Here is a 57,671-nt window from a genome sequence, read left to right as displayed (position 1 = left end):
TATTTGTTTGACGAAAAGTGACTTAATGGATAATGAGCTAGAAACTCAGATTAGGGAATATATGAATGATTACGAAAAAATAGGTTATCAGTTATTTATGACATATAAAGATGATCCAGCATTCGATGAGAAAATTACTCCTTTTTTAGAAGGGAAGACAACTGTTTTAGCTGGTCAATCCGGGGTAGGTAAATCAACTTTATTAAATACGATATTACCTTCCCTAGATTTAAAAACAGGTATAATTTCTAATGCATTGGGTAGAGGTAAACACACTACAAGGCATGTAGAACTTATTGAGGTTTGCGGGGGACTACTTGCGGATACGCCGGGTTTCAGTTCATTTGAGTTTGATTTAATGGAAAAAGAGGAACTTTACCGTTGTTTCCCAGAGTTTGTGGTAAAACAAAATGACTGTAAGTTTCGAGAATGTATGCATGTGAAAGAACCAAAATGTGCAGTAAAAGAAGCAGTAGATACCGGTGAGATAAAAGCGTATCGATACAAACATTACTTACAATTCTTAGAAGAAATTATAGATAGAAAGCCGAGGTACTAAATTATGGTGAAAATAGCACCTTCAATACTAGCAGCAAACTTTTCTAAGCTAGGTGAAGAAGTATTAGAAGTAGAAAAAGCGGGAGCAGAACTAATTCATATCGATGTAATGGACGGGCATTTTGTTCCGAATATTACAATGGGGCCAATTGTTGTTGAAGCACTACGTCCGCTTACAAAACTACCTTTAGATGTTCATTTAATGATTGAAAATGCGGATCAATATATTGAATCTTTTGCCAAAGCAGGAGCAGATTATCTTACAGTTCACGTAGAGGCATGTCCTCATCTGCATAGAACGATTCAATTAATTCGTTCATTTGGCGTAAAACCGGGTGTTGTATTAAATCCTCATACGCCGATTGAAACAATTCAACATGTATTAGAGGATATTGATATGGTTCTTTTCATGACAGTTAACCCGGGATTTGGAGGACAGAAGTTTATTCACTCTGTAGTCCCTAAAGTAAAACAGTTATCAAATATTATTAAAGAGCGAAATTTATCCATTGAAATTGAAATTGATGGTGGGATCAATGAAGAAACGATTAAACCTTGTGTAGAAGCAGGAGCTACTATATTAGTTGCTGGATCTGCAATTTATAACGCTCCTGACAAAGCAAAAGCTTTACAAGCGATTAAAGAAGCTGGTTTAAGTGTAGTTCCAAAATGAAGCGAGTAGTAGTTTGTTCAGGTGGACCATCTAAGGAAGTTGTTGATTTTAAACAACTTCCTTTTCATACAGATGAAGTTATTTTTATAGGTGCTGATCGCGGGGCATTGCATCTAATAGAACAGGGTATACTGCCAAATGAAGCTATTGGTGACTTTGATTCACTTACACAGGAAGAGCAAAGTTTCATGAAGAAGAAAATACAAAAAGTAACAGAACTACAGATGGAAAAAGATGAAACCGATACTCATATTGCTATACTTCTTGCTTTAGAGTACAAACCTGATGAAATAATCGTAACAGGGGTAACTGGTGGCCGCCTAGACCATTACGAGGCCGCTTTACACGATATTTGTCGTTTTCAATTAGAAAATCCAACTATTACCTTTGCCATCCAAAACAATCAAAATATCATTCAATTTTTATCATCAGGAACCCATGCTATTGATTTTGATAGCCATTACAAGTATGTTTCCTTTTTCTCTTTTGGAAAACAAGTGGAGAATATGATTCTAAATGGATTTATGTACGATGTAGAAGATGAGTATATTAATGTTGGGAATGCTAAATTTACAAGTAATGAACTTAAAGATCGAACAGGTACTATCTCTTTTACCGCGGGCATATGTTTAATGATAAGAAGCAGCGACTAAAAGGGAGGAATTGTGTGAAGGTCTACACATTTAGATTGCCTAAATCCGTAAGTAGTTTTGTGAAGGTTTGTATACGGCTATTTAAAAAAGAAGAGAAGAAGAAATGAAAAAATGCCAGATCGACTATAGTCGGTCTGGCATTAATTATGAGGGCGATTAAACGCGCTCAATTTTTCCTGATTTTAAAGCTCTCGCAGAAACCCATACACGTTTTGGTTTACCGTCTACAAGAATACGTACTTTTTGAAGGTTAGCTCCCCATGTACGTTTAGTAGAGTTCATTGCGTGAGAACGAGCATTACCCGAACGAGCTTTACGCCCAGTGATTGCACATACTTTTGGCATTATATTTCCTCCTTTAAAAAAGAAGCTGAAAGATTTTTCAGTTCGATATTTCACATACTTTAATAATTTACCACAGACCTTCATGAAGTGCAAGACTTATCAAGAAAAAAACCTTTACAGCATAGAAAAGCGTAAGACGCCGTTTAGCAGCGAAAATCGCTGGAAGACTTGTAGTAAAAGGCGTATTTTGCCTTTTCTACAATTCTGAAGCGATCGAGCTACTGGCGTCTGGAGCTGGCCAGCATAGAAAAGCGCAAGACGCCGTTTAGGGATACTGCCTCGTAGTGTGTTGAATGAAGTGTCCGCTAAGATTTTCGCTGCAGGACGGACGCTTTCCGTGGGGTGAGTGATGAGCCTTCACCGCCGCTTGCACGTACGTTGTGAAGTCTCATCTTACTCACTTGATCCCACTGGAGTCGCCGCCTGTAGCGAAAATCAATGGAAAAATACTAATTTATCGAAATTAAATATTAACAAAAATGGTTGAGCGATATAATATCCACTACGAATGTGATAAAGCACATCTCGAACGCTACAAAAGGGTCTAGCAGATGCTAGCTAGCGAGTTCATAGCTTTAAGACATATTGTTCCCAGAATAGCTCGAAATCAAAGTCGTATCACATCAAGTAATAAACATACTATTTAAATAATCGGTTGCTTTTACCAGGAATCTAGTTGCTTTCGTGTTGAATTGATTGCTTTCAATGAACGATCTATTGCCCTAAGCCATTTGTTAGACTCACACAGTCGAAAAACTGGATAGGATTTTGTTTTTAGCAAGCTGATACTAAATAAGCAAGCAATTTCTTTGGATTTTCGCTGCAGGCGTCGACTCCTGCCGGATGAGTGGGCAAATGAGACATCCCAACGTACGCCAAAGCGGCGGGGATGGCTCATCGCTCACCCTGCGGAAAGCGTACGACTGCAGCGAAAATCCAAGCGGTCACCCTCTTTTTTTCTGGTTTTTCTTTAAATTTACTTGCATATAATTCCAAAACATTGAAAAAGTGGACGAAAGTAAACGTCTCTTTTATAATTTTAATGGGTGTAGTACAATAAAGGATAGTCAAAAAGACTTGGGAGGTCTTAACATGTCAATTGAATTGAAAAATGAATTCGGACTAATTGATATATCACAAGATACAGTTGCTCAAATTGCCGGTGGAGCCGCAATTGAATGCTATGGGATAGTTGGTATGGCATCAAAGCATCAAATTCGAGATGGATTAACAGACATATTAAGAAAAGAAAATTTCACTAAAGGTGTTTTAGTGAGACAAGAAAAAGAAAATCTACATATTGACATGTATATAATTGTTAGCTACGGTACGAAAATTTCAGAAATAGCCTATCAAGTACAGTCAAAAGTAAAATACACACTAAACAAATCTCTTGGTATGTCAGTGAAATCCGTTAATGTGTATGTTCAAGGAGTTCGCGTGGCAAACGTGTGAAATAAGGAGAGAAAATAATGAAATCAATCAATGGTATCCAATTTGCAGACATGGTTCAGATGGGAGCACATCACCTTTTCCAGAATGCGGATTATGTAGATGCATTAAATGTATTTCCTGTTCCAGATGGTGACACAGGTACTAATATGAATCTATCCATGACCTCAGGTGCAAAAGAAACAGCTGCGCATACAAATGAACATATTGGGAAAACAGCGCAAGCACTCTCAAAAGGTTTACTTATGGGGGCTCGTGGAAATTCAGGCGTTATTTTATCACAATTGTTCCGTGGTTTCGGTAAATCGATTGAACAAATGGATGTGTTAAATGCAAAACAATTTGCAGACGCACTTAATTACGGTGTTGAAACTGCATACAAAGCAGTGATGAAGCCAGTAGAAGGAACTATCTTAACAGTCGCGAAGGATTCTGCAAGAAAAGCTGTAGAGGTTAGCGAAGATGTGGAAGATATTCGTGAACTGATGCAAGCAATAGTAGAAGAAGCAAAAAAATCTTTGGACAGAACACCAGATCTTCTGCCAGTTTTAAAAGAGGTTGGAGTAGTTGATAGTGGTGGGCAAGGATTAGTATTTGTATACGAAGGATTTTTAGCAAGTCTAAAAGGGGAAGCGTTACCAAGTAAGACGGTAGGTTCTTCAATGGATGACCTTGTAAGTGCGGAGCACCATAAGAATGTTCAAGGTTTTATGGATACTGCAGATATTGAATTCGGCTTTTGTACAGAATTTATGGTTCGTTTCGAGGATGGTAAAAAAGCATTTGATGAAACGGCTTTCCGGAATGACTTAAGCGAGTATGGTGATTCTTTGCTAGTGATTTCTGACGATGAAATTGCGAAAATTCATATTCATTCAGAAACACCTGGTGAGGTTTTAACATACGGTCAACAATATGGTGACCTCATCAAGATTAAAATTGAAAATATGCGTCAACAACATACTGAAATCGTTGGAGAAGGATATTCAACTGAAGCAACAAAGAAAAAAGCAGAAGTTCATCCATATGCAATTGTTACTGTAGCTATGGGTACTGGTGTTTCGGAACTATTAAAAAGCTTAGGCGCATCAGCAGTTATCGAAGGTGGACAAACGATGAATCCATCCACAGAGGATATCGTGAAAGCTGTTGAAGCTGTTGGAGCAGAGCGTGTCTTGATCTTACCAAACAACAAAAATATTGTAATGGCTGCAGAGCAAGCTGCGGAAATACTAGGGATTGAAGCTGCTGTAGTTCCTACTAAAACTATCCCGCAAGGTATGGCTGCAATATTAGCCTTTAACCCACAAGCAACTGTGGAAGAAAATAAAAACAATATGAGCGAAGCGTATGCACATGTCAAAACTGGACAAGTAACATTTGCTGTTCGTGATACATCAATAGATGGAGTCGAAATTAAAAAAGATGATTTCATGGCGCTTGCAGAAGGTAAAATTGTTCTTTCAAATCCTTCTTTAAAAGAAGTAACTACTAGCCTAATCCAAACATTAATGGATGAAGAAGCTGAAATAGTTACTGTCATTTACGGAGAAGACGTAAGTGAAGAGGAAGCAAATGAATTCGCTGCTTTTATCGAAGCTCAATATGAAGATGTAGAAGTAGAAGTGTATAATGGCAAACAGCCGTTGTACCCATATATTTTATCTGTAGAATAATTCAAAAACCATGTGGAGACATTTATTTCTTCTACATGGTTTTTTTGTCAAATAGACCAGCTAAACTATTTTGTATGTCAGTTAAATGTGTTATATGAGGATTTACTTGCTAAACGGTAGATTTATCCATTTAGGAGTATGCTTTTTTTAGATTTTAGCTTCTGATCCACGGCATATATCGTCTTGAGTCATATCCTAAAACATATAATTGATAATATATCCTCTTACTCCATTCACTCTAGACAATAGACAATACTTTGTTTATTTTGGATTTTGAGTGTAAAATGGGAGTACAAAACATCTTATGGAGGTTTAATCAGTGAAATTTAAATCTGTTTTTGATATTATCGGACCAGTCATGATTGGTCCATCCTCCTCTCATACTGCTGGAGCGGCTCGTATTGGAAGAGTGGCTAGAGACTTATTTGGAAAACAGCCTACTTGGGCTAAAATACATTTATATGGATCTTTTGCAGAAACATATAAAGGACATGGAACAGACATAGCAATTATTGGCGGATTGCTAGATTACGATACATTTGATGAACGTATAAAGACGGCGTTTAAGGATGCAGAACAAGCAGGGTTAACATATGAATTTATTCCAGAAACTGCACATACTGAGCATCCTAATACCGCTCGCATCATCATTGGTGATGAAAGCTCAGAAATGTCTATGGTCGGAATTTCAATTGGTGGAGGAAAGACAGAAATTACGGAGTTAAATGGTTTTCCACTACGTCTTTCTGGAGATATGGCTGCTATTTTAGTAGTTCATGAGGATCGTTCGGGTTGCATTGCAAGTGTGTCAAACTGTTTAGCAAAATACGATATTAATATTGGGCATATGGAAGTTTCGCGTCGAGAAAAAGGAAATATGGCATTAATGGTTATTGAAGTCGATCAAAATGTGAATGCACAAATATTAAAAGAAATTGGCGAATTACCTAATATTACGCAAGTAACAAGAATCGCCGATTAAGGGGGAATACAAATGGAAGTTCTATTTCGTAATGTTCGTGAATTAGTGGAGCGAGCAACCCAGGAAAATAAACTTATCTCTGAAATAATGATAGAACAAGAAATAATGATTACAGATCGTTCCAGAGAAGAAATAATGGCTCAAATGGATCGCAATTTGACGGTCATGGAAGAGGCTGTAGAAAAAGGATTACGAGGCGTTCATTCTACTTCAGGATTAACTGGTGGAGACGCCGTTCTTTTACAAAACTATCTTAAAAAAGGGAATACGTTAACTGGAGAGCTTATGTTAGATGCAGTAAGTAAGGCAGTTGCAACGAACGAAGTGAATGCTGCCATGGGCACAATATGTGCAACTCCGACAGCGGGTTCGGCAGGAGTAGTTCCTGGTACTTTATTTGCAGTGAAAAACAAATTGAATCCTACAAGAGAACAGATGATACGCTATTTGTTTACATCTGGGGCTTTTGGATTTGTGGTGGCAAATAATGCTTCTATTTCAGGAGCAGCGGGTGGTTGTCAGGCAGAAGTTGGATCTGCCTCTGGAATGGCTGCTGCAGCAATCGTTGAAATGGCTGGAGGATCTCCTGCTCAATGTGCTGAAGCTTTTGCGATAACCTTAAAAAACATGCTTGGCTTAGTTTGTGACCCTGTAGCTGGGCTAGTAGAAGTGCCTTGCGTGAAAAGAAATGCGATGGGCGCTTCCAATTCTTTAGTGGCAGCAGATATGGCACTTGCGGGAGTGACGAGTCGAATTCCTTGTGATGAAGTAATTGATGCTATGTATAAAATTGGGCAAACGATGCCAGCTTCCCTAAGAGAAACAGGTCAAGGTGGTCTTGCAGCAACTCCTACTGGCAAGTGGTTAGAAGCTAAAATTTTTGGTGGAGCAGTAGTAGGAAGTGGAAACTAGTAGAAATGATTTAGTTACTTCCTTAAAGGGAGTGGGAAGTGGGACAGCTAACGCTTTACAGGACCTGGGTATTATTACATTAGAAGATTTAGTCTTGACATTCCCATATAGACATGAGGATTTCCGGCTGAAAAACCTAGCAGAAACAGCTCATAATGAACGTGTCACAGTAGAAGGAAGGGTCGAAAGCGAGCCTTCACTTCTTTTTTTAGGGAAGAACAAATCCAGAATGCAAGTTCGTATACTTGCAGGACAGCATTTAATAAAAGCGGTATTTTTTAACCAAGGATATTTAAAAGACAAGATTATTCCTGGTTCTATCGTTACAGTATCAGGTAAATGGGATCGAGGCAGACAGGTCATAAATGTCTCCACTTTTTCAATTGGTCCAAAAACAGACTTACAGGATTTTGAACCAGTATATTCTCTAAAAGGTTCGATCAATCAAAAAACATTTCGCAAATTTATGAGACAGGCCTTGGATCTAATGAAGGAAACCCTAATAGATGCATTACCTGCTTCAATTCGAGTGCCATATCGTTTGCCAGGTATATCTGATGCTCTAGAAGGTATTCATTTTCCGCAAGACGCGGAGCATTCCAAAGACGCTAGAAGACGCTTTGTTTATGAGGAGTTACTCGTTTTTCAACTAAAAATGCAAGCTATTAAAAAGGTTCGAAAAGAACAAAACGTTGGGAATGGGATTATCTTTCATAATGATTTAGTTAAAAAGCTAATCGAAACCTTACCCTATGAACTGACAAATGCTCAAAAAAGAGTTGTCAATGAAATTTGTAGAGACTTACGTGAACCTCACCGCATGAATCGTCTACTACAAGGAGATGTTGGTTCTGGGAAAACTATAGTTGCCGCTATTTGCTTATATGCTGTAATTACAGCGGGGTATCAAGGAGCATTAATGGCTCCTACCGAAATATTGGCTGAGCAGCACGCTAGCTCGCTTGACGAATGGTTAGCTCCTATAGGAGTCAGAATTGCTTTGCTGACAGGTTCTACAAAAGCTAAAGCAAGAAGAGCAGTGTTAGAAAATCTTGAAGCCGGAACTATAGATCTTTTGATAGGAACACATGCATTAATACAACCAGATGTTGCATTTAAAAAACTTGGACTAGTTATCACAGATGAGCAGCATCGATTTGGTGTAGAGCAACGTAGGGTACTAAAAGATAAAGGTGAAAATCCGGATGTACTATTTATGACTGCGACTCCAATCCCTCGAACTTTAGCAATCACAGCTTTTGGTGAAATGGATGTTTCCATTATTGATGAAATGCCTGCTGGTCGTAAGAAAATTGAAACTCATTGGATGAAACCTGATCAGCTACATAAATTGATAGCTCGATTAAAAAATGAACTAGCCACTGGAAGACAAGCATATATAATTTGCCCTTTAATCGAGGAGTCTGAAAAGCTCGATGTGCAAAATGCAGTAGATGTGTATAACATGATGGCAGAGGAACTGGGGGGCAATTCCACAGTTGGTTTAATGCATGGAAGACTCCATTCGGATGAGAAAGAGCAAGTGATGAGAGATTTCTCGGAAGGAAACATACAAGTATTAGTTTCTACTACGGTTGTTGAGGTTGGCGTGAATGTTCCGAATGCAACATTTATGATTATCTTCGATGCAGAACGTTTTGGATTAGCTCAACTACATCAATTACGTGGTCGAGTTGGTCGAGGAGAGCATCAATCGTATTGTATATTGTTAGCTGATCCGAAGTCCGAAGAAGGAAAAGAGCGAATGACTTCCATGACCGAGACAAATGATGGATTTATTCTAGCCGAAAAAGATTTAGAGCTTCGAGGTCCTGGCGACTTTTTTGGAAAGAAACAAAGTGGACTTCCGGAATTTAAAGTAGCAGATCTTGTTCACGATTATCGTGCACTGAATACTGCTAAGGTAGATGCTGAAAGGTTATTAGAGTCTAAAGAATTTTGGGATTCGGATGAACTGGCCGTACTTCGGGAAATGCTAATAAATTCAAAAGCTATGGATGGTGAACGAATTGATTAAAGAGAATGTAAGAATGATTTTGAATCTATTCTTGCATTCTTTTTTTAATATTTATATACTGATATTAGTACCAAGTGCTAAAATGGTGGTGAAGAAATGAAATACTCCAAAAAGGATAGGCAGAAATTACTTTTTGAGACGCTAGAGAAAAATCCGTTTATTACAGATGAAAATTTAGCATCTAATTTTCATGTGAGTGTTCAAACTATCCGGTTGGATAGAATGGAATTATCTATTCCAGAACTACGTGAGCGTATTAAATCAGTAGCTGCTCATAACTTTGATGAAGAGGTCAAATCTCTTCCAATCGATGAAGTAATTGGAGAGATTATTGATATAGATCTTGATAAGCAAGCCATTTCGATATTGGATATTACAAAGGATCATGTATTTGCTAGAAATGGTATCGCGAGGGGACACCATTTATTTGCCCAAGCTAATTCATTGGCTGTTGCGGTTATTAATGATGATTTAGCACTTACTCGAAAATCTAACCTTACATTTGTCAAACCTGTGAAAGCAGGAGATCGGGTAATTGCAAAAGCGGTTGTAACAAACAGTGATACACAAAAGAATAGTACGTTAATAGAAGTGACTAGCAAAGTTGGAAATGAGACGGTTTTCGTTGGTCAATTTAGCATGTACAGAGTAACGATGTCATAAAAAAGGTGATTAAAATGAAAATTTCAATAGATGCAATGGGCGGCGACAATGCACCTCATGAAATCGTAAAAGGTGTTTATGAGGCTTTAGAAGCATTCACCGATATAGAAATTCAATTATACGGTGATCAGGAAAAGCTTGCTTCATTAGTTAAGCAACATGAACGTTTAACGGTTATACATACAGATGAAGTAATTGAAGGAACGGATGAGCCCGTTCGAGCAATTAGAAGAAAGAAAAACTCCTCCCTAGTTAAAATGGCGGAATCCGTGAAAAGTGGAGATTCTGATGCGTGTGTGTCTGCAGGGAATACTGGTGCTTTAATGGCTGCGGGGTTATTTATAGTTGGTCGTATCGATCAAGTGGATCGTCCTGCTCTAGCACCGACCTTACCTACGCTTGATGGTAAAGGGTTTGTTATGCTGGATTTAGGAGCTAATGCCGATGCAAAACCAGAGCATCTAGAGCAGTTTGCGGTTATGGGTAGTATATATGCTGAGAAAGTTCGAGGTATTTCGAAACCTCGTGTTGGGCTATTGAACATTGGGACGGAAGATATTAAAGGCAACGAGCTAACTAAAGCAGCATTTACTCTGTTACAAGACGCACCGATTAATTTTGTAGGCAATGTGGAATCCAGAGATTTACTTACTGGAGTAGCTGACGTTGTTGTAACTGATGGTTTTACTGGTAATATGGTTCTTAAAACGATTGAAGGTACAGCTTCAGGTATATTTACCTTATTGAAGGAAGCTTTTAATACATCCGCTAAAACGAAACTTTCTGCTCTATTAGTAAAAAATGAGCTTAAAGGATTAAAAAATACACTAGATTACTCCGAATATGGCGGTGCAGGACTTTTCGGATTGAAGGCTCCTGTTATTAAAGCACATGGTTCCTCGAATGGTCGTGCAATTTATCATGCGATCAGACAGGCTAGAACAATGGTGGAGCATAATGTTGCAGACATCATTTCAACTACATTACGAAAGGAATCATCCAATGACTAAAATTGCTTTTATATTTCCTGGACAAGGATCTCAATCGGTAGGGATGGGTCAACAATTAGTAGAGAATAACGCAGATTGCCTTACTTTTTATGAGCAGGCAAATGAGGTATTAGGATTTTCTTTAAGTAATCTTATGTTAAATGGACCTGCTGAGGAACTTACTAAAACTTATAATGCACAGCCAGCATTGCTCACTACGAGTTCAATGGTTGCATACAAACTAAAACAAGCTGGAATCATTCCGCATTTCACTGCAGGTCATAGCTTAGGTGAATATTCTGCACTTGTTGCTTCAAATGTTCTAAGTTTTGAGGAAGCTGTTTTATTGGTCCATCAAAGAGGTTTGTATATGAACGAAGCAGTGCCTGCTGGAGAAGGGGCAATGGCTGCGATACTAGGATTAGGCAGAGACGAATTGTTAGCTGTCACAGCTGCTGTTACAGCAACCGGTGAGACAGTTCAAGTAGCTAACTTAAATTGTCCAGGACAAATTGTTATTTCTGGAACCGCGGCTGGAGTGGAAGAGGCTTCGAGTAAAGCAAAAGAAGCTGGTGCTAAAAGAGCAATTCCTCTAGTAGTTAGTGGACCATTCCACTCCGAATTAATGAGACCTGCAGCACAGCAATTAGATGCTGCTATTTCAGCTATCGAATTACAGCAAGCTTCTATACCTGTAATTTCAAATGTAACTGCTGAACCGGTTACAGATGCTAGCCATATTAAAAATTTACTTGTTGAACAATTATACTCGCCAGTTCGCTGGGAGGAGTCAATTCAACAGATGATTGAGCAGGGAACGACTATTTTTATAGAATGTGGACCAGGAAAAGTATTAAGTGGTTTAGTGAAAAAAATCGATCGTTCTGTAACTACTTATTGTGTATACGATGAAGTGACGTTACAGCAAGTTATTACAGAGTTAGGAGATGCGAGAAATGGGTAAATTAGATGGGAAATCTGCAATTGTAACAGGTGCTTCTCGAGGAATTGGGAGAGATATCGCTCTATACCTAGCAAAAGAAGGAGCAAAGGTTGCCGTCAACTACAGTGGTAGTAAAGATAGAGCAGACGCAGTTGTAGAAGAAATTAAGGCAACTGGTGGAGAGGCATTTGCAATTCAAGCGAATGTAGACAAAGCCGATGATGTTCAAAATCTAATAAGCGCAACGATGGAACAATTTGGATCCATTGATATTTTAGTAAACAATGCAGGAATTACTCGAGATAATCTTCTTATGCGTATGAAGGAGACAGAGTGGGATGATGTGCTTAATACGAATTTAAAAGGTGTCTTCCTTTGTACAAAAGCTGTAACAAGACAAATGATGAAACAGCGTGCTGGAAGAATTATAAATATTACCTCCATTGTCGGCGTATCTGGTAATGCAGGTCAGGCCAATTATGTCGCTGCTAAAGCAGGAGTTATTGGTTTAACCAAATCATCCGCAAAAGAACTCGCAAGTCGTAATATTACAGTGAACTCGGTTGCACCAGGTTTTATAACAACAGATATGACAGACGCCCTTCCAGAGGATATTAAGTCTCAAATGCTTAGCCAGATTCCTCTTGCTAAGTTTGGAAATCCGGAGGACATTGCAAAGGCTGTTGCATTTTTAGCCTCAGAAGACGCAAATTATATAACTGGTCAAACGATTCATGTAAACGGCGGAATGTATATGTAAGGCTTTAATCTATTTTAAAGATTAAGTATAAAAAATGTAGCTACCGGGCAAATAGACTCCTGGTCCTTGAAGATTTAAAAAGCTGATTTCACTTGCAGAATTCAACAGTTTTATGTATATATTGCAATTGCTCTTTCATTAGAAAGTAGTTTTACGTATAATCATTGAGGGGAGGTGACTAATGTGTCAACTGTTTTAGAACGCGTAACTAAAGTAATCATTGATCGTCTAGGAGTAGATGAGAGCGAAGTGAAATTAGAAGCATCTTTTCGTGAAGATTTAGGTGCTGATTCTCTAGATGTAGTAGAATTAGTAATGGAATTAGAAGATGAATTCGATATGGAAATTTCAGATGAAGATGCTGAGCAAATTTCAACTGTAGGTAGTGCAGTTAAGTATATTGAAAGCAAACAAGGTTAAATTTTATTTAGCTGAATTGTCCAGACTCCAGTGCCTAGCCCTTCGAGTTGCTTCAGGCTTTCGATATAGGTAAAGAGCGCCTTTAAGCGAAATCCTTCTAGCGCTTTTCAGGGCTAACATAGGCACTTGCGCTTTTAGCAAGAAAGCTACATAAAATCTAATAGTAGCAGAGACGTTCTACTTATTCCGTGCGAATAGTATAGAACGTCTCTATTTCTTTTTGCACATTAGTTTAGAAACGGGTAAACTTAGAAGGACATATGATAAGTGAGAAAGGCAGATAATTCATGAAAGTAAATCATAAAAAAAATAGTACACGCAAGGCCATTTTTTCAGAAACTGTAAAAGAACAATTTGAACAGTTTCAGGAGCATTTTCAGATTAGGTTTCAAAACGCAACATTATTGTATCAAGCCTTTACCCATTCATCTTATGTGAATGAGCATCGACGGAAATTTTTTACCGATAACGAACGTTTAGAGTTCCTTGGAGACGCAGTATTGGAATTGTCTGTTTCTCAATATTTATTTCAACAGTATACAGGTATGAGTGAAGGTGAGTTAACTAAACTTCGAGCAGCAATCGTTTGTGAGCCTTCACTTGTCTTATTTGCAAATGAGTTAAACTTTGGCAAATATGTATTGTTAGGAAAAGGGGAGGAACTAACGGGTGGTCGTGAAAGACCAGCGCTTCTAGCTGACGTTTTTGAAGCATTTATCGGTGCTTTATACTTAGATCAGGGATTAGAAACAGTTATAGTGTTTTTAGAAAAAGTTGTTTTCCCTAAAATTGAACTCGGTGCTTTTTCGCATGTGATGGATTATAAAAGTCAATTACAAGAAATTATTCAGCAACAAAATAATGGTACGTTAAGCTATGAAATTGTAGAGGAAAAAGGTCCGGCTCATAATCGAACTTTTGTTTCTCGAGTTATTTTAAACACTAAAGAACTGGGTATCGGAAACGGTCGTTCCAAAAAAGAGGCAGAACAACAAGCTGCAAGACTTGCTATACTCTATTTGCGGGATTCAGAACAGGGGGAATAATCATTGTTCCTTAAAAGATTAGAAATAGTTGGATTTAAGTCATTTGCAGACCGAATAGGAATTGATTTTGTTCCTGGAGTAACTGCAGTAGTAGGACCAAATGGTAGTGGAAAAAGTAATGTTACAGACGCAATTAGATGGGTGCTAGGTGAGCAATCTGCTAAATCCCTACGAGGTGCAAAAATGGAAGATGTCATTTTTGCTGGAAGTGATTCTAGAAAAGCCTTGAACTTTGCGGAAGTGACCTTGGTATTAGATAACGCAGATCAACGAGTTGCTCTTGATTTTGCGGAAATTAGTGTGACTAGAAGAGTATTTCGTTCGGGAGACAGCGAATATCTGTTAAACAAACAAACATGTAGACTAAAGGATATTACCGATTTATTTATGGATTCGGGACTTGGAAAAGAAGCTTTTTCTATTATTTCTCAAGGACGAGTAGATGAAATATTAAATAGTCGACCAGAGGATCGTCGTACAATTTTTGAAGAAACTGCGGGTGTCCTCAGGTATAAGCAACGTAAAAAGAAAGCTGAATTCAAGCTGATAGAAACAGATGACAACCTAAACCGTGTGCTTGATATATTGCATGAATTAGATGGTCGTATGGAGCCTTTGCAAATCCAGTCTTCTTTGGCGTCCGATTATTTAATGATGTCAGCGGAACTTAAGGATATTGAAATTGCAGTAATTGCCCATGATCTAAGACTATTTGTTCAAGAAAATATAGAGTTACAAAAAAAACTAGAAGAACTTCAACAAATCAAACAGTCTTTGCTATTACAAATTGATGAATTGGAAAAAAATATTCAACAACATAGAAAAGTAATGTCTGATATCGATGAAAAGTTAGATACAGAGCAAAGCGAACTAGTTGAGTCAAGTTCTGAACTAGAACGATTAGAAGGCAGAAAACTGCTTTTGGCAGAGAAACAGCAAAATGCTAGTCAGCAAATATCGCAACTAAAAAAAGCGCTAGAGGAAGAGCGACATAAAGTCCAAACACTAGTAGAGCAATTGAAAACTAATAGCCTAGCCAAATCAGAAAAACTAGCTCAACTCAAAGAACTTCGTGCTAAGAAAGTCCAAATTGATCATGTGTTAAGTAAATCGGCTTCTGAAATGGAAGAAGAAATTGAAGATTTGAAAAGTGCGTATATCGATTTGTTAAATGAAGAAGCGACGATGAAAAACGAAATGAAGCATATGGAGCAGCAACTTCACTTTGAATTAGTTTCTTCTGAAAAAATGATTGCAGATTATCAGGAAATCAAAGATGAATTAGAAAAACTAACGATACGCAAGAATGAACTAGATCCATTATTGGCGAATTGTCAAAAGGAGTTACAACAAAAACTTACAGATTATAAAAACAAACGAGAAGTTTCAGAACGTATGGAAGGCTCATTTGAAGAGCAGCAAACAATGCTTCAAAAAGCCTATCAAATGAAACATCAAATGCAAGCAAGAAGAGATTCATTGGAAGAGCTAGAGTCTGAGTTCTCAGGGTTTTTCCAAGGAGTTAAAGAGGTTCTTATTGCGCGAGATAAAAAGGAACTAAAAGGAATCCACGGAGCAGTTGCCGAGTTGATACAAATACCGGAATCTTACATGACGGCAATTGATACCGCTATTGGACCTCAATCTCAGCATATAATTACGGATAGTAGCCAGGATGCAAGGATTGCCATAGATTGGTTAAAGAAAAAAAGAGTGGGTCGTGCAACATTCCTACCTCTGCAGGTTATGAAATCTCGTAAAGTTAACGAATTCACATTAAATTCTATCAAGGAACATCCATCTTTCGTAGATACAGCGGATAAACTTGTAAATTATTTAGATGGTTATCAAATTATTGTAGAAAATCTACTTGGTAATATTATTGTTGCCAAAGATTTAAAAGGAGCCAATGAAATGGCTGCCCGTCTGCAATATAAATTCCGTTTCGTTACTTTAGACGGAGATGTAGTAAATGCAGGAGGTTCTTTAACAGGGGGTTCTGTTAAACAACAATCTTCTTTATTTACACGTAAAGCAGAGCTAGAACAACTAAATATTAAATTGGTGGAATTAGAAAAATCCGTATTGGAAGCGGAAGTTTCTGTTTCTAAAAGAAAGCAAGAAGTACAAGAATTGAAAAAAGATCTTGAAGAAACTCGACTTTCTGGAGAACAACTAAGAGAACTAGAGCACAAACTGCTCTCAGAATCTAGAGAATGTGCAGCAATAATTTCTAGATTGACGAGTCAGTTATTGGAATATGATGAAGAAAAAACAGAAAAAAATCATCTACATGAAGGCTTAGTTCGAAAAAAAGAACAAACTGCTTTCAGAAGTGCAGAGATTAACAAATCATTGACTTCTATTCAAAAAACAATCGACGAATTGCAAACATTGAAACAACAATCTCTACAGGAAAAAGATAAATTCCAAAATGAATTAGGTGAATTACTATCTCAGATCGCGGTGGTCAATGAACAAATTTCTCAATTAGAGAAGGAGAATGTTCTTTTGGATCAAACTAACGTGACGAGTATGCAAAAAGTGGCAACCTTGCAGAGGGAAATCGCCTGGTATGAAAATGATGACCAGGGTGGAACATCTCCTGAAGAATTGATGAAACTAATAGATCAACATAAACTGAAAAAAGAACATTTGGTTGTCCAAATTCAAACAGGTAAAACGAAGAGAACAGAACTTGCGCAAACAATTTCACAAGCTGAAATTACATTGAAGCAACTGCAACAACAAGCTAATATACAGCTTACGGAAGAACGAACATTAGATATAAAACAAAGTAAAATAGAAGTAGAAATGAAAACATTACAAAATCATCTAGAAGAAACATATGAAATGACATTGCTAGAAGCTGAGCGGGATTATCCATTTGAGATGGAAGAAGATCTAGCCCGTAAAAAGGTTAAATTATTGAAACGCTCTATTGAGGAATTAGGGCCGATAAATATTAGTTCCATTCAGGAATATGAACAAGTAAATGAACGTCATTCATTCTTGACGGAACAAAGAGAAGATCTATTATCTGCGCAAGAAACATTACATGAGGTTATTAAAGAAATGGATGAAGAGATGACAATTCGTTTTGAAACAACCTTCAATGAAATTCAGCGACATTTTAAAGTGGTATTCCGAGAATTATTTGGTGGTGGTCAGGCAGATTTAGTATTAACAGATCCTACTTCATTACTTGATACGGGTATTGATATATTGGCTCAACCTCCAGGAAAAAAACTACAAAATCTTTCTTTATTATCTGGTGGGGAACGTGCACTTACAGCCATTGCGTTACTATTCTCTATCTTACGTACACGCCCAGTTCCATTTTGTATTTTGGATGAAGTGGAAGCAGCGCTGGATGAGGCAAACGTAACTCGTTATAGCGACTATTTAAAGAAATTCAGTCATGATACGCAGTTTATCGTTATTACACATCGTAAGGGTACAATGGAGGGTGCAGATGTCCTGTATGGTATTACAATGCAGGAATCTGGTATATCTAAATTAGTTTCTGTTAAATTAGAAGCGGAACTAGTAACTTAAAAGGAGTTTATATATGAGCTTTTTTAAAAAATTCAAAGAGAAAATGTTAGGTTCTACGCCAGAAGCGGAAAAAACAGTGTCAATTACGAATAAGTTCAAGGAAGGTCTTTCCAAGACAAGAAACCAATTTACCTCAAAAGTCAATGATTTAGTTGCCAAATATCGTAAAGTGGACGAAGACTTTTTTGAGGAACTGGAGGAAATTTTACTTCAAGCAGATGTAGGTTTCGAAACAGTTACAGAATTGATGGATTCTTTGCGGTTCGAAGTTCAGCGCAAAAATATTAAAGATACTTCCGGAATTCAATCGGTTATTTCTGAAAAATTAGTGGAAATTTATAATGCTGGTGAAGACGATATAACGGAACTTCAACTAGAAGAAAGTGGATTGTCTGTTATTTTGTTTGTCGGAGTAAATGGTGTTGGTAAAACAACAACTATCGGAAAACTTGCCCATCGTTTAAAAGGGGAAGGGAAAAACGTTATGCTTGCAGCGGGAGATACTTTCCGTGCTGGTGCAATCGAACAGCTTCAAGTATGGGGAGATAGAGTAGGAGTCGAAGTTATAAAGCAGTCTGAAGGCTCCGATCCTGCAGCAGTTATGTATGACGCTGTAAGAGCCGCTAAATCTCGTGGCGTCGATGTGTTAATCTGTGATACTGCAGGTAGATTGCAAAACAAAGTAAACTTAATGAATGAGCTTGAAAAAATTCATCGTGTAATTTCACGTGAAATACCTAACGCTCCGCATGAAGTGCTACTTGCTCTAGATGCTACTACTGGGCAAAATGCGCTTGTTCAAGCACAAACATTTAAAGAAGTAACAAATGTAACTGGAATTGTTTTAACAAAGCTTGACGGTACTGCAAAAGGTGGTATCGTGCTTGCAATACGCAATAAACTTCATATTCCCGTTAAATTTGTGGGTCTTGGAGAACAGATGGATGATTTACAGCCATTTGATGCTGAGAAGTATGTATACGGACTGTTTGCTGAAGGATTAGATTTAGAGGAAGAGAAAGAAATAGAGACAGACAAGTAATTTTACTTGACAGACACCTCTTCTCTAACTAAAATATAGTATGATATGATTATGTTTAGGCGTAATTGATGGTAAGGAGAGATGGGAATGATTGAAAAAACAACTCGAATGAATTTTCTCTTCGATTTTTACCAGGCATTATTAACAGATAAACAAAGAAGCTATATGCAACTTTATTATTTAGATGATTTATCCCTTGGAGAAATTGCGGAAGAGTATACTATTTCTAGGCAGGCAGTATATGACAATATTCGTCGAACTGAAGCTATGTTAGAAGAGTATGAGGAAAAACTTAGTCTGTTTTCTAAATTTCAACGTAGACAAGAAACAGTGGAACAACTGCTATCTCTTGTAAAAGATGAATCATCCGAAAAAGAACTGATTCAACTCATTAATCAATTAAAAGAATGGGATTAGGAGGCGAACGAGCATGGCATTTGAAGGATTAGCTGAGCGACTCCAAGGTACACTTCAGAAGATTAAAGGTAAAGGGAAAATTTCTGAAGCCGATGTAAAGGAAATGATGAGAGAAGTCAGGTATGCACTTCTTGAGGCAGACGTTAACTTAAAAGTAGTAAAAGAATTCGTCAAAAATGTATCGGATCGTGCCGTTGGGCAAGACGTGATGAAAAGTTTAACGCCAGGTCAACAGGTCGTTAAAATTGTTAAAGATGAATTGACGGAGCTGATGGGTGGAGAACAAAGTCAAATTTCTTTCTCTACTAGACCTCCAACAGTTATTATGATGGTCGGTTTGCAAGGCGCAGGGAAAACAACCACTACAGGTAAATTGGCCAATGTTCTGCGTAAAAAGTATAACAAAAAGCCATTATTGGTTGCTGCGGATATCTATAGACCGGCGGCTGTTCAACAGCTGCAAACCATTGGAAAACAGCTCTCATTACCTGTGTTTGCATTAGGAACAGATATTTCTCCTGTTGAAATAGTCAAACAGGCTATGGAGCAAGCAAAAGAAGAACATCACGATGTAGTTATTATAGATACTGCAGGGCGTCTTCATATTGATGAGACACTTATGCAGGAACTAAAAGATATCCGTGCGATCAAAGAGCCTGATGAGGTGTTTTTAGTTGTAGATGCAATGACTGGTCAGGATGCAGTCAATGTAGCGAATAATTTTAATGAAGCTATAGGCATAACTGGTGTTGTTTTAACGAAGTTAGATGGAGATACACGAGGTGGTGCTGCACTATCTATTCGCTCCGTTACTCAAAAACCGATTAAATTTGTCGGGATGGGTGAAAAAATGGATGCGTTAGAGCCTTTCCACCCGGAACGAATGGCTTCTCGAATTTTAGGTATGGGCGATATGATGTCACTAATCGAAAAAGCCCAGGCAAATGTCGATGAGGAACGAGCGAAGGAATTAGAAGAAAAATTCCGTACGCAGAGTTTTACATTTGATGACTTCTTAGAGCAAATCGGCCAAGTGAAACAAATGGGACCTTTAGACGAAATTCTAAAAATGCTTCCAGGTGCAGGTAAAATCAAAGGATTGGAAAATGCGAAAGTGGATGAAAAACAGATGGATCGTGTAGAAGCCATCATTTATTCGATGACTACGCAAGAAAAAACAACTCCCGAGATTATTAATGGACCAAGAAAAAAGAGAATTGCTAAAGGATCTGGTACATCTATTCAAGATATAAACAGATTACTGAAACAATTTGAAGACATGAAAAAAATGATGAAACAAATGACCAACATGCAACAAAAAGGCAAGAAAAAGATGAAAATGCCTGGTCTAGACTCATTGTTTAAGTAAAAAATATAGGGTGTTAAGAAAAAACACTTTACAAACAAATAAAAGCTTGATAATATACTATCTTGTGTGAAACTATTCGGAGGTGCAATGAAAATGGCAGTTAAAATTCGTTTAAAACGTATGGGAGCAAAAAAATCTCCTTTCTATCGTATTGTAGTAGCAGACTCTCGCTCACCACGTGATGGTCGTCAAATTGAAACAGTAGGTACTTACAACCCACTTACTAAACCAGCTGAAGTTAAAATTAACGAAGAATTAGCGTTAAAATGGCTTCAAGACGGTGCGAAACCATCTGATACAGTACGTAACTTGTTCTCAGAACAAGGAATTATGGAAAAATTCCATAACGCAAAACTCGGCAAATAATCGGAGGGGACAATGTGAAGCAGCTGATCGAAGCAATCGTTAAACCGATAGTTGATTATCCAGAAAATGTGAAGGTTGAAAAAGATGAAAGTGTAAACCGTATAGTTTATAAACTTTCTGTTCATCCTGAAGATATGGGAAAAGTAATTGGCAAACAAGGGCGTGTCGCGAAAGCAATTCGTACAATTGTTTACTCAGCAGCAGGCAGTCACCAAAAGAAAAAAACATATGTCGACATATTAGATTAAAGGAAGAACAATTTGTTCTTCCTTTTTTGATAGGTATGAAAACATTATACTCAGATGTTTAGCTCTAGCGCCTAGTCCAACTGAGTCGCTTCAGGGTTTTTACTATTTTGTAACGAAGAATGTAGAAAGTGGATCTTTTTTTCCTAAGTCCCTTTTTTCTTTACTTGTTTTAAAATAAAACATGTGTACTTAGGTGATTTTATACCAGTCAGCCAATCATATTAAGTGGATTTAATTGATTGGAGCGCAGAGCGGCGACTCCAGTGGGAACAGCGCGAGCTGAAGACCCTAGACTGAGCGAAAGCGAAGGAAGCGGCTGAAGCCGTGCCCACGGAAAGCGTCCGCTCGGAGCGGAAATCAATGACATATCTACATTTTTATTTTTAAAGGTCCGGGCGTCTTTTTTTACCCGGTTTTTCTTACTAGGAGGTAATCTTAATGGAATGGTTTAATGTAGGTAAGATAGTAAATACACATGGTATTTGGGGAGAGGTTCGAGTAATCTCTACGACAGACTTTGCTGACGAACGCTATGAAGTTGGAAGCGAACTAGCGTTACATAAAGCAGATGGTTCTAAACCAATTATTGTTAAAGTAGCAAGTCATCGTCAACATAAGAATTTTGATTTATTAACTTTTGAAGGATACTCATTGTTGAAGGATGTAGAAGCATTTAGAAACGCAATTTTAAAGGTTTCTGAGAAATACCTTTCAGAGTTAGAAGAAAATGAGTTCTATTTTCACGAAATTATAGGTTGTACAGTAGAATCTACTGAAGGTGAAATTATTGGAACTATAACAGAAATTATTCAAACTGGCGCCAACGATGTTTGGACTGTGAGACCCGAAAAAGGAAAAAAAGACCACTATATTCCTTATATTGAAGACGTAGTGAAATCAATTGATATTGAAAATAAAAAAATCAAAATAGAAGTATTGGATGGTCTGTTATCATGATGAACATTCACATTCTTTCTCTTTTTCCAGAAATGTTTACTGGTGTATTTAATTCATCGATTTTGAAAAAGGCCCAAGAAAAGAGTGAAGCAACGATAAATGTAGTAAATTTTAGGGATTACTCAGGTAATAAACATCATCAAGTGGACGACTATCCATATGGCGGTGGTGCAGGGATGGTGTTAAAGCCAGAACCTATTTTTAATGCCATAGAGGCTCTTCCTCCAAGTAAAGGACCAAGTAGACGCATTATCCTATTGTGTCCTCAGGGAGAACGTTTTACGCAGAAAAAAGCGGAAGAACTAGCACGGGAAGAAGAGCTTGTTTTTATTTGTGGTCACTACGAAGGCTATGATGAACGAATTCGAGAGCACTTAGTGACAGACGAAATTTCTATTGGAGATTTTGTTTTAACAGGTGGCGAGCTTGCAGCCATGACGGTGGTGGATAGTGTTGTGAGATTATTGCCTAATGTCTTAGGTAATGCAGAATCGCATGAGAAAGATTCCTTTTCCACTGGTTTGCTAGAGCATCCCCATTATACTCGTCCAGTCGAATTCAGAGGTCATACAGTTCCAGATGTTTTAATGTCTGGAAACCATGCAGCAATTGAAAAGTGGCGCAAAGAAGAATCATTAAAAAGAACATTCATGCGCAGACCAGATTTATTGGAGCGGATTGAACTAACTTTTGACGAGGAGCGTTTATTAAAAGAAATAAAAGGATAGTAAATTTCTAATAATTATTGCATCCAATAATTAGTTGTGTTATATTTTACTATGTGCTTTTATGAAAAGTACTGATTTTGGGTGTTCCGCTGCAACAGCAACTGTGTGTAAGAGCATTCTACAGAAGGAGAGAAAATGATGCAAAACATTATTTCAGAAATCACTAAAGAACAATTACGTTCAGACCTTCCAACATTCCGTCCTGGGGACACAGTTCGTGTTCACGTTAAGGTTGTTGAGGGAACTCGCGAACGTATCCAAATGTACGAAGGTGTTGTAATTAAACGTCGTGGTGGCGGAATTAGCGAAACTTTTACAGTTCGTAAAATTTCATCTGGTGTTGGTGTTGAACGTACATTCCCTGTACACACACCAAAAATTGCAAACTTAGAAGTTATCCGTCGTGGTAAAGTTCGTCGTGCTAAATTGTACTACTTACGTGACCTACGTGGTAAAGCAGCTCGTATTAAAGAGCGTCGTTAATAGCAAAAGTAAATGTTGTAGTAAAGGTGATTTCACTTTTGCTACAACATTTTTTATTTTGACTATGTCTTCAAACGTTTTAAAATAATGGAATTTATATCAACTGCACATAATAGATACTTTAAAAGGGTAGTTTAAGACAATTCATATACAGTCCCTGGTTTGTATCTAAGAGTGTAATTCACTCATGACTGTTTACTTGCTTCGATGAGGCAATTACTTGCGTACATTAGGACTTTACTTGCTTTACTTTCTGTGGAACTTGCACTCTTAGTTCGTTTACTTGCTCGTAATACTGATTTACTTACGAAACGGGAAATTTATCCATAAATTGAGATAGTTATCGGTGACGAGCTTTTCGCAGAAGACATAGTGGCCATACTTGGCACGTGGATAGTGTACAACTATAAATCACGCATAATAACCAAATATGTCTCATATAAACAAATCAATCAAACATATAGAAAAATGGTCAATTGTTTTTGCTTGAAAAGAGTTTTCCTTGTACAATAAAGACAATAACCAAAGGGGGCAAGTTGATGGAACAAGTAAAAAAAGAAAAGAATGAATTATGGGAGTGGTCAAAAGCTCTATTAATTGCTTTTGGGCTAGCGGCAATAATTCGCTTCTTTTTATTTACACCTATCGTAGTAGACGGAGAATCAATGATGCCTACTTTAAAAAATGGGGATCGTATGGTAGTTAACAAAATCGGCTATATGGTTGGAGAACCAGATCGTTATGACATAGTAGTATTCCATGCTCCAGAGCAAAAAAACTATATTAAACGTGTTATTGGACTTCCAGGAGATAGTGTAGAGTTTAAAAATGATCAATTATTTATCAATGGCAAGGAGTTACCAGAACCATATTTAGAACAGTATAAAAGTGAAATTAGTGAAGGAACCCTTACAGATGATTTCACTTTAGAAGAGACTGCTGCACAAGTGAATGAAATCCCGGAAGGCTACATATTCGTAATGGGAGATAATCGTAGATACAGTAAGGATAGCCGACATATTGGTCTCGTGGCTATTGACGAAGTGATAGGAAATACAAACTTAGTTTTCTGGCCTATGAATGAAATTGGCTTTGTGAAGTAAAGAAGGTGGTACGAAATGACAATTCAATGGTTTCCTGGTCATATGGCCAAAGCAAGAAGAGAAGTAACCGAAAACTTAAAATTAGTGGATATCGTTTTCGAATTAATAGATGCACGTTTACCGCTATCGTCTAGAAATCCAATGATAGATGAAGTTATACATCAGAAAACAAGATTACTCATATTAAATAAAATGGATATGGCAGATGAAACGCAAACTAAAAAATGGATTGCCTATTTTGAGGAAAAAGGCCACCCTGCAGTGGCGATTAACTCTTTGGAAGGAAAAGGACTCCAAACTGTATTTAAGGCAGCAAAAGAGCTTTTAAAGCCTAAATGGGACCGTATGAAGGACAGAGGTATAAAACCTAGAGCGATACGCGCAATGATTGTTGGTATACCTAATGTAGGTAAATCGACTCTAATTAACCGATTTGCAAAGAAAAATATCGCAAGAACGGGTAATACACCGGGTGTAACGAAAAAGCAACAATGGATCAAAGTAGAAAAAGAAATTGAATTACTTGATACTCCTGGTATCTTATGGCCGAAATTTGAGGATCAGCAGGTCGGGTATAAGCTTGCACTTACTGGTGCTATTAAAGATGCAGTGATCAATATGGAGGATTTGGCGGTTTATGGCTTAAACTTTTTGCAGGAACACTATCCAAAAAGGATGGAAGACCGCTACCAGGTGAAAGAAGTCAGCGCAGATTTGGTAGAAACATTTGACCAGATTGGTAAGTTAAGAAGATGTTTTTCAAATGGTGGAGAAATAGATTACGACCAAGTAGCGGAACTAATTGTTCGAGACGTTCGTAATCTTCATCTAGGTAGATTAACATTTGATTTTGTGGAAGAATATTAAGCAAACATACTACCCTTTTTGCCAAATGGTAAAAAGGGTTTTTTCTTTTCAAAAGAAGCATTCTCTGTTTGTGAAATTATTCAATATAATACATAATTGTCGATACATAGATTAAGAAATAGAAAGAATGTGAGAGAATTGTTAAGTTTAAAAGAGATCAAAGACAAATTGGAACAATCAACGGGCTCGGAGGCTTGGATAATTGAATTAGAGCAGGATGAACGAATTGGTGCCAGAAAACTATGGACAAGCTGGAAAAGAAAACAACAGCTACTTCTCCTAGAACGTCAATCGCATGAAGAAAAAGTCGTCTTCGATAGAAGTTATTGTTCTCATACAAATGATTTAGTGGCAGGAGTAGATGAAGCCGGTAGAGGACCTTTAGCTGGACCAGTAGTGACTGCGGCTGTAATACTTCAAAATAATACAGAGAGTTTAATAGGTCTTGATGATTCTAAACAATTGTCACGAAAAAAGCGAAATGAATTAGCTGAACGTATTAAGCGAAATGCAATTGCATATTTCATTCACTTTCAATCAGTTGAAAAAATAGATCAACTCAATATTTATGAAGCAACTAAACAATCCATGACAGAAGCTGTATTAAGCTTAGAAACAAGACCAAATGTTGTATTAGTAGATGCAATGAATTTGCCGATCGATATCGAAACCCATTCCATTGTAAAAGGTGACGCACAAAGCTTAGCAATTGCAGCGGCGTCCATATTGGCAAAAACGGCACGGGACGAATACATGGACCAATTGCACGAGCAATTTCCAATGTATTTATTTAACAAACACGCAGGCTATGGCACAAAGCTGCATATCGAAATGATTGAACAGTATGGTCCAACCCTGCATCATCGAAAGACTTTCGAACCGATTAAATCTATATTAAGAATGAGGTGATAACGTGGCTTCGACATCTTTTTCAACTATTCAATCACAAATAACTGCTGGGATTACTTCTCAGTTTCAAACTCCTATGAAGGAAGGACAAGTGGTTCACGGGACGATAAAAAAACTGTACCCAAACCAAACGGCAGAAGTCCAAATTGGTAACCAAAAAGTAATAGCTAAATTAGAGACCCCACTAAAAGCTGGGGATTCTCATTTTTTTCAAGTAGAAAAATCGGCACCTGAATTACAGTTAAAAGTAGTTACAGGACCTCTCACACAGGGAAATACAATGGCGCAACAAGGCCAACAATTATTGCAAGCAATGAATTTACCAAAAACCACTGAAATGCAAGCTGCCGCACAGTTTTTTATAAAACAACAATTACCCGTTTCTAAAGATACATTAATGCAAGTTGAACAATTATTAAAACAACTGCCAAAGGATATAACGATGAAAACAGCGCTCGAGACGATTCAAAAGATAATAGAGATGAAATTACCTTTAACGACTTCCATGCTACAGACAGTATTGAGCGGTAAATCTACCGAAGGATTGCATACAATCCTTCAAAATTTGCAAGCTCAATTACAACAAGATCAAACGGTAACACCGGCACTGAAAAATAATATCCTTCTGAATCTACAAAAGATAGCAGAACCATTTAATGCACCAGCTGCTGGAGCAATGCTTGGTAAACAAGTAGAAATCCTTCAAAATCAGCAACTGCCCTTAGCTTCACGATTACCAATTCTACAAGTACTAAAAGAATCCAATATTTTACTGCCAACTGCAAGTCTTACCAATCCAACTCCGGATACTGGAAAGGAAGCAATTGTGAATTCTGCTGGAGACCAATTGCTCAAGCTTGGCCAGGCTGCTCCTGGGGAAAAAGCCCAAGTATTAGAACAATTACGTAATTGGGTTAGTCAGCATCCTGCTTTAACGACAAGCCAAAAAAGTGAAGTGATTGCATTACTAAAAAATGATAATCAGACCAACCAAATGCAATTAGTAAATAATGCACTGACAAAAGTATTTGCTGAGCAAAGCCAACAAGCAATTTTCTTAAAGGATATGAATGGATTAACACCTAAGGATCATTTAGTGTCATTGCTAGGCAAAGGGGGTACCATAGACTCAATAGCTCAGGCTTTGCAGCAAGTGACAGATATAAGTAAAAATCCTGCAAGCAGTAATCTAGTAACTCAAACAATAGTTTCGGCAGAACAACAAGTTATGCAACAACTAGATGGAAAAGCATTCGAACATGCTATGAAAGAAGTATTGAAATCTCTAGGATTCGGTTATGAAGCGAAGCTCGGAGGTAATAGTGAAGAAATAAGACAATTAGCTTCCCAATTAAAGCCGCAGATTGTAGAGTTATTGCAAAACCAGACCATTTCCTCTGCGGTTAGAGAAAGCGCAGAAATAGTACTTGGGCGCATGAATGGATTGCAAATATTATCCAATGAAAATGGACCACAACACCAGCTGTTGATGCAAGTTCCATTGGAGTTTTTAGGTAAAAAAATGGATGCAACACTTGAGTGGAATGGGCGGATGAAAGAGGACGGTAAAATCGACTCCGATTTTGCAAGGATAATGTTTTATTTGCAATTGGATACTTTAGAAGAAACTGTGGTAGATATGCAAGTGCAAAATAGAGTAGTATCGATTACTTTATTTAACAACGATCAGCAGTTGAGTCAATTTGCTGAAAAGTTTAAGGAAACATTAAAGGTTGGTCTATCTTCGGTAGGCTATCAATTATCAGGAGTATTCGTAAAAACTTTTGAGGAACAAAAAATGGCATCTATTTTGAAGTCAAAACCAAACATGTATGACGCACAAGGAGTAGACATTCGTATATGAAAGAGGAAAGATATGCTCGAAAAGAAGCTGTAGCCATAACGTATAATCCAGGGTTTAACGATGCCCCAAAGATAGTTGCCAAAGGAAAAGGTAAAATAGCAGAAAATATATTGGCAAAAGCAGAAGAATTTAATGTACCGGTTCAGGAGGATGCAAGTTTAGTTGAACTTCTTGGACAATTAGATATCAATCAATCGATTCCAGAAGAGTTATATCAAGCGGTTGCAGAGGTATTTGCTTATATTTATAAAATTGATAAAGAAAAAGGATCTAGAGTTAAATCTTTCGACACGTAGTCTGAATATTAGCTGTTTTAGGTAAATATCATACTTTTGTGGACAAGATGTGACACTTTTAATACAATTAGAAAGGTAGTAAATTACTTGACATAAGTTTGATTGGAGGATGTAAGATGAATATCCATGAATATCAAGGTAAACAACTCCTGAGACAATATGGCGTAGCAGTTTCTAACGGAATTGTAGCTTTCTCACCTGAAGAGGCAGTGAAAGCAGCAAAAGAATTAGGATCAAGCGTTATTGTTGTTAAAGCTCAAATTCACGCTGGTGGGCGTGGTAAAGCTGGTGGAGTAAAAATCGCTAAAAATCTAGATGAGGTACGTGAATACGCGAAGGAACTATTAGGTAAAGTTCTTGTTACTCACCAAACGGGTCCTGAAGGTAAAGAAATTAAACGTTTACTGATCGAAGAAGGAAGCGACATCAAGAAAGAATATTATGTAGGACTAGTTTTAGACCGTTCAACTTCACGTGTAACATTAATGGGCTCTGAAGAGGGCGGTATGGACATTGAAGAAGTGGCTGAAAATACACCTGAAAAACTTTTCTATGAAGAAATCGATCCAGTTGTAGGCTTAACAGGCTTCCAAGCACGTCGCATGGCATTTAACATGAATATCCCAGCTAAACTTGTGAACAAAGCAGCTAAATTCATGCTTGGTTTATATCAAGTTTATAAAGAAAAAGATGCTTCAATCGTTGAGATTAACCCATTAGTAGTAACTGCTGATGACAATGTTTTAGCGCTTGATGCAAAATTCAACTTCGATGGTAACGCATTATATCGTCATAAAGACATTTTAGAAATGCGTGATTATGATGAAGAGGATCCAAAAGAAATCGAAGCTTCAAAATATGACCTAAGCTATATTTCTTTAGACGGAAATATCGGTTGTATGGTTAATGGAGCAGGACTAGCTATGGCAACAATGGATACGATTAGCTATTACGGCGGATCACCCGCAAACTTCCTTGACGTTGGGGGCGGCGCGACTGCTGAAAAAGTTACAGAAGCATTCAAAATCATTCTTTCTGATAAAAACGTAAAAGGTATTTTTGTTAATATCTTTGGTGGAATTATGAAGTGTGACATCATCGCTGAGGGTGTTATTATTGCAGCGAAAGAATTAGGATTAGAAGTACCACTTGTAGTTCGTTTAGAAGGTACTAACGTAGATTTAGGTAAAAAATTATTAAATGAATCAGGCTTAAATATCGTTGCTGCTGATTCAATGGCAGACGGTGCTCAAAAAATCGTTAATCTTGTAGGATAAGAAAGGCAGGGACAAAAAGTGAGCGTATATATTAATAAAGATACTAAAGTAATTGTACAAGGAATTACGGGCTCAACTGCTCTTTTCCATACAAAACAAATGTTAGAATATGGAACTAAAATCGTTGCTGGGGTAACACCTGGTAAAGGTGGAACAGAAGTAGAAGGAGTTCCAGTTTTCAATACAGTTGAAGATGCTGTTAAAGCTACTGGCGCTAACGTTTCAGTAATTTATGTTCCAGCACCATTTGCTGCAGATGCAATTTTAGAAGCTGTTGACGCTGAATTAGATATGACTATTTGTATTACAGAGCATATCCCAGTATTAGACATGGTTAACGTAAAACGTTACATGGAAGGTAAGAAAACTCGTCTAGTTGGACCGAACTGCCCAGGTGTTATTACTGCGGATGAATGTAAAATTGGTATTATGCCAGGCTACATCAACACTAAAGGTCATGTAGGAGTAGTATCTCGTTCAGGAACTCTAACTTATGAGGCTGTTCTACAATTAACTGATGCAGGTATTGGTCAATCTACTTCTGTAGGTATTGGTGGAGATCCAGTTAACGGAACAAACTTCATCGATGTTCTAAAAGAATTCAATGATGACCCTGACACATACGCAGCAGTTATGATCGGGGAAATTGGTGGAACTGCAGAAGAGGAAGCAGCTGAATGGATTAAAGCTAATATGACAAAACCTGTCATTGGATTCATCGGTGGACAAACTGCACCTCCTGGTAAACGTATGGGTCATGCTGGAGCTATTATTTCCGGTGGACAAGGTACTGCAGAAGGAAAAATCAAAGCAATGGAAGCAGCTGGCATGAAAGTTGCAGCAACTCCATCTGTAATTGGTGAAACTTTAATCGAAGCGATTAAAGAAGCAGGTATTTACGATTCTTGTAAAACACATTAATATAGAAGTACGGCACATCAACTGATGTTGCCGTATTTTTTTAAAATGAAAAAGTATATAAAAATGTCACGTGAACACTGTATTCGTGGTACTTAAAGGGAAAATAATAATACTACTGATTTTCGCTTCAGGCGGACGCTTTCCGCGGGCACGGCTTCAATCTCCTCGTCACTACGTTCCTGCGGGGCTTTCAGCTCGCGCTTTTCCCGCTGGAGTCGCCGCCTTCCGCTACAATCAATGACATGAGTAGAACCCAACAAGAAGATTTGGCAGAGCTTATCGCTAAGTCGATAGGATTAGATAAATAGGTAGTGGAAAATCAAAGAAATAGTTAGTGTTTACCAAATAAAGAAGCGAAATAGCGAACGAAATTGTATCTTCGTGAGCTTACTCTATGAATTAGAAAGTAACTTTTCTTTCGTTACAACAAAAGTGTACTAAACCAGTTCCTAAAGTTGTAGAAGGGCGACGGATAGACAACCGCCATAAAATTACCGTGAAAAGAGATATTGGTCATGACGTCAGTCATGACCAATATCTCACTAAAATAATCGGTTATAATATAGCAACAAGTCTGTCCAAAGCACTTCGAAAACGCTAGAAACAGGTTTTGAACTAAAAGACCGGGTTTCTTTGCTCGGTTTTTCTTAAATAATTCTACGCATGAAAGAACAAAAAATACTAAACTAGTCATTTGAATAGAGGAGGAAACCAATGAATAAGAGTCAATTTACTAACCGCTTTTTAGCTTTACATTATGTTTATCCAGTACCTTTAAATAAGCTACACCCTTTACTTGAATATGATCCGAATCTAGCTCAATTTGAGAAAATATCCCCACATTTATTGTCGAAGTTATGTAAAATCTCCCTCGAACGCGCTAATAAACTCCAAAAAATGTTTCAAGAATTTGTCGAAATTCCGATGTGTCAAATGTATGAAAAGCACTCGATTATCCCCATTCTTTTTTCCAATCCCAATTATCCTAAAAGTCTATTAAATTTATATGATCCTCCCGCTGTAATATACGTAAAAGGTAATATAGAATTACTTGCCAACCCTAAAAAACTAGCAATTATTGGTTCTAGAGAAGCGACGGATTATTCCGCCGAAAGTATTAAAACAATCCTCCCTCCCTTAATAAACGAAGAGTACGTAATTATTAGCGGTCTTGCTAAGGGAGCTGATACATGGGCACATGAAATAACGATGAGGCTAGGTGGAAAAACTATTGCAGTCCTAGGAACAGGATTATTTCATGTGTACCCCAAACAAAATCTTAAATTAGCTAACGAAATGGAGAAAAATCAGTTATTATTAACAGAGTACCCTCCATATATAACACCACAAAAGTGGAATTTTCCTATGAGAAATCGAATTATTAGTGGGCTTTCCAGAGGTGTAGTTATTACAGAAGCGACAAAAAAGAGTGGTACAGTTTCCACAATGGAGCATGCGTTAGAAAATGGTAAGGAGATTTTTGCAATCCCGGGCTCTATACACTCTCCGCTTTCTATAGGTCCGCATTTGCTTATATTAGAAGGTGCAAAACCAGTATGGAGCGGGCATCAAATACTGGAAGAGTTAAATAAATAAAAAACAAAAAAATGAAAAGTCTTGCTTTTATAAGAAAACTGGTATACATTTTGCAACAGGTATTTGTTTTGAAGATTAAAGCGAGTTACCTTCTATAAGGAGGCAGATTTATGTCGGATTATTTGGTAATTGTTGAATCGCCAGCAAAGGCAAAAACAATAGAAAAATATCTTGGAAAAAAATATAAAGTCAAAGCATCGATTGGTCATGTACGTGACCTTCCTAGAAGTCAAATGGGTGTCGATACGGAAAATAATTACGAACCAAAGTATATAACAATCAGGGGTAAAGGCCCGGTACTACAAGAACTAAAAACAGCAGCAAAAAAAGCAAAGAAAATTTATCTCGCGGCTGACCCCGACAGAGAAGGGGAAGCAATAGCATGGCACTTGGCGAACTCTTTAAATGTAGATATTGAATCGGATTGCCGAGTAGTATTTAATGAAATTACAAAAGAAGCTATCCTAGAATCCTTTAAGCACCCTAGACCAATTAATATGGATTTAGTTGATGCACAACAAGCTAGAAGAATTTTAGACCGACTTGTAGGATATAATATTAGTCCGATTTTATGGAAAAAAGTAAAAAAAGGTCTGTCTGCAGGTCGTGTGCAATCTGTAGCTCTTCGTTTGATCATTGATCGGGAAAATGAAATTAATAATTTCACTCCAGAAGAGTACTGGACAATTGAAGGACAATTCGATAAGAATAAGAAAGCCTTTGATGCACTTTATTATGGAAGTGAGAAAGAAAAAAGAAAACTTTCTAACGAAGAAGAAGTAAAAGAAGTACTAAATTTAATGAAGGGCAAAAAGTTTGAAGTTGCTAACGTTGTGAAAAAAGAAAGAAAACGTAATCCAGCCCCTTCTTTTACTACATCATCCCTTCAACAGGAAGCAGCAAGAAAACTAAATTTCAGAGCTAGAAAAACAATGATGCTTGCACAGCAATTGTATGAGGGAATCGACCTAGGTAAAAAACAAGGAACGGTCGGGTTGATTACTTATATGCGTACGGACTCTACAAGAATCTCGGATAGTGCGAAAGCAGATGCACAGGAATATATAAAAACTGAATTTGGTGCTGAATACATTTCTACGAAAAAGGTAGAAAAGCAATCGAAAAAAGCACAAGATGCCCACGAAGCAGTTCGACCTACTAGTGTACTAAGAACTCCGAATGAACTAAAAGCGATTTTGTCTCGTGACCAACTAAAATTATACAAGCTAATATGGGAACGTTTTATAGCTAGTCAAATGGCATCTGCAATATTAGATACAGTAGCTGTTGACCTTAAAAACGGGGAAGTTTACTTTAGAGCAAATGGTTCACAAGTTAAATTCCCTGGATTTATGAAGGTGTACGTGGAAGGTTCGGATGATCAAACGGATGACAAGGATAAACTATTACCTGTTTTAGAAGTCGGGGATAAGGTAAATGCCTTGTCTATTGATCCGAAGCAACATTTTACTCAGCCTCCTCCAAGATACTCGGAGGCAAGACTTGTGAAAACGTTGGAAGAGTTAGGGATTGGTAGACCTTCTACTTATGCTCCAACTTTAGATACGATTCAAAAACGTGGATATGTAGCTTTAGAGACGAAGCGTTTTGTTCCTACGGAGCTTGGAACAATCGTCCATCAGCTTGTATTGGAGTTTTTCCCTCAAATTTTAGATATTGAATTTACTGCCCAGATGGAAAGAGATTTGGATAGTGTAGAAGAGGGACAAGTAAAATGGGTGGAAGTAATAGATGGCTTCTATCAGGATTTCGAAAAGCGTGTCGTTTATGCAGACGCTGAGATGGAGAAAATCGTTATTAAAGATGAACCGACAGGAGAAGATTGCGAAAACTGTGGTTCACCAATGGTATATAAATTAGGGCGATATGGTAAATTTATGGCATGTAGTAATTTCCCAGAATGCCGCAATACAAAGGCTATCATTAAGGAAATAGGTGTCCCTTGTCGAGTATGTGGAGAAGGACAGATTGTGGAGCGTAAGAGTAAAACGAAGCGAGTATTTTATGGGTGTAACCAATATCCAACATGTGAATTCGTTTCTTGGGACAAACCAATAAATAGACCATGTCCAAAATGTAATGAAATGTTAGTAGAGAAGAAATTGAAAAAAGGTATACAAATACAATGTGTTGCGTGTGATTATAAAGAAGATCCGCAAAGTTAGAAAGAAGGATACGACATGACTGAAGTAGTAAACGTTATTGGTGCAGGACTAGCAGGAAGCGAGGCTGCATGGCAAATAGCTAAAAGAGGTATAAAAGTACGTCTTTATGAAATGAGACCCGTTAAACAAACTCCAGCGCATCATACGGACAAATTTGCTGAACTGGTTTGCTCCAATTCACTAAGAGCTAATAACTTAACTAATGCTGTAGGCGTTATTAAAGAAGAAATGCGTATGTTGGATTCAATTATTATACAATCAGCAGATAATAGTAGTGTACCTGCTGGAGGTGCACTTGCTGTAGACAGACATGATTTCTCAGGAAGAGTTACAGATGCAATACGTAATCATCCGTTAATAGAAATTGTCAATGAAGAAGTGACAGAAATCCCAGAAGGTATTACCGTAATAGCAACTGGCCCATTAACATCTCCAGCGCTTGCAGAAAAAGTAAAAGAAATGACTGGTCAAGATTACTTGTATTTCTATGATGCTGCGGCACCGATAGTAGAAAAAGACAGCATTGACATGGATAAAGTTTATTTGAAATCCAGATATGATAAAGGGGAAGCGGCTTATCTAAATTGTCCAATGACTGAGGATGAGTTTAATCGCTTTTATGATGCATTGATAGCGGCTGAAGTTGTTCCGTTAAAAGAATTTGAAAAAGAAATTTACTTTGAAGGCTGCATGCCTGTTGAAGTAATGGCTGAGCGTGGACGGAAAACATTATTATTTGGTCCGATGAAACCTGTAGGCTTAGAAGATCCGAAAACAGGTAAACGTCCATATGCAGTAGTTCAGCTTAGACAAGATGATGGTGCAGGGACGCTTTATAATATTGTTGGTTTCCAGACACATTTAAAATGGGGTCCACAAAAAGAAGTATTGAAGCTAATACCTGGTCTTGAAAATGTGGAAATCGTACGCTACGGTGTCATGCATCGGAATACGTTCATTAATTCGCCATATGTATTAGAACCAACTTATCAGCTAAAAGCAAATAACCAAATTTTCTTTGCCGGTCAAATGACAGGTGTCGAAGGATATGTGGAGTCAGCTGGAAGTGGTTTATTGGCGGGAATAAATGCAGCGAAGTTGGCTAAAGGCGAAGAATTAGTAGTATTACCAGCTGAAACAGCTCTTGGTAGCATGGCAAGATATATTACAGAAGCGAATCCAAAAAACTTCCAACCTATGAACATCAACTTTGGCTTATTCCCTGAATTACAGCCAAAAGTTAGAGATAAAAAAGTGAAAATCGAACAATTAGCAAATCGAGCATTGACAACAATTCAAAATTTTATGAAAAGTACTGCGTTATAATTGCTAAAAGCCTCTTAAAAGTTGTATACTTTTAGAGGCTTTTACAATGGAGATATATTGGAGTGGAGTTGATAATCATTATAGGGTTAGAAGAACTTCATGCTTTTATGGAATACATACAATTAGAAAGAAATTATTCGAATCTTACAGTTCAGGAGTACGATAAAGATATAAAGCAATTTTTGTCTTTTTTAAACATCGAGGGCGTTACTGATTTAAATGAGGTTGAGTATATTCATGCGAGATTGTATGTGACGAAATTATATGAGGAGAAACTAGCAAGAACTTCTATTTCTAGAAAGATATCCTCTATTCGCTCTTATTATAAATTTCTACATAAAGAATATAATATTCGAGATGACGCATTTCAATCTTTGTTCCATCCCAAAAAAGAAAAGAAACTCCCACATTTTTTTTATGAAGAGGAAATCGGGCAGTTGTTTGAAGGGAATAGAGGAACTGATTCTTTATCTATCCGAAATATTGCTATATTAGAATTGTTGTATGCGACTGGAATACGTGTGAGTGAACTTACTTCGATTGAACTGCGTCATATAGATAGTAGCTATGGTGTCGTGCGAGTGATGGGAAAAGGTAGAAAAGAGCGGTATGTTCCTGTTGGTGATTATGCATTAGCAGCAATAGATGATTATTTGGTGAATAGTAGACCAAAACTAATGAAAAGAACATCCCATACATTTTTATTCGTTAATAGTCGAGGAGAGCACCTAACAACAGATGGCGTAAGATATATTTTAAACCAAATGTTGAAAAAAGCCGCTATAAATTCAACTATTTATCCACATATGCTTAGACATACATTTGCTACGCATCTATTGAATAATGGAGCAGATCTTAGAAGTGTACAGGAACTATTAGGACATTCCAGCTTATCTTCCACACAAATATATACACATGTAACAAAAGAGCATTTACGTAAAACTTATATGAATGCGCATCCGCGTGCGTAAATATTGGAGGTAAATAAAATTGGGTAATATTCATGCAACCACGATATTTGCAGTTAGTCACAATGGTAGTCAGGCAATGGCAGGAGACGGTCAAGTGACTTTAGGCAACCAAGTAGTGATGAAACATACTGCGAAAAAAGTAAGAAGGCTTTTTAACGGTCAAGTTGTAGCAGGTTTTGCAGGCTCCGTAGCAGATGCTTTTACACTATTTGAAATGTTTGAAGGAAAGTTGTTAGAATATAACGGAAATTTACAAAGAGCAGCAGTCGAGCTTGCCAAACAATGGCGTGGGGACAAAATGCTACGTCAATTAGAGGCCATGCTTCTAGTGATGGATAAAACTAGTCTATTACTTGTTTCCGGAACAGGAGAAGTAATTGAGCCAGATGATGGTATACTAGCTATCGGTTCTGGTGGGAACTATGCATTAGCTGCTGGAAGAGCTTTAAAGCAATATGCAGGGGATAATATGACAGCACAAGAAATTGCTAAAGCGGCTCTTACTACAGCTGCAGATATATGTGTATTTACAAACCATCAAATTATTGTGGAGGTATTAGGTGAATGAAGGAAACAAACTTAACCCCAAAACAAATTACAGAGCATTTAAATAAATACATCGTTGGTCAAGAAGCAGCAAAAAAAGCAGTGGCTGTTGCACTTCGAAATCGCTATCGTCGGCAATTATTGGATGAAGAGATGAAAAACGAGGTAATCCCAAAGAATATACTAATGATTGGACCTACAGGAGTAGGAAAAACAGAAATTGCTAGAAGGATTGCTAAATTAACGAAGGCTCCATTTGTAAAAGTAGAAGCAACAAAGTTCACTGAAGTAGGTTACGTCGGTAGAGATGTTGAATCGATGGTAAGAGATTTAGTAGAAGCAGCTATCCGAATTGTTCGTGAGGAAAAGATGGAAGAAGTAAAAGACCAAGCAATTCGTTTGGCAAACGATGCGATCGTAAAACTGCTTGTTCCTTCCTTGAAGAAAAAGAACGCAAATTCAAATCCATTCGAAGCATTATTCGGGGGGAAAGAAGAAGATACTGCTGATGTAGAAGATACAGATGTACGTTTAAAACGCTCGCAAATTGCCGAGGATTTAAGAGATGGAAAATTGGAAGAGGAGCTTATAACTGTGGAGGTTGTTGAACAAACTCCCTCATTATTTGATGCCCTACAGCCAGGTGGTATGGAGAGCATGGGGATGAATATGCAAGACGCCTTATCTAATCTGATGCCAAAGAAAAAGAAAAAACGCAAAATGAAAGTAAAAGACGCACGTAAAGTATTAATGCAAGAAGAAGCGAACAAGTTGATAGACAATGATGAGATTTCTCAAATTGCAATTGAAAAGACCGAACAAACAGGTATCATATTTATCGATGAAATGGACAAAATAGCAAGTAAAAACGGTGCTGGTTCTTCTGCAGATGTATCACGAGAAGGTGTTCAACGAGATATTTTACCAATTGTAGAAGGATCTACAGTTACTACAAAGTATGGTGCAGTAAAAACAGACTATATTTTGTTTATAGCAGCGGGAGCATTCCATATGGCAAAGCCATCAGATTTAATCCCTGAACTACAAGGTCGTTTTCCAATTCGTGTGGAATTAGAAAAATTGACAAAAGAAGATTTTGTTCGTATTTTAAAAGAGCCGCGCCAATCCCTGATTAAGCAATATGAGGCTCTGTTAGAAACTGAAGGAGTAACAATCACGTTCTCTGAGGAATCTATTGAAAGAATTGGTGAAATCGCTTATGAAGTCAATCAGGAGACCGATAATATAGGAGCGAGACGTTTACACACTATTTTAGAGAAGATTTTAGAGGAGCTTTCTTTTGAAGCATCTGACATTTCGCCAGCGCATATCCAAATTACGCCAGCGTATATTGACGGAAAACTTGACAATATTGTGAAAAACAGAGATTTATCGCAATTTATTTTATAATATCAATTCGAATTAGTATCTAAAACAATTAAAAACCTTTAGAATATTAAAATAAATAAGAAAATTAAATGGAGGAAATTATTTATGAATTTATTAACTAAAACAAGAAAGATTAACTCGATGTTACAAGCATCTGCAGGTAAGCCAGTAAACTTTAAGGAGATGGCTGCTACATTAAGTGAAGTAATCGAAAGTAACGCATTCATCGTATCTAGAAAAGGGAAATTATTAGGATTTGAAGTTCATCAACAAATTGAAAATGAACGTATGATTAAAATGATGGAAGAGCGTCAATTCCCTGAACAATATACAAAAAATCTTTTTCACGTAGATGAAACATCATCAAATTTAGATGTCTTTAGCGAGCACTCTGTGTTCCCAGAAGAAAACCGTGAGTTATTTAAAGACGGTCTAACAACAATTGTTCCGATCATTGGTGGCGGTGAACGTTTAGGTACATTAATCTTAGGACGTTTAAAACAAGAATTTGAAGATGATGATTTAATACTTGGTGAATATGGCGCAACAGTTGTTGGTATGGAAATCCTACGTGAAAAATCAGAAGAAATTGAAGAAGAAGCTCGTAGTAAAGCGGTTGTTCAAATGGCTATCAATTCATTGTCTTACAGTGAATTAGAAGCGATTGAACATATCTTTGAAGAGTTAGATGGCAGTGAAGGTCTCTTAGTAGCATCTAAAATTGCTGATCGCGTAGGAATTACAAGATCTGTTATCGTAAACGCACTTCGTAAACTAGAAAGTGCTGGAGTAATTGAGTCAAGATCACTAGGAATGAAAGGAACATATATCAAAGTATTAAATGATAAGTTTCTTGCAGAGTTAGCGCAACTTAAAATGAAATAAGTGAATAATATTCCAACTCTTCCACTTTAAGTGGAAGAGTTTTTTTGATAGGAGAAAAATAGTGAACGAAATTAGTTGATTTTTACTAGTAACATGTGTAAAAATTAACAATTGACTAGGATTGACACAAAATGTCGACTATTATCAAATAAAAAGGAATAAAGACCTATTAAAATACTGAAAATTCAATAGACACAATGTTACATAATCATTACAATTAAATTATTATGATATTCAAAGATAATTACTAAAAAAATATGTCGAATTATTTTATGGTGAGGTGAAAAAAATGAGTATATTTAGTGGTGCAATTTCAAGTTTGGAACAAGGATTGGATTTCTCAGCGACAAAACAAAAGACAATCGCGCAAAATATAGCAAATGTCGACACTCCAAACTATAAAGCGAAAAGTGTTAGCTTTAGTGAATATTTATCTAATGCTAAACAATCCACTATTTCTGCACATAGAACACAAGAAAAACATATAGATTTTCAAACAAAATCTAGTGCATTAGGTGTGTTCGATTATGCCAATTATAGTTATAACCACAATGGCAACGGCGTAGATATGGATAAAGAACAAGCAAATCTAGCGACCAATCAAATCTATTATAATGCGTTAATAGATCGGATGAGTGGCAAGTTAAATACATTACAAACTGTTATTAGAGGAGGAAGCTAATTATGTCCATATTTCATGGTATGAATACAACAGCGTCAGCATTAACTGCCGGGAGGCTTAGAATGGATGTAATTTCCTCTAATATGGCAAATGTAGATACAACAAGAGCTAAGCTCGTAGATGGTGAGTGGCAGGCATATAGAAGAAAGTCTGTGACATTGAAGCCATTAGAAGGTAATTTTTCGAATTTTTTAAATGTGGCCATGGGTTCCACGGACAATAAAAGTGTCGGAAACGGAGTAAAAGTAAGTGATGTAAAAGAAGATACAGAAACCCCTTTTAAATTAGTATATGATCCGACACATATTGATGCAGATGAAAATGGATACGTGGAAATGCCGAATGTCGACCCATTAAGAGAAATGGTTGATTTGATATCAGCTACTAGATCCTATGAGGCGAACGTAACAGTTTTTAATGCGAACAAAGCAATGTTGTCTAAGGCATTAGAAATAGGAAAATAAGAAAGAAGGTATAGTTTAAATTGCCAATAGAATCCATTTCATTATTTAATCCTTCACAAATAAATCCAGTTTCGACAACTTCGAAGTTAAGTCCTGCAGAGGCACAAGCTGATTTTGGTGATTTTTTAAAGACGGCTATTCAATCTGTTAATGAAAATCAAAAAGCTTCCGATGTAGCTACCGAAAAGCTAATAAATGGTGGGGATATCGAGTTACACGATGTAATGATTGCTTCTCAAAAAGCAAGTATTACATTAAATGCGACATTAGAAATTAGGAATAAAGTAGTGGAAGCATATCAAGAAATAATGCGTATGCAAGTGTAACCTCTCTCGGTTATCGCTAAATATCGAGCAAAAATATTCACCATAACCGGAGGATAATAATGAATGAACGTATAAAAAAAATGACTAGCGATGTAACCACGTTTTGGAAAAGTCGCACCAAAATGCAAAAAGGAACAATGATCGGTAGTGTGTTAGGAATTATTATTTTAGCTACCGTTATTACTTTTATGATGAATAAAACTAACTTTGTTCCACTTTATACAGATGTATCTCCATCTGAAGTTGGACGTATAAAAGAGACATTAGATGCACAAGGAGTACCAAATGAAATTGCTCCAGGTGGAACGTCCATATTAGTACCAGAAGAGCAAGTAGATTCATTGTTAGTCCAATTAGCTGCGGAAGGATTTCCGGAATCAGGTATGATCGACTATAACTTCTTTTCCCAAAACGCTGGATTTGGTATGACAGATAATGAGTTTAATGTCTTGAAATTAGCTTCCATGCAAACCGAACTTGCGAAATTGATTAAAGGGGTAAAAGGGGTAAAAGATGCTCAGGTAATGATTACCTTACCAGAAGAAGGAGTATTCCTATCTCAAAGCAATGAAACGGCGAGTGCAGCAATAGTTTTGAATACAGAGGCTGGGTACAAATTCACAGATTCACAGATTTTGTCCTTATATAACTTAGTATCCAAGTCAATTCCTAATCTAGCCGCAGAAGATATTAGCATCAGAAATCAGTACTTAGAGTATTTTGACTTAGATCAAGCAAATGCAAATACAGCTGGTGCGAATGTAAATGATCAAATGTCGATTAAGAAAACTGTTGAACGTGATTTACAGCGCCAGGTACAAACAATGTTAGGTACTTTAATGGGACAAGATAAAGTAGTTGTCTCTGTTACAACTGACATTGACTTCAAACAGGAAAATCGTGAAGAAAATTTAGTAGAGCCAGTTGATGAAGAAAATATGGCTGGAATTGAAATTAGTGCGCAACGTATTTCTGAAACCTTTACTGGTGAGAATCCGGTTGCAGGTGGTACACCGGCAACAGAGGATGCAACTGATAACTTTACCAACTATGTAGAAGGTTCAACATCAAATGGTGATTATGAGCGAATTGAAGACACGATTAATAGTGAAGTAAATCGTATCCGAAAAGAAATAGTAGAAAGCCCGTATAAAATTAGGGATATAGGTATCCAAGTGATGGTAGAACCTCCAGATCCTGAGGATGTTGCTTCTATGCCAGACGGTGTAGAACAAGATATAGAACAAATTCTTGCGACAATTATCCGCACTTCGATCGATGAAGAAGCAGGCGGAGAATTGACAGAGGAATTACTACAGGAAAAGATTGTCGTTTCTGTACAACCGTTTAACGGTAAAGCTGCCGCAGTGGCGAGTACACAATCGTCCATTCCTTGGTGGGTATATGTGATCGGTGGAATTTTACTTGTTGCAATAATACTGCTAGTTATATCCTTACTACGCTCTAGAAAAACCGATGAGGAAGAAATGATTATTCTAGAGGAACAGCGAGAAGAGCTTAATGTAGATGATATAAACACAGAAAAAGAAACCGAATCAACTCTAAGACGAAAACAACTAGAAAAAATGGCGAAAGATAAGCCAGAAGAATTTGCGAAGTTATTACGTACTTGGATAGCAGAGGATTAACTTTACTTTCGAAGAATAAAGTTATAGCCTCAGGCGGATGTCACAGATTTTAAAAGGAGTAAACTCGGCTTGTCGGGTTCAAAATCTGGACGCAGTTATGCCGAGGCGTAATTGATTGGGGGGACGGCTATGAACAAGAAAGAAAAAGATTTAAGTGGTAAACAAAAAGCCGCGCTCTTATTAATTTCTCTCGGACCTGAAGTGTCTGCTTCAATTTATAAACATTTAAATGAAGAAGAAATTGAGCGTTTAACTCTAGAAATTTCAGGTGTTAAAAAAGTAGAGCCTGAGATTAAAGAAGATATAATAGAAGAATTTCACAATATAGCTTTAGCACAAGACTATATTTCGCAGGGGGGTATTGGATACGCAAAAACAGTTTTAGAAAAAGCATTAGGCACAGATCATGCTCAAGCAATTATTAATCGACTTACTTCTTCATTGCAAGTGAGACCTTTTGATTTTGCTAGACGGGCAGAGCCTGCACAACTGTTTAACTTTATCCAAAATGAACACCCACAAACAATTGCATTAATCCTTTCTTATTTAGAGGCACAGCAAGCTGGAATCATTCTTTCGTCATTACCACAGGAAGTACAAGCAGATATTGCAAAAAGAATAGCTACAATGGATTCTACTTCACCTGAAGTAATTAGTGAAATTGAATCTGTACTAGAACGTAAGCTATCTTCGACTGTAACGCAGGATTACACGGAGACTGGCGGTATCGATGCAGTCGTAGAAGTGTTAAATGGTGTTGACAGAACAACGGAGAAAACAATTTTGGATGCTTTAGAAATACAAGATCCAGAGCTTGCGGAAGAGATCAAGAAAAGAATGTTCGTATTCGAAGATATTGTTACGCTTGATAATCGTTCTATCCAACGAGTTATTCGGGATTGTGAAAATGAAGATTTACTACTTTCTATGAAGGTTTCTAGTGAAGAAGTTAAAGATGTTATTTTCCGCAATATGTCCGTACGTATGGCCGAAACATTTAAAGAAGAAATGGAAATTATGGGTCCAGTTCGTTTGCGTGACGTAGAAGAAGCTCAATCTAGAATTGTAACTGTTATTAGAAGATTGGAAGACGCAGGGGAAATAATAATTGCTCGTGGCGGAGGAGATGACATCATTGTCTAAAATTTTCCGAAATGTATATTTGGATGAAACAAGGGAAAATTCCAAGCCCATTCAAATAAGGAATTTACATGTTCAAGAAATGATGAACACAGACGAGCCGTTGACTTTAGATGTACTCACACAAGAGCGAAGTAAAATGATAGAAGAAGTAAACCAAGAGATAGCAGAGAAACGATCCATACTAACAAAAGATATTGAAGAAACAAAACAATATATTGAAGACCAGTTAAATACTTGGGAAGAAGAGAAGATAGCTTATCAGCAACAAGCATATGATGAAGGCTTTGTGCAAGGATTAGAAGAAGGTCGCTTAAAAGCACAAGCCGATATGCAAAATTCACTAAAATTAGCTAACGATGCAATGAAAACTGCTCATGAGAATGCTGCAAATTATTTACAGCAACAGGAACAGGTTATTTTAGAATTAGCTATACGAACTGCAGAGCGCATTATTGCAACAAAGCTAGAAGAGAATGAGGAATTATTTTTATCAATTGTAAAAAGAGGTTTAAAAGAAGCAAGGGAAATGAAAGAGATTAAACTATATGTTTCTCCCGCCTATTTTGAACTTGTATCTAATAATAGAGAAGAACTCTCCTCCATTTTTCCAATAGATGTACCATTTATGATTTTTGTTGATGAAGATATGAATGAAACAGATTGTTATATAGAAACCAATCATGGAAGAATCGTTGTCAGCATTGATGATCAAGTTCAGGAGTTGCGACGCAAGCTAGTAGATATTCTAGATAGTATGGAGTGAACGTGATGAAAGCAGTAGATTTAATTCAACAAATTTCGAATATACCTACCTTTAAAAAATATGGTCGAGTTAGTCGAGTGGTTGGATTAATGATTGAGTCACAAGGCCCTGAAAGTTCAGTTGGAGACGTTTGTAAAATCCATATAAACTCAGCCAAAACAGGAGCTTCCGTTATTCTTGCTGAAGTAGTTGGTTTTAAGGAAGAAATTGTCGTATTAATGCCCTACACGAATATTAGAGAAATATCTACAGGCTGTTTAGTCGAAGGGACGAATAGTCCATTAGAGATTAAAGTTGGTCCGGAATTAATAGGGAAAGTATTAGATTCAATGGGAAATCCAATTGATGGATCTGTCTTGCCAAAAGGTTTAATGACAGTTGGGACAGAAAAAGATTCCCCAAATCCTTTGACGAGACCTCCTATAGAAGAGCAAATCGAAGTTGGTGTAAAGGCGATTGACGGAATGCTAACAGTAGGAAAAGGGCAAAGGGTAGGTATTTTCGCTGGATCTGGTGTAGGAAAAAGTACATTACTTGGAATGATTGCTAGAAATACTAACGCAGATTTAAATGTAATCGCACTAATTGGGGAACGTGGCAGAGAAGTACGTGAGTTTATCGAAAGAGATTTAGGAAAAGAAGGACTAGAAAAATCGATCGTAGTTGCAGCTACCTCTGACCAACCTGCTTTAATGCGCATTAAAGGCGCTTTTACAGCTACAGCTATTGCTGAGTACTTCCGGGACAAAGGGTTAAATGTTATGCTCATGATGGACTCTGTAACTCGTGTGGCGATGGCGCAACGTGAAGTGGGTCTTGCTGTAGGAGAGCCTCCAGCTACAAGAGGATATACTCCGTCCGTATTTTCTATTTTACCTAAGCTGTTAGAACGTACAGGTACAAACGAGTTTGGAACGATCACAGCATTTTATACAGTACTAGTAGATGGTGACGATATGAATGAACCAATTGCCGATACTGTTCGTGGTATTTTAGATGGTCATATTGTGTTGGATCGTGCACTTGCTAACAAGGGGCAGTATCCAGCTATTAATGTTTTGAAAAGCATTAGTCGATTGATGAATCATATTTCAGACAAAAAACATGTAAAAGCAGCGGAAAGATTGAGGGATTTATACTTTACTTACAATAAATCAGAAGATCTGATTAATATCGGAGCGTATAAGCGTGGTACATCTCGTGATATTGATGAAGCTATACAGTATGAGCCTTTAATTACTTCATTTTTAAAACAAGGATATTTAGATAAAGTATCTTTGGATTCCTCGGTAGATGAATTAGTGAAATTATCAGGTGGTGTTTCATAAAATGGTTGCTTATCAATTTAAATTTGCTAAAGTTTTAACGATTCGTGAGCAAGAAAAGTCGGAAACAGAATTAGCTTACAAAGAATCCGTGTCTATTTTCGAAAAAGTTGCAACGGAACTTTATAATTTGTTGAAAAAAAAGGAAGATACAGTGGACACTCAAAACAATCTACTTGTTTCTGGTCTTTCCATAGACAACATCCATCATTATTCAAGCTATATCGAAGGACTTCAAAAAAGAATAGATGTAGTTCAAAAAGAAGTTATCCAAGCAAGATCTAAAATGAATTGGATGGAGGAAAAACTTCTCGATAAGTCATTAGAGGTAAAGAAGTTCGAAAAGATAAAAGAAAAAGGATTTGAGCAGTTTCAACAAGAGCAACAAAGACTAGAAACAATTCAATTAGATGAAATATCTTCTTTGAAGTTTCAAAACAAAGAGATTAGGTGAGTAGAAGCGTGGCTAAACGGAACAAATCAAATAAAAGCATTGAACAAAATAGTAATGAAACAAAAAGTATAAGTAAAATAAAAATGTTTTTTTATTTGTTTATTATTCCTTTTTTATTTGCTTTACTTCTCATACTAGTAATTGCCCAAATAGCAAATATAAATGTTTTTGAAAAAGCTAAAGAGTTAGCTGGTTTTACTGAGGAACAGGTTTTTACAGAAGACAAAAAAACGGATGTATTAGAAGAAAGAGTTGTATCTTTACAAGCGGAAATACAAGAAAAAGAAGCACAAATCGACAAAGTTCAAACAGAACTAGATAATTCAGCAACGGAAAAAGAAGCACTCCTAATAGAACAAGAACGATTATTAGATGAAATTGCAACATTAACAAGAGACCAAGAGAGTGCCAAACGTGATTATGCAGAAATCGTTTCTACCTTTGAAAAAATGTCTGCAAAAACAGCAGCTCCAGTAATAACTAAAATGAGTGATGCAGAGGCTTTACGTATCTTAACAAGCCTTAAGCCAGATACAGTGGCGAGCATTTATGAAAAAATGACACCAGAGGATGCTGCAAAGTATACAGAATTGATGACGAAGTAATTATTTCTATTTGAAGGGAGGTGAATTTAAACGTGAATATCGCAATGCCCGTCAATGCAAATGTAAAGGCTGCTATTCAAACAAGCGGTAAAATACAAACAACATTGAATAATAGTCAAAAATTCGGTTCGGTATTTGGACAAATTTTATCTAATTCACAAATACAACCAACTGCTGTACCACAAGCAAGAGCTGAAGGAAATGTACTGCAAGATTTGCTAGCAATTCTTAATGTAAATTCTTTAGAAGAACTTGAATCAATACTTGGGTCAGAGGAAGTAGCAGTTAATCCTAAGGAATTAAAAGGTCTTTTAGAAAAACTATTAGGTACTGAGAGTGAATCAGAACTCAATGAAGAACTACTAGAGTCGAATGTTTGGGATTTACTTGCCGGTATAAATGAACAAGCAACTAAGATTATAGATGCAATCATTTCTTCACTTAACGGACATGGACCGAGCAATCCTGTTGATGCCAAACAAGCTATGGAGCTACTAAAAACGGTGCAGTTAATCGGAAACAAATCGGATTTAACGATTAAAGAAGAATCCACACTATTTGATATAAAACAGTTGCTTGAAAATGTGAAGGGAACTGTAGGTAAAATCTCTACAAATGATACATCTGCGTCACCGCAAGTCTTAAAACAACCGATTATTCAAACTCAAATGGTAGTCAAACAAACTGCTCACTCTGTTCAACCAGAGATAGTTACTGAAACGAAAGAAATCACAACAAATGTACAAGGCGGTACTACTACAGTGATTCAAACTAAAGTAGAATCAGTTTCTATGACATTACCAACAGAGAAGGCTGCGCAATCAGAAGAATTCATTAAAGAATTGCAAAAAGTGATGAACCGTGTACAGTTTGGACAAGCAGGTGGAGCAAACAGACTTGTGCTAAAACTATTTCCTGAGCAACTTGGTACAATTCGAATTGAATTGATTCAAAAAGATGGTATGCTGACAGCAAAAATATTAGCATCAACAGCATTAGGAAAAGAAATGTTAGATTCTAACTCAAGTCAATTGAGGCAAGGTTTTGCAAGTCAAAATATTCAGCTGGAGAAGCTAGAAATAACACAAGCTTTGCAAGATATTAGACAAGAAAAGAACCAGGACTTCCAACAGTCATTTAAACAACAAGAACAGCAGCAGCAACAACAAGAAAATAATAATGAAGAGTTGGAAGAACCGTTTACATTTCAAGATTATTTGGAGGAAATGGAGGTCTAAGCTATGGCTGAAATGTCTAAAATTTCAGACAGTATGTATTTATCAAATCAGGCAAAAAAAACTACTACAACTGGGAATAGTACATTAGGTAAAGATGCATTTTTAAAAATTCTAATGACACAACTTCAAAACCAGGACCCGACAAAACCGATGGATGACTCACAATTTATCGCACAGATGGCGCAATTCTCTTCTTTAGAGCAAATGACAAATTTAACTACAGCATTTCAAGAATTTGCTGCAGTTCAAGAGCAAAGTCAAATGATTGAATTTAGTAACTTTGTTGGTAAAGACGTAAAATGGCATGAAGTGACAGACGAAAAAGATGACAAAGGTAATCCAATTATAAACGAAGGTACTGGTACTATTACAGGGATAAAGTTTGTAGGAGGTAGCGTAGAATTCACTTTAGCAGATGGTAAGGTAATTTCACCAGGTAATATTTCAGAAGTTCTATCAGATAGTTCAAGTTCTAATTCTAATAGTTTAGTAGAGGCAAGTATGTTAATAGGTAAGACAGTTAGTTATATTCCTGTCAAACCGGAAACAGATAATACTGAAACAGAAGCTACTGAAGAGGAAACTGAAAAGCCAACTGAAACTACAGCTACAGTTGAATCAGTTAGCAAAAAAGATGGAAATATCGTGTATAACTTAAGTGATGGTACTTCCATTACGGCAGATCAAATTACTTCAATAAGTAAATAAGAACGGAGAATTGCAATGGATAACATATCGATAAATCGTGTTCCGCTGCAAACTACTATCCGTCAACCAATCACATCAAGCAAAGTAGCTTCAACTAAACAATCTTTCTTACAGCATTTACAGGAAGCATCTGTAAAAACAGAACTAAAGGTAAGTAAACATGCAAACCAACGTTTACAAGAAAGAAATATTTATATTTCAGATGCAGAATGGCAAATAGTAAGTGAAAAGGTATCAGAAGCACGCTCTAAAGGTGTGAACGACTCACTTGTATTGATGGATCAAGCAGCATTAATCGTCAGTGCAAAAAATTCCACTGTCATTACTGCAATGAATCGCACGGAAGCGAAAAACCAATTATTCACAAATATTGACGGTACAATCGTACTGAACTAACAAATAAATTATAGCAGGACCTGTAAAGGATGCTATGTGCAGCCGACTGATTGAAGCTAGCACGCAAATTGAAGGGAGAAAAATTAAATGATTCGCTCATTGTATTCAGGTATTTCTGGCATGAAAAATTTCCAAACGAAATTAGACGTAATAGGTAACAATATCTCCAATGTAAACACTTATGGGTTTAAAAAGGGACGTACTATTTTTAAAGATTTGATTTCACAAACAACAGCTGGGGCATCAGCTGGTACTGATAGTCGAGGAGGAGTAAATGCCAAGCAAGTTGGATTGGGAGCACAGTTATCTGCTATTGACACAATTCACTCTGGTGGTTCTATGCAATCTACAGGGAACACTTTAGACTTGGCGATTTCTGGAGACGGATTCTTCATTGTGGCAGATGGAGTAGGAGTAGATCCAACAACAGGTGAGGGTGAATTTACTAATCCTCTTTATACAAGAGCAGGAAATTTTTATATGGATGGTAATGGATACTTAATTAACTCTGATGGGAAGTTTGTGGTTGGTGCTGCAGTTTCTGGATGGGACGGGGATCCAGCCAATGTTGCGACGGATTATCCAAACGCAAAAGATGTTGTTGCAAACCCAGATGCGACTGGTAATCTAGTAGTTCCTGATGTAGATGGTTTTAGTGATGACACCGTTCCTGTTAATGGAACAGGTATTGAGTATACTCCAATTCGGATTCCGACAAATGCTCAAAGCATGAGTATTGCTCAAGATGGAACAGTAACATTTGTTGATGCAGGAGGCACGCTAAAATGGGCTGGGCAACTAGTAATGGCGAAGTTTCCAAATGCAGGTGGACTAACCAAAGCGGGTTCAAATTATTTTCAAGAGTCACCGAACTCTGGAACACCTTTAAATCAAGTTGCAACTAAAGAAGGTGTTGGATCAGTCAACTCTGGTTTCCTAGAAATGTCCAACGTAGATTTATCTGAAGAGTTCACAGACATGATCGTTGCACAACGTGGTTTCCAAGCGAATACTCGTATTATCACAACTTCGGATTCTATTTTAGAAGAGTTAATCAATTTAAAACGTTAATCTATAAATCTTAAATTTATTTGAAAGGGAGGGTTGGGCCGTTCCTATGTGTCCCGGCCCTTCATTATGATTAATCTAACTCGATTAAACGGTAAGGAGTTTTCGTTAAATGCTCTGTACATAGAGACAGTGGAGTCTTTCCCAGACACAACGATTACACTCACAAATGGTCATAAATATGTAGCGTTGGAATCTAGGGAAGAGGTACACTTCAAAATTTCTCAGTATTACAAAGAAGTACATATATTATCGAACCCGCATATAAGAGGTGAACAAGATGAAGAGTAAAAATAAACTATTAACCATTATGCTTATAATTTTAGTTTCGATTACGTTAGTAGGGGTAGTCGTTTTGCTATTAGTTATGCAATTAAACAAATCAGACGAAAATAAGGGGCCGACAATTGATCAAATTATCGAATCCTCTGTAGATATACCAGAAATCACTACCAATCTTGCGTCGAATAAATTTATCCGCATTTCTTTAAAGGTTCAAACAGATAGTAAAAAGGCTGCGGAAGAGTTAACTAAACGGGATTTTCAAGTGAATAATATTGTGATTACTGAACTATCTGAATTGACTCCTGAAGAATTAGAGGGTAAAGATGGTAAAGCAATGTTTGAATCAGCATTAAAAACAAAAATTGGCGAGCTAATGGATAATGGAGAAATTCAACAAGTTTATATTACTTCTTATATTATACAATAAAGTTATTCTTTTAAAATGGAGGTGGGCAGATTGGCAGGAGATATATTATCTCAATCAGAAATAGATGCTTTGTTAAGTGCACTTTCAACAGGAGAAATGACAGCAGACGAGATGAAAAGTGAACAAGAGGCTAGAAAAGTAAGGACGTATGACTTTAAAAGAGCACTTCGCTTTTCCAAAGATCAGATTCGAAGTTTAACGAGAATCCATGAGAACTTTGCTCGTCTATTAACTACATTTTTTTCTGCCCAGTTAAGAACATATGTACAAATTTCGGTCGTATCAGTCGATCAAATACCGTTTGAAGAGTTTGTTCGTTCGGTACCACATATGACATTGATCAATGTGTTTGAAGTTCCACCACTAGAAGGGAATATTCTGATGGAGATAAATCCGAATATTGCATATTCCATGCTAGATTTAATGATGGGAGGCAAAGGACAAGCACATACAAAAGCGACTAATCTAACAGAAATTGAAACGAAGATAATGACAAATTTATTTGAACGTTCTTTTGATAATTTACGAGAAGCATGGGTAAATATTGCGGATATTGATCCGATACTTACAGAGCTAGAAGTAAACCCGCAATTTTTACAAATGATTTCTCCAAATGAAACTGTAGTTGTTATATCTTTTAATACTATTATTGGTGAAACAAGTGGAATGATCAATATTTGTATCCCACATGTAGTGTTGGAACCAATTGTTCCTAACTTATCTGTACGTTACTGGATGCAAACAAATAAAAAAGAAGTATCACCAGAACAGCTAGCAGTTCTAAAAAAACGTGTAAAAGCAGCAGAAATTCCTATTGTTGCAGAGATTGGGACAACGGATATATCGATGGAAGATCTCTTGTATTTACAGTTAGGAGACGTCATTCAGTTAAATACTAAAATTGATGACCCACTAACAGTTAAAGTTGGAGGTATTCCTAAATTTATAGGTCAACCTGGTAAACTAAAAAAACGAATGGCTGTCCAAGTCATTGAAACAGTGAAAGGAGGAGAGGATGATGATGAGTGATGATATGCTCTCCCAAGAAGAAATTGAGGCCCTCCTTAGAGGAACGAATATAAATGAGGAAAGTACGAAAGAGGATGTTACGGATATCATAAATGTAGAAGACTATTTGGATTCCTTTGCTCAGGATACTCTTGGGGAAATCGGTAACATTTCATTTGGTAGTTCAGCTACAGCCCTTTCTTCCCTTTTAGGACAAAAAGTAGATATTACTACACCGAATATTAGTATGATTAACCGCAGTAAACTAAATGAAGAGTTCCCTCATCCGTATGTAGCTATACAGGTACAATATACCGCTGGACTTATAGGTATGAATCTTCTCGTTATAAAACAGTCAGATGCTGCCATTATCGCGGACTTAATGCTTGGTGGAGATGGTTTAGATCCAAAGCCAGAGCTTAGCGAGATTCAGTTAAGCGCAGTTCAAGAAGCAATGAACCAAATGATGGGTTCAGCCGCTACGTCTATGTCTACTGTCTTCAATAAAAAAGTAGATATTTCACCACCTACCATCGATCTTATGAATTTGATACAGGGTGAAGGAACAGACGCCATTCCTGAAGATGAATTACTTATTAAAATATCTTTCCGTCTTAAAATTGGAGAGTTAATAGATTCTAATATAATGCAATTATTGCCATTAGAATTTGGGTTGAACTTAGTGAAGTCATTAATAGGTGAAGAGGAACCAGAAGTAGCTGCTACTATTACAGAAGAAAAAGTATATCAGGCGCCGGTTCAACAGCAGCCAACTATGCAAACACAACAAACACCTGAAGCACCACCACAGGTGCAGTATAGTCAGCAACATTCACGACCACAACCACCACCTGTGGAAGTTCAGCAAGCTCAATTTGCGAGTTTCGAGTCACCAAGTTTGTCGCAAAATGAGTCAAGAAATTTAAATTTACTACTTGATATTCCCCTCCAAGTAACAGTAGAATTAGGTCGTACTAAGAGAACTGTAAAAGAGATTTTGGAACTAACAAGTGGCTCCATTATTGAACTCGACAAACTGGCTGGAGAGCCTGTAGATATTCTTGTCAACAATCGACATATAGCCAAAGGTGAAGTAGTTGTTATTGATGAGAATTTTGGTGTTCGAATTACAGATATTTTAAGTCAAGCAGAACGTATAAATAATTTAAGATAAGCACTGGAGGAGATATACTATGTCGAAAAGAATTTTAATAGTAGACGATGCAGCATTTATGAGAATGATGATTAAGGATATTTTAAGTAAAAATGGTTTTGAAGTAGTAGGAGAAGCTGGAGATGGCGTTCAAGCAATTGAAAAGTATAATGAGCTTAAACCGGATTTAGTAACGATGGATATTACAATGCCAGAGATGGATGGTATTGCTGCTTTAAAAGAGATTAAAGCAAAAGATCCAACTGCTACTATTATTATGTGCTCTGCTATGGGTCAACAAGCTATGGTAATTGATGCAATCCAAGCGGGAGCAAAAGATTTCATCGTAAAACCATTCCAAGCTGACCGTGTAATTGAAGCAATCTCCAAAGCATTAGGGTAATGATATTATGAGGAAATTCCCCCTCGTATTAAGTGTAATTTTATTATTAACTTTTGGAATTCAGCTAGATGTAAGAGCAGAATCGGATTCGAATGAAAGTGTAGACGATTACTTAAAGAAGCAAAACAATGATGTGAATAGCAAAAAAGAGTCAGAGGCTAATATAGAAGAAACTCCAGAAACGACTGAAGAACCCGTTTCTGAGGGTGTTTCTGTTACTGCTTGGGATTATATTAAAATGATTTTTGCACTTTTATTTGTTATTGCCCTACTTTATGGATTACTTCGTTTTGTAAATAGCAGAAACAAAACCTTTCAAACTAATCAGCTTATTCAAAATCTAGGTGGGGTCGGAGTTGGACAAGGAAAATCGTTACAGCTAATGCAAGTAGGTAATTCCATATTTTTAGTTGGTATTGGAGAAGACATTACTTTGTTAAAAGAAATAACTGATCCAGCAGAAATAGAAAACCTAACTAAGATATATGAAGAAAAAGTAGACATTGGAAAAAATATTCCGTACATATCTGAGCTAATTGGTCGCTTGGGAGCGAAAGGAACTTCAAGAAAGAAGAGTGAAGGTAAAGAACCTTCGTTTAATGAGACCTTTCAGAAAAGATTACAAGAAATTCAAAAAGACCGTAGTAAAGTATTAAAGGATTGGAAGACGAAGGAGCGCGATAACAATGAATGAATTTGTCCAGTTTTTCTCGGACAGCGATCCATCAAATCTCTCCACATCTATAAAATTAATGCTATTGCTTACGGTCTTATCTTTAGCTCCTAGTATATTAATATTGATGACGTCATTTGCTAGAATAGTAATTATATTATCATTTGTTCGTACGGCACTTGCAACTAATCAAATGCCGCCGAACCAAGTGATAGTTGGTTTAGCATTATTTTTAACATTTTTTATCATGGCACCAACATTACAGCAAGTAAATGAAGAAGCTTTAACACCATTGTTCAATGAAGATATTACTTTAGAGCAAGCGTATGAAAATGCGAGTGGACCCTTCAAAGAGTTCATGAGTAAGCATACAAGGCAAAAAGATTTGGAACTTTTCTTAAGATATTCAGAGGCAGAAAGACCTGAAACAATCGAGGATATCCCTTTAACGGTTATGGTACCTGCTTTTGCACTTAGTGAAATTAAAACAGCATTCCAAATTGGATTTATGATTTTTATCCCTTTTTTAGTGATTGATATGATAGTAGCGAGCGTACTGATGTCTATGGGTATGATGATGTTACCGCCAGTAATGATCTCACTACCATTTAAAATATTATTATTTGTATTAGTAGATGGATGGTATTTAGTTATGAAGTCTATATTACAAAGTTTTTAGGAGCTGATTGTATTGAATAATGAAATGGTAATTTCAATTGCAGAACGAGCAATTTGGGTCATTCTTCTTGCATCAGGTCCTCTTCTTTTAGTTGCTTTAATAACGGGTCTTGCAGTAAGTATTTTTCAGGCAACTACACAAATCCAAGAACAAACACTTGCATTTGTTCCAAAAATTGTTGCAGTGTTAGTTGCTATTGTTTTCTTTGGTCCTTGGATGCTTTCACAAGTTACCTCTTATGCAGCAGATATTTTTGAGAATTTAATTAGATACATTGGTTGATTCAATGGATGCAATTTTACCAAGTTTAACTGTATTACTACTAATTATTGCTCGTGTTTCTGCGTTTTTTGTAGTGTTGCCACTATTTTCGCATCGGACAATACCTGCAACTCACCGAATTGCTTTTGCTGTAGTGCTTTCCTGGATGATATATTATACCCTAGATGTTGAACCATTTGAAATAAATGGAGATTATATTCTTTTAATTATTAAAGAAGTCATATTTGGATTATTTATAGGTTTACTTGCGTATATCATTATGTCTGCAATTCAAATTGCAGGCGGATTTATCGACTTTCAAATGGGATTTGCAATGGCCAATGTTATTGATCCGCAGACAGGTGCTCAAAGTCCGTTAATAGGACAATTTTTAAATACTTTAGCATTGCTGTTGTTATTAGCTTTAAATGGACATCATTTGTTGTTGGATGGTATTTTCTATAGCTATCAATTTATGCCGATGGAAATGGTGTGGCCAGCTTTTGGGCAAGAAAATTATGTGGAGTTTATCATGAAAACTTTTGCAGGCGTTTTTGCTGTAGCATTTCAAATGTCTATACCGATAGTCGCTACAATATTTCTTGTGGATATAGCCCTTGGTATTACTGCAAGGACTGTACCTCAGTTAAATATTTTTGTTATAGGGTTTCCAATTAAAATTGCAGTAGGTTTTTTAGTTCTTCTCGTGATGATGGGTGTACTAATGGCTGTCGTACAGCAGCTGTTTGAAATTTTGGTTGTGGCAATGCGTGACTTAATGATAATTTTAGGTGGTGGCTAGTATGATTGCTCTACGCTTAGATCTACAGTATTTTGCGGGGGAAAAAACAGAAAAAGCTACTCCTAAAAAGAGACAAGATTCTCGTAAAAAAGGACAAGTATTAAAGAGTCCAGATGTGACAAGTGCGATTGTATTACTTTCTGTTTTTGTATTTCTATTTTTCTTTGCTAGTTTTTTAAGAACCGAAATTTTTTCGTTCTTCAGTATGACGTTTACTAAGTATATGTTAATAGAAACTTTGACAATTGAGACAGCTATAATCATTTATAAAGATATGCTACTTGAAATGGCAATGATTTTATTGCCAATTATGCTAGTTGCTGTAGTTGCGGCTGTAGCAGCAAACTTTTTTCAGTTTGGTTTACTGTTTACGACGGAGCCATTAAAGTTTGATCTGAAAAAGATCGATCCTATAAAAGGTCTCAAAAGGATCTTTTCGCTTAAAGCAATTATAGAGCTATTAAAATCTATTTTGAAAATATCATTTATTGGCTCTGTAACTACTTTAATATTGTGGATGAATTTAGAACAAGTTTTATCTCTATCATTCAAAACTGCCTGGGATACACTCTCCACTGTTGGATGGTTAACTGGAATGATGGGGATAGCTGCTTCCTGCGTACTATTATTTATATCAATTTTGGATTTCTTTTATCAAAAGTTCGACTATGAAAAAAATCTTAAAATGTCTAAACAAGATATAAAAGATGAACATAAAAACTCAGAAGGGGATCCAATTATTAAGTCTCGTATAAGGCAAAGACAACGGGAAATGGCGATGCGTCGCATGATGCAGGAAATCCCTACTGCTGATGTCGTCATTACGAATCCTACACACTTTGCAATTGCTTTAAAATACGATGATGAATCGATGGATGCTCCAACAGTAGTAGCAAAAGGTGCAGATTTTGTTGCACAAAAGATAAAGTTAATTGCCAAAGAAAATAATGTTGTCATGGTAGAAAATAGACCACTTGCCAGATCTATGTTTGACCAAGTAGAAGTTGGTCAACGAATTCCAGACGAATTTTTCAAAGCAGTTGCCGAAGTATTAGCTTATGTATATCGTATTAAACAAAAAATTTAAAGTTAAAGTTAGAGGTGGAAGTATATGCAAGTGCGCGATATAACCGTATTGGCAGCTGTAATATCTATTGTGGCAATGCTCGTAATACCTCTCCCTCACTGGTTGATAAGTTTTCTTATTATTATAAATATTACGATAGCATTATTAATATTGATGACCGCTATGAATATGAAAGAGGCTTTAGAGTTCTCTGTATTCCCAACAATTGTTTTACTCGTTACATTATTTAGACTTGCTTTAAATATTTCCACGACAAGAGCAATCTTAGCTGAGGGTGACGCGGGTAAAGTAGTAGAAACCTTTGGTACATTTGTTACAGGCGGAAATATGCTTGTTGGTTTAGTTGTATTTGCTATTTTAGTTATTATAAACTTTATCGTAATTACAAAAGGTGCAGAGCGAGTTTCTGAGGTTGCCGCTCGTTTTACACTAGATGCAATGCCGGGTAAACAAATGAGTATCGATGCGGATTTAAATGCCGGGATGATTTCGGAAAAAGAAGCACGAGAAAGACGTGAAAAGGTTAGTGGTGAAGCAGACTTTTACGGTGCTATGGACGGGGCAACAAAATTCGTAAAAGGTGATGCTATTGCAGGTATCATCATCGTTATTATCAACTTATTATTTGGAATTATTATTGGTGTTGTCCAATTTGGAC

At 36.9% G+C, this 57,671-nt stretch carries 64 protein-coding genes (2 of these 64 cut by a window edge); 63 read left to right on the top strand and 1 reads right to left on the bottom strand.

The features are described 5' to 3' along the window. The 4 genes in view from rsgA to spoVM are tightly spaced (at most 3 nt apart) and all read left to right on the top strand, a layout consistent with a single transcriptional unit that may run on beyond the window. Positions 1 to 559: the 3' portion of a ribosome small subunit-dependent GTPase A gene (gene rsgA / locus MKY37_RS03440; protein ID WP_340773784.1), read on the top strand. The gene continues 323 nt to the left of window position 1, outside the view; 559 of the gene's 882 nt are visible here — the last part of the coding sequence; its start codon lies off the left edge, out of view; its stop codon occupies positions 557 to 559. A gap of 3 nt (positions 560 to 562) precedes the next feature. Beyond that, positions 563 to 1,231 (top strand): ribulose-phosphate 3-epimerase, encoded by a 669-nt coding sequence (rpe, locus tag MKY37_RS03435; protein ID WP_340773781.1) that lies wholly within the window; start codon positions 563 to 565, stop codon positions 1,229 to 1,231. Next, complete coding sequence (locus MKY37_RS03430; protein ID WP_340773779.1) at positions 1,228 to 1,884, top strand: thiamine diphosphokinase; 657 nt, start codon at positions 1,228 to 1,230, stop codon at positions 1,882 to 1,884. The genes rpe and MKY37_RS03430 overlap by 4 nt, the downstream gene beginning before the upstream one ends. Next, positions 1,857 to 1,991: a stage V sporulation protein SpoVM gene (spoVM, locus tag MKY37_RS22375; protein ID WP_235753847.1), complete on the top strand. Its 135-nt coding sequence runs from the start codon at positions 1,857 to 1,859 to the stop codon at positions 1,989 to 1,991. Before MKY37_RS03430 ends, spoVM begins: the two co-directional genes overlap by 28 nt. A gap of 49 nt (positions 1,992 to 2,040) precedes the next feature. Here the strand turns inward: spoVM and rpmB are convergent, their stop codons facing one another. Then, the gene (gene rpmB, locus MKY37_RS03425) at positions 2,041 to 2,229 is read right to left on the bottom strand and encodes a 50S ribosomal protein L28 (RefSeq protein ID WP_090562690.1); all 189 of its coding nucleotides are present in this window, start codon (positions 2,227 to 2,229) and stop codon (positions 2,041 to 2,043) included. 1,092 nt (positions 2,230 to 3,321) lie between these two features. On the opposite strand from rpmB, the gene MKY37_RS03420 reads away from it, so the two are divergent. The 59 genes from MKY37_RS03420 to flhA all read left to right on the top strand — a co-directional run. Continuing rightward, positions 3,322 to 3,684: an Asp23/Gls24 family envelope stress response protein gene (locus tag MKY37_RS03420; RefSeq protein WP_211893589.1), complete on the top strand. Its 363-nt coding sequence runs from the start codon at positions 3,322 to 3,324 to the stop codon at positions 3,682 to 3,684. 17 nt (positions 3,685 to 3,701) lie between these two features. Next, positions 3,702 to 5,357 (top strand): DAK2 domain-containing protein, encoded by a 1,656-nt coding sequence (locus tag MKY37_RS03415; protein ID WP_340773776.1) that lies wholly within the window; start codon positions 3,702 to 3,704, stop codon positions 5,355 to 5,357. Positions 5,358 to 5,676: 319 nt separating this feature from the next. After that, positions 5,677 to 6,339: an L-serine ammonia-lyase, iron-sulfur-dependent subunit beta gene (gene sdaAB / locus MKY37_RS03410; protein WP_340773774.1), complete on the top strand. Its 663-nt coding sequence runs from the start codon at positions 5,677 to 5,679 to the stop codon at positions 6,337 to 6,339. A 12-nt stretch (positions 6,340 to 6,351) separates the two neighbouring features. After that, positions 6,352 to 7,251, top strand: coding sequence for an L-serine ammonia-lyase, iron-sulfur-dependent, subunit alpha (gene sdaAA, locus MKY37_RS03405; RefSeq protein ID WP_211893592.1), 900 nt, complete (start codon positions 6,352 to 6,354; stop codon positions 7,249 to 7,251). Continuing rightward, entirely contained in the window at positions 7,241 to 9,289 is a 2,049-nt protein-coding gene (gene recG, locus MKY37_RS03400; RefSeq protein WP_340773772.1) for an ATP-dependent DNA helicase RecG, read from the top strand. The genes sdaAA and recG overlap by 11 nt, the downstream gene beginning before the upstream one ends. 96 nt (positions 9,290 to 9,385) lie before the next feature. Then, positions 9,386 to 9,952, top strand: coding sequence for a transcription factor FapR (gene fapR, locus MKY37_RS03395; protein WP_340773769.1), 567 nt, complete (start codon positions 9,386 to 9,388; stop codon positions 9,950 to 9,952). A gap of 14 nt (positions 9,953 to 9,966) precedes the next feature. Beyond that, positions 9,967 to 10,962, top strand: coding sequence for a phosphate acyltransferase PlsX (gene plsX / locus MKY37_RS03390; protein WP_340773767.1), 996 nt, complete (start codon positions 9,967 to 9,969; stop codon positions 10,960 to 10,962). Beyond that, positions 10,955 to 11,905 (top strand): ACP S-malonyltransferase, encoded by a 951-nt coding sequence (gene fabD, locus MKY37_RS03385; RefSeq protein WP_340773765.1) that lies wholly within the window; start codon positions 10,955 to 10,957, stop codon positions 11,903 to 11,905. The genes plsX and fabD overlap by 8 nt, the downstream gene beginning before the upstream one ends. Then, on the top strand, positions 11,898 to 12,644 hold the full coding sequence (gene fabG, locus MKY37_RS03380; protein WP_340773762.1) for a 3-oxoacyl-[acyl-carrier-protein] reductase: 747 nt from the start codon (positions 11,898 to 11,900) through the stop codon (positions 12,642 to 12,644). Before fabD ends, fabG begins: the two co-directional genes overlap by 8 nt. 183 nt (positions 12,645 to 12,827) lie before the next feature. Further along, positions 12,828 to 13,064: an acyl carrier protein gene (gene acpP, locus MKY37_RS03375; RefSeq protein ID WP_211893598.1), complete on the top strand. Its 237-nt coding sequence runs from the start codon at positions 12,828 to 12,830 to the stop codon at positions 13,062 to 13,064. Positions 13,065 to 13,351: 287 nt separating this feature from the next. After that, a complete protein-coding gene (rnc, locus tag MKY37_RS03370; RefSeq protein WP_340773759.1) occupies positions 13,352 to 14,110 on the top strand; it encodes a ribonuclease III in 759 nt (252 codons plus the stop codon). 3 nt (positions 14,111 to 14,113) lie between these two features. Beyond that, entirely contained in the window at positions 14,114 to 17,668 is a 3,555-nt protein-coding gene (smc, locus tag MKY37_RS03365) for a chromosome segregation protein SMC (RefSeq protein WP_340773758.1), read from the top strand. Between the two features lie 13 nt (positions 17,669 to 17,681). Continuing rightward, positions 17,682 to 18,710 carry a signal recognition particle-docking protein FtsY gene (gene ftsY, locus MKY37_RS03360; RefSeq protein WP_340773755.1) on the top strand — a complete coding sequence of 343 codons (1,029 nt, stop codon included), beginning with the start codon at positions 17,682 to 17,684 and terminating at the stop codon, positions 18,708 to 18,710. Positions 18,711 to 18,797: 87 nt separating this feature from the next. Continuing rightward, on the top strand, positions 18,798 to 19,127 hold the full coding sequence (locus MKY37_RS03355) for a putative DNA-binding protein (RefSeq protein WP_340773753.1): 330 nt from the start codon (positions 18,798 to 18,800) through the stop codon (positions 19,125 to 19,127). Between the two features lie 13 nt (positions 19,128 to 19,140). Further along, a complete protein-coding gene (gene ffh, locus MKY37_RS03350) occupies positions 19,141 to 20,496 on the top strand; it encodes a signal recognition particle protein (protein ID WP_340773751.1) in 1,356 nt (451 codons plus the stop codon). A gap of 93 nt (positions 20,497 to 20,589) precedes the next feature. Then, complete coding sequence (gene rpsP / locus MKY37_RS03345) at positions 20,590 to 20,862, top strand: 30S ribosomal protein S16 (RefSeq protein ID WP_053590001.1); 273 nt, start codon at positions 20,590 to 20,592, stop codon at positions 20,860 to 20,862. Positions 20,863 to 20,876: 14 nt separating this feature from the next. After that, entirely contained in the window at positions 20,877 to 21,110 is a 234-nt protein-coding gene (locus MKY37_RS03340; protein WP_211893603.1) for a KH domain-containing protein, read from the top strand. Positions 21,111 to 21,548: 438 nt separating this feature from the next. After that, positions 21,549 to 22,067 (top strand): ribosome maturation factor RimM, encoded by a 519-nt coding sequence (rimM, locus tag MKY37_RS03335; RefSeq protein WP_093494444.1) that lies wholly within the window; start codon positions 21,549 to 21,551, stop codon positions 22,065 to 22,067. Beyond that, entirely contained in the window at positions 22,067 to 22,795 is a 729-nt protein-coding gene (gene trmD / locus MKY37_RS03330; protein ID WP_340773736.1) for a tRNA (guanosine(37)-N1)-methyltransferase TrmD, read from the top strand. Before rimM ends, trmD begins: the two co-directional genes overlap by 1 nt. Positions 22,796 to 22,933: 138 nt before the next feature. Continuing rightward, positions 22,934 to 23,278, top strand: coding sequence for a 50S ribosomal protein L19 (gene rplS, locus MKY37_RS03325; RefSeq protein ID WP_090562635.1), 345 nt, complete (start codon positions 22,934 to 22,936; stop codon positions 23,276 to 23,278). 207 nt (positions 23,279 to 23,485) lie between these two features. After that, the gene (locus MKY37_RS03320) at positions 23,486 to 23,608 is read left to right on the top strand and encodes a hypothetical protein (protein WP_340773732.1); all 123 of its coding nucleotides are present in this window, start codon (positions 23,486 to 23,488) and stop codon (positions 23,606 to 23,608) included. A gap of 209 nt (positions 23,609 to 23,817) precedes the next feature. Next, positions 23,818 to 24,381, top strand: coding sequence for a signal peptidase I (gene lepB, locus MKY37_RS03315; RefSeq protein WP_340773731.1), 564 nt, complete (start codon positions 23,818 to 23,820; stop codon positions 24,379 to 24,381). A 15-nt stretch (positions 24,382 to 24,396) separates the two neighbouring features. Next, positions 24,397 to 25,248, top strand: coding sequence for a ribosome biogenesis GTPase YlqF (gene ylqF, locus MKY37_RS03310; protein ID WP_340773729.1), 852 nt, complete (start codon positions 24,397 to 24,399; stop codon positions 25,246 to 25,248). A gap of 138 nt (positions 25,249 to 25,386) precedes the next feature. After that, positions 25,387 to 26,157: a ribonuclease HII gene (locus MKY37_RS03305; RefSeq protein WP_340779833.1), complete on the top strand. Its 771-nt coding sequence runs from the start codon at positions 25,387 to 25,389 to the stop codon at positions 26,155 to 26,157. A 4-nt stretch (positions 26,158 to 26,161) separates the two neighbouring features. Next, a complete protein-coding gene (locus tag MKY37_RS03300) occupies positions 26,162 to 28,021 on the top strand; it encodes a hypothetical protein (protein WP_340773726.1) in 1,860 nt (619 codons plus the stop codon). After that, entirely contained in the window at positions 28,018 to 28,317 is a 300-nt protein-coding gene (locus MKY37_RS03295; RefSeq protein WP_340773724.1) for an EscU/YscU/HrcU family type III secretion system export apparatus switch protein, read from the top strand. The genes MKY37_RS03300 and MKY37_RS03295 overlap by 4 nt, the downstream gene beginning before the upstream one ends. Before the next feature lie 116 nt (positions 28,318 to 28,433). Next, positions 28,434 to 29,594 (top strand): ADP-forming succinate--CoA ligase subunit beta, encoded by a 1,161-nt coding sequence (gene sucC / locus MKY37_RS03290; RefSeq protein WP_340773722.1) that lies wholly within the window; start codon positions 28,434 to 28,436, stop codon positions 29,592 to 29,594. An 18-nt stretch (positions 29,595 to 29,612) separates the two neighbouring features. Beyond that, a complete protein-coding gene (sucD, locus tag MKY37_RS03285; protein WP_090562618.1) occupies positions 29,613 to 30,515 on the top strand; it encodes a succinate--CoA ligase subunit alpha in 903 nt (300 codons plus the stop codon). Positions 30,516 to 31,229: 714 nt separating this feature from the next. Next, positions 31,230 to 32,111, top strand: a complete 882-nt coding sequence (gene dprA / locus MKY37_RS03280) for a DNA-processing protein DprA (protein ID WP_340773720.1) — start codon at positions 31,230 to 31,232, stop codon at positions 32,109 to 32,111. Between the two features lie 110 nt (positions 32,112 to 32,221). After that, entirely contained in the window at positions 32,222 to 34,297 is a 2,076-nt protein-coding gene (gene topA / locus MKY37_RS03275; RefSeq protein WP_340773718.1) for a type I DNA topoisomerase, read from the top strand. A 15-nt stretch (positions 34,298 to 34,312) separates the two neighbouring features. Then, entirely contained in the window at positions 34,313 to 35,623 is a 1,311-nt protein-coding gene (trmFO, locus tag MKY37_RS03270) for an FADH(2)-oxidizing methylenetetrahydrofolate--tRNA-(uracil(54)-C(5))-methyltransferase TrmFO (RefSeq protein WP_340773715.1), read from the top strand. A 71-nt stretch (positions 35,624 to 35,694) separates the two neighbouring features. After that, positions 35,695 to 36,594: a tyrosine recombinase XerC gene (gene xerC / locus MKY37_RS03265; protein ID WP_340779832.1), complete on the top strand. Its 900-nt coding sequence runs from the start codon at positions 35,695 to 35,697 to the stop codon at positions 36,592 to 36,594. 19 nt (positions 36,595 to 36,613) lie between these two features. Further along, positions 36,614 to 37,162 (top strand): ATP-dependent protease subunit HslV, encoded by a 549-nt coding sequence (gene hslV, locus MKY37_RS03260; protein ID WP_340773714.1) that lies wholly within the window; start codon positions 36,614 to 36,616, stop codon positions 37,160 to 37,162. Further along, positions 37,159 to 38,550 (top strand): HslU--HslV peptidase ATPase subunit, encoded by a 1,392-nt coding sequence (hslU, locus tag MKY37_RS03255; RefSeq protein WP_340773712.1) that lies wholly within the window; start codon positions 37,159 to 37,161, stop codon positions 38,548 to 38,550. Before hslV ends, hslU begins: the two co-directional genes overlap by 4 nt. 84 nt (positions 38,551 to 38,634) lie before the next feature. Continuing rightward, complete coding sequence (codY, locus tag MKY37_RS03250; RefSeq protein ID WP_340773710.1) at positions 38,635 to 39,414, top strand: GTP-sensing pleiotropic transcriptional regulator CodY; 780 nt, start codon at positions 38,635 to 38,637, stop codon at positions 39,412 to 39,414. A 289-nt stretch (positions 39,415 to 39,703) separates the two neighbouring features. Further along, positions 39,704 to 40,096, top strand: a complete 393-nt coding sequence (flgB, locus tag MKY37_RS03245) for a flagellar basal body rod protein FlgB (RefSeq protein ID WP_340773708.1) — start codon at positions 39,704 to 39,706, stop codon at positions 40,094 to 40,096. 2 nt (positions 40,097 to 40,098) lie between these two features. Beyond that, positions 40,099 to 40,560: a flagellar basal body rod protein FlgC gene (gene flgC, locus MKY37_RS03240; RefSeq protein WP_340773705.1), complete on the top strand. Its 462-nt coding sequence runs from the start codon at positions 40,099 to 40,101 to the stop codon at positions 40,558 to 40,560. Between the two features lie 20 nt (positions 40,561 to 40,580). Continuing rightward, positions 40,581 to 40,886: a flagellar hook-basal body complex protein FliE gene (fliE, locus tag MKY37_RS03235; RefSeq protein WP_211893620.1), complete on the top strand. Its 306-nt coding sequence runs from the start codon at positions 40,581 to 40,583 to the stop codon at positions 40,884 to 40,886. Positions 40,887 to 40,945: 59 nt separating this feature from the next. Then, positions 40,946 to 42,535 carry a flagellar basal-body MS-ring/collar protein FliF gene (gene fliF, locus MKY37_RS03230; protein ID WP_340773702.1) on the top strand — a complete coding sequence of 530 codons (1,590 nt, stop codon included), beginning with the start codon at positions 40,946 to 40,948 and terminating at the stop codon, positions 42,533 to 42,535. A 129-nt stretch (positions 42,536 to 42,664) separates the two neighbouring features. Next, complete coding sequence (gene fliG / locus MKY37_RS03225; protein WP_090562587.1) at positions 42,665 to 43,678, top strand: flagellar motor switch protein FliG; 1,014 nt, start codon at positions 42,665 to 42,667, stop codon at positions 43,676 to 43,678. After that, entirely contained in the window at positions 43,662 to 44,441 is a 780-nt protein-coding gene (gene fliH, locus MKY37_RS03220; protein WP_340773699.1) for a flagellar assembly protein FliH, read from the top strand. Before fliG ends, fliH begins: the two co-directional genes overlap by 17 nt. Positions 44,442 to 44,446: 5 nt before the next feature. Then, positions 44,447 to 45,769, top strand: coding sequence for a flagellar protein export ATPase FliI (fliI, locus tag MKY37_RS03215; RefSeq protein ID WP_340773697.1), 1,323 nt, complete (start codon positions 44,447 to 44,449; stop codon positions 45,767 to 45,769). Position 45,770: 1 nt separating this feature from the next. Then, on the top strand, positions 45,771 to 46,220 hold the full coding sequence (fliJ, locus tag MKY37_RS03210; protein ID WP_340773695.1) for a flagellar export protein FliJ: 450 nt from the start codon (positions 45,771 to 45,773) through the stop codon (positions 46,218 to 46,220). An 8-nt stretch (positions 46,221 to 46,228) separates the two neighbouring features. Beyond that, positions 46,229 to 46,825, top strand: coding sequence for a MotE family protein (locus tag MKY37_RS03205; protein ID WP_340773693.1), 597 nt, complete (start codon positions 46,229 to 46,231; stop codon positions 46,823 to 46,825). A gap of 32 nt (positions 46,826 to 46,857) precedes the next feature. After that, positions 46,858 to 48,063, top strand: coding sequence for a flagellar hook-length control protein FliK (locus tag MKY37_RS03200; protein WP_340773691.1), 1,206 nt, complete (start codon positions 46,858 to 46,860; stop codon positions 48,061 to 48,063). A 3-nt stretch (positions 48,064 to 48,066) separates the two neighbouring features. Continuing rightward, positions 48,067 to 48,771 (top strand): flagellar hook assembly protein FlgD, encoded by a 705-nt coding sequence (gene flgD / locus MKY37_RS03195; RefSeq protein WP_340773689.1) that lies wholly within the window; start codon positions 48,067 to 48,069, stop codon positions 48,769 to 48,771. A gap of 15 nt (positions 48,772 to 48,786) precedes the next feature. Then, complete coding sequence (locus MKY37_RS03190) at positions 48,787 to 49,167, top strand: TIGR02530 family flagellar biosynthesis protein (protein WP_340773687.1); 381 nt, start codon at positions 48,787 to 48,789, stop codon at positions 49,165 to 49,167. 87 nt (positions 49,168 to 49,254) lie between these two features. Continuing rightward, on the top strand, positions 49,255 to 50,238 hold the full coding sequence (locus MKY37_RS03185; RefSeq protein ID WP_340773685.1) for a flagellar hook-basal body complex protein: 984 nt from the start codon (positions 49,255 to 49,257) through the stop codon (positions 50,236 to 50,238). Between the two features lie 66 nt (positions 50,239 to 50,304). After that, the gene (locus MKY37_RS03180) at positions 50,305 to 50,526 is read left to right on the top strand and encodes a flagellar FlbD family protein (protein ID WP_340773683.1); all 222 of its coding nucleotides are present in this window, start codon (positions 50,305 to 50,307) and stop codon (positions 50,524 to 50,526) included. Further along, complete coding sequence (gene fliL / locus MKY37_RS03175) at positions 50,516 to 50,947, top strand: flagellar basal body-associated protein FliL (RefSeq protein WP_340773680.1); 432 nt, start codon at positions 50,516 to 50,518, stop codon at positions 50,945 to 50,947. Before MKY37_RS03180 ends, fliL begins: the two co-directional genes overlap by 11 nt. A gap of 30 nt (positions 50,948 to 50,977) precedes the next feature. Further along, positions 50,978 to 51,976: a flagellar motor switch protein FliM gene (gene fliM, locus MKY37_RS03170; protein WP_340773678.1), complete on the top strand. Its 999-nt coding sequence runs from the start codon at positions 50,978 to 50,980 to the stop codon at positions 51,974 to 51,976. After that, positions 51,969 to 53,129: a flagellar motor switch phosphatase FliY gene (fliY, locus tag MKY37_RS03165; protein ID WP_340779831.1), complete on the top strand. Its 1,161-nt coding sequence runs from the start codon at positions 51,969 to 51,971 to the stop codon at positions 53,127 to 53,129. The genes fliM and fliY overlap by 8 nt, the downstream gene beginning before the upstream one ends. Positions 53,130 to 53,148: 19 nt before the next feature. Then, positions 53,149 to 53,511: a response regulator gene (locus MKY37_RS03160; RefSeq protein ID WP_211893633.1), complete on the top strand. Its 363-nt coding sequence runs from the start codon at positions 53,149 to 53,151 to the stop codon at positions 53,509 to 53,511. A gap of 7 nt (positions 53,512 to 53,518) precedes the next feature. After that, on the top strand, positions 53,519 to 54,205 hold the full coding sequence (locus MKY37_RS03155; RefSeq protein WP_340773675.1) for a flagellar biosynthetic protein FliO: 687 nt from the start codon (positions 53,519 to 53,521) through the stop codon (positions 54,203 to 54,205). Further along, the gene (fliP, locus tag MKY37_RS03150; RefSeq protein WP_340773673.1) at positions 54,198 to 54,863 is read left to right on the top strand and encodes a flagellar type III secretion system pore protein FliP; all 666 of its coding nucleotides are present in this window, start codon (positions 54,198 to 54,200) and stop codon (positions 54,861 to 54,863) included. The genes MKY37_RS03155 and fliP overlap by 8 nt, the downstream gene beginning before the upstream one ends. A gap of 12 nt (positions 54,864 to 54,875) precedes the next feature. After that, complete coding sequence (gene fliQ, locus MKY37_RS03145; protein ID WP_093263173.1) at positions 54,876 to 55,145, top strand: flagellar biosynthesis protein FliQ; 270 nt, start codon at positions 54,876 to 54,878, stop codon at positions 55,143 to 55,145. Positions 55,146 to 55,149: 4 nt separating this feature from the next. After that, positions 55,150 to 55,926: a flagellar biosynthetic protein FliR gene (gene fliR / locus MKY37_RS03140; protein WP_340773671.1), complete on the top strand. Its 777-nt coding sequence runs from the start codon at positions 55,150 to 55,152 to the stop codon at positions 55,924 to 55,926. Position 55,927: 1 nt separating this feature from the next. Continuing rightward, positions 55,928 to 57,013, top strand: coding sequence for a flagellar biosynthesis protein FlhB (gene flhB, locus MKY37_RS03135; RefSeq protein WP_340773669.1), 1,086 nt, complete (start codon positions 55,928 to 55,930; stop codon positions 57,011 to 57,013). A gap of 24 nt (positions 57,014 to 57,037) precedes the next feature. Continuing rightward, positions 57,038 to 57,671, top strand: partial view of a flagellar biosynthesis protein FlhA gene (gene flhA, locus MKY37_RS03130; RefSeq protein ID WP_340773667.1) — the 5' portion only. Its footprint extends 1,400 nt past the window's final position; 634 of the gene's 2,034 nt are visible here — the first part of the coding sequence; the start codon lies at positions 57,038 to 57,040; its stop codon lies beyond the right edge, outside the window.

Source organism: Psychrobacillus sp. FSL K6-2836 (genome assembly GCF_038003085.1).
GTDB lineage: Bacteria > Bacillota > Bacilli > Bacillales_A > Planococcaceae > Psychrobacillus.
This window is presented reverse-complemented; position numbering and strand designations above follow the sequence as displayed.

Coding starts and splice junctions, on each gene's coding strand:
- rpe (WP_340773781.1), top strand. CDS start 563: ATGGTGAAAATAGCACCTTCAATACTAGCAGCAAACTTTTCTAAGCTA.
- MKY37_RS03430 (WP_340773779.1), top strand. CDS start 1,228: ATGAAGCGAGTAGTAGTTTGTTCAGGTGGACCATCTAAGGAAGTTGTT.
- spoVM (WP_235753847.1), top strand. CDS start 1,857: ATGTTTAATGATAAGAAGCAGCGACTAAAAGGGAGGAATTGTGTGAAG.
- rpmB (WP_090562690.1), bottom strand. CDS start 2,229: ATGCCAAAAGTATGTGCAATCACTGGGCGTAAAGCTCGTTCGGGTAAT.
- MKY37_RS03420 (WP_211893589.1), top strand. CDS start 3,322: ATGTCAATTGAATTGAAAAATGAATTCGGACTAATTGATATATCACAA.
- MKY37_RS03415 (WP_340773776.1), top strand. CDS start 3,702: ATGAAATCAATCAATGGTATCCAATTTGCAGACATGGTTCAGATGGGA.
- sdaAA (WP_211893592.1), top strand. CDS start 6,352: ATGGAAGTTCTATTTCGTAATGTTCGTGAATTAGTGGAGCGAGCAACC.
- fapR (WP_340773769.1), top strand. CDS start 9,386: ATGAAATACTCCAAAAAGGATAGGCAGAAATTACTTTTTGAGACGCTA.
- plsX (WP_340773767.1), top strand. CDS start 9,967: ATGAAAATTTCAATAGATGCAATGGGCGGCGACAATGCACCTCATGAA.
- fabD (WP_340773765.1), top strand. CDS start 10,955: ATGACTAAAATTGCTTTTATATTTCCTGGACAAGGATCTCAATCGGTA.
- fabG (WP_340773762.1), top strand. CDS start 11,898: ATGGGTAAATTAGATGGGAAATCTGCAATTGTAACAGGTGCTTCTCGA.
- rnc (WP_340773759.1), top strand. CDS start 13,352: ATGAAAGTAAATCATAAAAAAAATAGTACACGCAAGGCCATTTTTTCA.
- ftsY (WP_340773755.1), top strand. CDS start 17,682: ATGAGCTTTTTTAAAAAATTCAAAGAGAAAATGTTAGGTTCTACGCCA.
- MKY37_RS03355 (WP_340773753.1), top strand. CDS start 18,798: ATGATTGAAAAAACAACTCGAATGAATTTTCTCTTCGATTTTTACCAG.
- ffh (WP_340773751.1), top strand. CDS start 19,141: ATGGCATTTGAAGGATTAGCTGAGCGACTCCAAGGTACACTTCAGAAG.
- rpsP (WP_053590001.1), top strand. CDS start 20,590: ATGGCAGTTAAAATTCGTTTAAAACGTATGGGAGCAAAAAAATCTCCT.
- rimM (WP_093494444.1), top strand. CDS start 21,549: ATGGAATGGTTTAATGTAGGTAAGATAGTAAATACACATGGTATTTGG.
- trmD (WP_340773736.1), top strand. CDS start 22,067: ATGAACATTCACATTCTTTCTCTTTTTCCAGAAATGTTTACTGGTGTA.
- rplS (WP_090562635.1), top strand. CDS start 22,934: ATGCAAAACATTATTTCAGAAATCACTAAAGAACAATTACGTTCAGAC.
- MKY37_RS03320 (WP_340773732.1), top strand. CDS start 23,486: ATGAGGCAATTACTTGCGTACATTAGGACTTTACTTGCTTTACTTTCT.
- lepB (WP_340773731.1), top strand. CDS start 23,818: ATGGAACAAGTAAAAAAAGAAAAGAATGAATTATGGGAGTGGTCAAAA.
- ylqF (WP_340773729.1), top strand. CDS start 24,397: ATGACAATTCAATGGTTTCCTGGTCATATGGCCAAAGCAAGAAGAGAA.
- MKY37_RS03295 (WP_340773724.1), top strand. CDS start 28,018: ATGAAAGAGGAAAGATATGCTCGAAAAGAAGCTGTAGCCATAACGTAT.
- sucC (WP_340773722.1), top strand. CDS start 28,434: ATGAATATCCATGAATATCAAGGTAAACAACTCCTGAGACAATATGGC.
- dprA (WP_340773720.1), top strand. CDS start 31,230: ATGAATAAGAGTCAATTTACTAACCGCTTTTTAGCTTTACATTATGTT.
- topA (WP_340773718.1), top strand. CDS start 32,222: ATGTCGGATTATTTGGTAATTGTTGAATCGCCAGCAAAGGCAAAAACA.
- trmFO (WP_340773715.1), top strand. CDS start 34,313: ATGACTGAAGTAGTAAACGTTATTGGTGCAGGACTAGCAGGAAGCGAG.
- hslU (WP_340773712.1), top strand. CDS start 37,159: ATGAAGGAAACAAACTTAACCCCAAAACAAATTACAGAGCATTTAAAT.
- codY (WP_340773710.1), top strand. CDS start 38,635: ATGAATTTATTAACTAAAACAAGAAAGATTAACTCGATGTTACAAGCA.
- flgB (WP_340773708.1), top strand. CDS start 39,704: ATGAGTATATTTAGTGGTGCAATTTCAAGTTTGGAACAAGGATTGGAT.
- flgC (WP_340773705.1), top strand. CDS start 40,099: ATGTCCATATTTCATGGTATGAATACAACAGCGTCAGCATTAACTGCC.
- fliF (WP_340773702.1), top strand. CDS start 40,946: ATGAATGAACGTATAAAAAAAATGACTAGCGATGTAACCACGTTTTGG.
- fliG (WP_090562587.1), top strand. CDS start 42,665: ATGAACAAGAAAGAAAAAGATTTAAGTGGTAAACAAAAAGCCGCGCTC.
- fliH (WP_340773699.1), top strand. CDS start 43,662: ATGACATCATTGTCTAAAATTTTCCGAAATGTATATTTGGATGAAACA.
- fliI (WP_340773697.1), top strand. CDS start 44,447: ATGAAAGCAGTAGATTTAATTCAACAAATTTCGAATATACCTACCTTT.
- fliJ (WP_340773695.1), top strand. CDS start 45,771: ATGGTTGCTTATCAATTTAAATTTGCTAAAGTTTTAACGATTCGTGAG.
- flgD (WP_340773689.1), top strand. CDS start 48,067: ATGGCTGAAATGTCTAAAATTTCAGACAGTATGTATTTATCAAATCAG.
- MKY37_RS03190 (WP_340773687.1), top strand. CDS start 48,787: ATGGATAACATATCGATAAATCGTGTTCCGCTGCAAACTACTATCCGT.
- MKY37_RS03185 (WP_340773685.1), top strand. CDS start 49,255: ATGATTCGCTCATTGTATTCAGGTATTTCTGGCATGAAAAATTTCCAA.
- MKY37_RS03180 (WP_340773683.1), top strand. CDS start 50,305: ATGATTAATCTAACTCGATTAAACGGTAAGGAGTTTTCGTTAAATGCT.
- fliL (WP_340773680.1), top strand. CDS start 50,516: ATGAAGAGTAAAAATAAACTATTAACCATTATGCTTATAATTTTAGTT.
- fliY (WP_340779831.1), top strand. CDS start 51,969: ATGAGTGATGATATGCTCTCCCAAGAAGAAATTGAGGCCCTCCTTAGA.
- MKY37_RS03160 (WP_211893633.1), top strand. CDS start 53,149: ATGTCGAAAAGAATTTTAATAGTAGACGATGCAGCATTTATGAGAATG.
- MKY37_RS03155 (WP_340773675.1), top strand. CDS start 53,519: ATGAGGAAATTCCCCCTCGTATTAAGTGTAATTTTATTATTAACTTTT.
- fliP (WP_340773673.1), top strand. CDS start 54,198: ATGAATGAATTTGTCCAGTTTTTCTCGGACAGCGATCCATCAAATCTC.
- fliR (WP_340773671.1), top strand. CDS start 55,150: ATGGATGCAATTTTACCAAGTTTAACTGTATTACTACTAATTATTGCT.
- flhB (WP_340773669.1), top strand. CDS start 55,928: ATGATTGCTCTACGCTTAGATCTACAGTATTTTGCGGGGGAAAAAACA.